Below are 55,842 nucleotides of genomic sequence, written 5' to 3' on the forward strand. Positions count from 1 at the left end.
CCAGCGCCGCGAGACCGGCGCCCTGCTCGGCGACCGTCTCGACCTCTACCAGATCCACTCGGTGACCCCCGGCAGCCCGGCGCTCACCGACCGCGCCCTGCACGCCCGGCTGGCCGAGACGGCCGCCGCCGAGGGCGTCACCGTCGGCTTCTCCACCAGCGGCCCCGCCCAGGCCGACGCCATCCGCGCCGCCCTCGCCGTGACCGTCGACGGCGAGCCCCTCTTCCGTACCGTCCAGTCGACCTACAACGCGCTGGAGACCTCGGCCGGGCCCGCGCTCGCCGAGGCGCACGACGCCGGGCTGACGGTGATCGTCAAGGAGGCCATGGCCAACGGCCGGCTGGCCGCGCCGCACGCCCCCGGGCCGCTGCGGACCGTCGCCGAGGAGACCGGGCAGGGCCCCGACGCCGTCGCCCTCGCGCTGATCCTGCGCGAGCCCTGGGCCGGGGTCGTACTCTCCGGCGCCACCACGGTCACCCAGCTCGCCGCCAATCTGCACGCCGCCGTGGTCGACCTCGACGACGACCAGCTCGCCCGGCTGGCCCCGCTGGCCGAGAACCCCGGGACCTACTGGACCCACCGCGCCCACCTCCCCTGGCACTGACCTGCGCGTTTAGCCCGCAACCCGTGCCGTGGGCGATCTCACGCACCCCGAGGATGAGACAAGAGTGTCTCAAATGGGTTATCGTCGTCTCATGGCTGTCGATCGTGACCACGTGCTGCGCACCGCAGCGGCCCTGCTGACCCACAAAGCCACCGCGACCATGGACGAGGTCGCCAGGGCCGCCGGGATCAGCCGCGCCACCCTGCACCGGCACTTCGCCGGGCGGGACGCCCTGATCCGGGCCCTGGAGACCCAGGGCATCGCCGAGTGCGAGGCCGCCCTCGACCGGGCCCGCACCGACGAGGGCCCCGCCCCCGACGCCGTCCGCAGACTCGTCCGCGAGATCGAACCGGCGGCGGGCCTCCTCGCCTTCCTGGTCACCGAGAACCAGCTCTTCGAGGGCGAGGAGCAGAACGCCGGCTGGGCCCGGCTGGACGCGCGGATCTGCGCGCTGTTCCGGCGCGGCCAGGACGCCGGGGAGTTCCGCATCGACCTGACCCCCGTCTGGCTCACCGAGGCCCTCTACGGCCTGGTGGGCTCCGCGGCCTGGGCCGTACTGGACGGCCGGGTCGCCGCCAAGGACTTCGAGAACATGATCGTCGAGCTGCTGCTCGGCGGAGCGATACGGAGAGAGGAATCATGAGCAGCACCGCGCAGCCGACGGCCCCGACCGAGGTGGTGAAGCGCCCCGGACGCTGGCTGGCGCTGGCCGTCCTGGTGCTCGCCGTCCTGCTGGTGGCCGTCGACGCGACCGTCCTCGGCCTGGCCACCCCGTACATCAGCGAGGACCTCGACCCCACCGGGAACCAGTTGCTGTGGATCGGTGACGTCTACTCGTTCGTCATCGCCGGTCTGCTGGTCTCCATGGGCAGCCTGGGCGACCGCATCGGCCGCAAGCGGATCCTGCTGATCGGCGCGACGGCGTTCGGCGCGGTCTCCGTGCTCAACGCCTACGCGACGACGCCCGAGATGATGATCGTGGCGCGGGCCCTGCTCGGTGTCGCGGGCGCCACCCTGATGCCGGCCACCCTGGCCCTGATCCGCAACCTCTTCCACGACCCGCGCGAGCGCAGCCTCGCCATCGGCATCTGGGGCGCCACCGCCTCCGCCGGTACGGCCATCGGCCCCGTCATGGGCGGCTTCCTGCTGGAGCACTTCTGGTGGGGCTCGGTCTTCCTGATCAACCTGCCGGTGATGGCGGTGCTGGTGCTGGTCGGCGCCAAGCTGCTGCCCGAGTCCCGCAATCCGCACCCCGGCCCCTGGGACATGGCCAGCGTCCTGCTGTCGCTGGTCGGCATGATCGCCGTGGTGTACGCGATCAAGGAGGCGGCCAGCCACGGCTTCGCCTGGGCCACCGTCGGGGCGGCCGTCCTGGGCCTCGGGGCGCTGTACGCCTTCGTCCGGCGGCAGTTCGCCCTGCCCTCCCCGCTGCTGGACATGCGGCTGTTCCGCAACCGCGGCTTCAGCGGCGCGGTCCTCGCCGATCTGCTGACCATCTTCGGTCTGTCCGGTCTGGTCTTCTTCCTCTCGCAGTTCTTCCAGCTCGTGCAGGGCAGGCGACCGCTGGAGGCCGGACTCGCCGAGCTGCCCGCCGCGGTCGGCGCGGTGGCGGCCGGTCTGATCGCCGGATGGGCGGCCCGCCGCTTCTCGGTGCGGGCCGTGGTCTCCGGCGGCCTCGGGGCGGTCGGCCTCGGGCTCGGCACGCTGACCTTCATGGGCCAGTCCACGGGCTATCCGATCCTCGGCGCCGCCCTGCTGATCGTCGGCATCGGCGCGGGCTTCGCGTTCACTGTCACGGCGGACGTGATCCTCGGCTCCGTACCCAAGGAGCAGGCGGGCTCGGCCTCCGCGGTCTCCGAGACGGCCTACGAACTCGGCGCCGCGCTCGGCATCGCCCTGCTCGGCTCCATCGTCACCGGCGTCTACCGCGGCTTCGCCGCCCCGCCGGGGACCCCCGAGGCGGCGCACGAGTCGCTCGGCGGTGCCGTGGAGTCGGCCGGCCACCTGCCCCCGGAGAGCGCCCAGCAGTTGCTGGACGCGGCCCGGCAGTCCTTCGTCGACGGTCTGACGACGGCGGCGGGCATCGGCTCGGCGGTGCTGCTGGCGGCGGCGGTGGCGGCCTGGTTCCTGCTGCGCGGCCAGCGCCTGGAGACCACCGAGACGGCACCGGCCCCCGACGCGGGAGCCGAGGCCGAGGCCGATGCTGACGCCGGGTCCGAGGCCGGGTCCGGCGCCGGGAAGAAGGCCGTACCCGTAAACGGAAGCTAAGTAGGGGCAGCGTCTCCGCTTTAAGTCCCTTTTCGCGTCCACCTGATGGTCTTGACTCCTCACCCCGTCGTCGTCACCACACGACCTGAAGGAGTCACCGACCATGACCCGACGCACCCGTCTCCTGGTCAGTCTGGGCGCCGTGCTCGCCGCCGGTCTCTCGGCGGGCGGCGCCACCCTGGCCGGGGACGACCACCCCTCCGGGGACAGAATCAGCTACGTCGTCCAGGAGACCGACAGCGCCGTCAGCGACACCGGCGCCGAGGACGGCGACTGCCCCTGGCAGAACGACGGCACGGCCACCGCCGCCCCCGCCGACGTGCCGGAGCCGGCGCTGTGAGCGCCTCCGAGGGCAAGCTCCTCGAAGAGGCGCTGTTCGAGGTCAAGCGGGTGATCGTGGGCCAGGACCGCATGGTGGAACGGATGTTCACCGCGATCCTGGCCCGCGGCCACTGCCTGCTGGAGGGCGTGCCCGGCGTCGCCAAGACCCTCGCCGCCAAGACCCTCGCCCATGTCCTCGGCGGCCACTTCGCCCGCATCCAGTTCACCCCCGACCTGGTGCCCTCCGACATCACCGGCACCCGCATCTACCGCCCCTCGCAGGAGACCTTCGACGTCGAGCCCGGCCCCGTCATGGCCAATGTGGTGCTCGCCGACGAGATCAACCGCGCGCCCGCCAAGGTGCAGTCGGCGCTGCTGGAGGTCATGGGCGAACACCAGGTCTCCATCGGCGGCACCACCCTCACCGTGCCCGAGCCGTTCCTCGTCCTCGCCACCCAGAACCCCATCGAGTCCGAGGGCGTCTACCAGCTCCCCGAGGCCCAGCGCGACCGGTTCCTGCTGAAGGTGGACGTCGCGGCGCCCAGCGAGTCCGAGGAACTCGCCATCCTCTACCGGATGAGCGTCGACCCGCCCCGTCCGCGCCGGGTCCTCACCCCGGGGACCCTCGTCGCCCTCCAGCGCGCCGCCGACGACGTCTTCGTCCACCACGCCGTCGCCGAGTACGCCGTGCGCCTGGTCGTCGCCACCCGTGAACTCGCCGGGCCCGGCAGCCGGGTCGCGCACGGCGCCGGGCCCCGCGCCACCCTCGGCCTGGTCGCCGCCGCCCGCGCCCTCGCGCTGCTGCGCGGCCGGGGCTATGTCCTGCCCGAGGACCTCCACGACCTCGCCCACGAGGTGATCGCCCACCGGCTGGTGCTCTCCTTCGACGCCCTCGCCGACGGCATCGGCGCCGGGCAGATCGTCGACGAGGTCCTCGCCGCGGTCGAACGCCCCCGGATCAGCCCCCGCCCGGCCCCCGGGGAGGAGGCCGCCGCATGACCTCCCCGACCCTGCGCGACCTCACCCCGGAACAGGCCCTCCGCCATCTGGAGCTGCTGTTCACCCGGCGCCCCGACGGCCTCCTCCAGGGCGACCACGCCGCCGCCGTCCCCGGCCCCGGCGGCGAGGTCGCCGAGACCCGCCCGTACCTGGCCGGCGACGACGTCCGGATGATGGACTGGAACGCCACCGCCCGCACCACCGTCCCCCATGTCCGGCGCACCCTCGCCGACCGCGAACTGACCATCTGGCTCGTCCTCGACGCCTCCGCCAGCATGGACTTCGGCACCGCCCGGATGGAGAAGCGGGACCTCGCCGTCGGCGCCGCCGCGGCCGTCGCGTTCCTCACCGAACGCGCCGGGAACCGGCTCGGCGCCCAGCTCACCGGCCCCGACGGCATCCGCCGCATCCCGCCCCGCCCCGGCCGCCGCCACCTCCTGTCCATCCTGTACGCCGCCCTGGACCGGCCCCGCGTCGAACCCGGCGTCCCCGAACACACCCTCGGCGAGGCCCTGCACGCCCTGCGCGAACTGCCCGCCCGCGGGATGATCGCCGTCATCTCCGACTTCCTGGAGACCGGCTGGGAGCAGCCGCTGCGCGTCGCCGCCCGCCGCCACCAGGTCCTGGCCGTCGAGACCGTCGACCCGCGCGAACTGGAACTGCCCTCCGTCGGCCTGCTCACCCTCGTCGACCCGGAGACCGGCCGCCGCCGCGAGGTCCCCACCCACTCCCGCAAACTGCGCGAACGCTACGCCCGGGCCGCGCTGGAACAGCGGGCCCTCATCAAGCAGTCCATCCGCCGCTCCGGCGCCGCCCATCTGCGCCTGCGCACCGACCGCGACTGGGTCCGGGACGTGGCCCGCCACGTCGAGGCCCAACGCCGCCGCGGCGGCGGGGGCGCCGCATGAATCCGGGCCATCGAGTGAACCCGGGCCGCCACATGAACCTGCGCCGCCGCATGAATCCGGGCCGCCACATGGACCTGGGCCACCGCACGAACCCCGGCCACCGGCACCCCACGGAGACCCCATGAGCCTCACCTCGCCGGTCTGGCTGGTGCTGCTGCTGCCGCTGCTCGCCCTGATCGCCGCCTACCTCGCGGTCCAGCGCCGCCGCACCCAGTACGCCGTCCGGTTCACCAACCTCGATCTGCTGGACAAGGTCGCCCCCCGCCGCCCCGGCCGGCGCCGCCACCTCCCGGCCGCCGCCTTCTGCGCCGCCCTCGCCCTGCTGGTCGTCGGGTTCGCCCGGCCGGTCACCGAGGTCCAGGTGCCCCGCGAGCGCGCCACCATCGTCGTCGCCTTCGATGTCTCGGCGTCCATGGAGGCCACCGACATCGCCCCCACCCGCTTCGAGGCCGCCCGCGAGGCCGCCCTCGCCTTCGTCGACCGGCTCCCCGAGCAGTTCAACGCCGGGCTGGTCCCGTTCAGCGGCTCCGCGACGGTCGCGGTGGCACCGACCACCGACCGGGAGGCCCTGCGCGCCGCCATCCGGCGCCTCACCACCGGCGAGGGCACCGCCATCGGCGACGCCGTGGTCGCCGCCCGGGGCGCCGTCCGGGCCCTGGACGAACGCGCCGGGACCGAGCCCCCGCCCGCCCACATCGTGCTGCTCTCCGACGGCTCCAACACCACCGGCCGCTCCATCGAGGACGCCGCCCGGGAGGCCGCCGCCGAGGAGATCCCGGTCTCCACCATCGCCTACGGCACCGAGGAGGGCACGATCACCCTCGACTCCGGCGACACCATCCAGGTCCCGGCCGACGGCCCCGCCCTGGAGGGGCTCGCCGAGGCCACCGGCGGCGACTTCCACGAGGCCGCCACCGGCGAGGAGTTGCAGGCCGTGTACGAGGACATCGGCAGCTCCGTCGGCTACCGCACCGAGGAGCGCGAGATCTGGCCGTGGTTCGTGGCCGCCGGGCTGATCGCCGCCCTGGCCGCCGCCGCGACCTCCCTCCTCTGGTTCTCCCGCCTCCCCTGACACCATCCCCTCCGCGACCCCGCCCAAGGAGGCAGCTCGTGACCGACAACGGACATCCCGGCCCCGGCGGCCGGCTGGAGAACCTCGGCCCCTTCGGGGACCACCCCGTCCCCGCCCCGCCCCCCGGCGTCCCCACCGTCGACAACGGCCTCGTCCCGGCGCACGAGATACCCCGGGCCAACGGCTACCTCGGCGACCGGGGCGGCACCCTCCCTCCCCCCATGGAGCCGGAGAAGGCCCTGCCCGGCCTGGGCGCACCCCGGGGCCCCGGTTTCCTCCCCGGCCGCCCACCCGAGCCCCTGACCCCGGCCCCGGGAGAGCCCCCCGCCCCCTACGCCTCCTTCCAGGCCCCGCCCCCCACCCCACCCCGGACCACCGGACGGCGGGCCTCCCGGGCCGTCGCCCCGTTGATCACCCTCCTCGCCGCGATCCTCGCGGGCGGCGCCGCCGGATACGGCGCCGCGGGCTTCGCCGGGGACGACCCGGAGACCGCCGCGCCGATACGGGCCGGGGACCTGGAGGCGGTCGCCGCGCGGGTCCTGCCCAGCGTCGTCTCGGTGGAGACCGACAACGGGCAGGGCTCCGGCTTCGTCTTCGACGCCCGCGGCCGGGTCCTCACCAACGCCCATGTCGTCGAGGGCAGCAGCCGGGTCACCCTGGAACTCCAGGACGGCCGCCGGCTCAGCGCGGAGGTGATCGGCGAGGACCCCGCCCACGACGTCGCCGTCCTGGAGCCCGAGACCGCCCGCGGCCTGGACGCCGCCGACCTGGCCACCGGCGTCCCGCCCGCCGTCGGTGACACCGTCCTCGCGATCGGCTCACCGCTCGGCCTCAGCGGCACCGTGACCTCGGGTATCGTCAGCGCACTCGACCGGGATGTCCGCCTCGGCGACGGCGGCCAGCGCAGGGCCCTCCAGACCGACGCCTCCATCAACCCCGGCAACTCCGGCGGACCCCTGGTCGACGACGAGGGCCGGGTCATCGGGATCAATACGGCCATCGCCACGTTGAACCAGCAGACGGGCGGCTCCATCGGCATCGGCTTCGCCATTCCCGTGGCCGACGCGCTGGACGCCGCCGAGACCATCATCGACGGCGGCTGATCCATGCCGACCCGCCGAGGAACAGCGCCGCACCGGAGGCCCGCATGAGACTGCTCGTGGTCGAGGACGAGGAGGACCTGGTCGTCGCCCTGCGCGTCGGCCTGGTCCGCGCCGGATACGCCGTCGATGTCGCCCCCGATGTCGACACGGCCGGTGAGAAGCTCGCCGTCAACGACTACGACCTGGTGCTCCTCGACCTCAATCTGCCCGACGGCGACGGATTCGCCGTCTGCCGGGCGATCCGGGCCACCCCGGGCGGCCCCCGCATCCTGATGCTCACCGCCCGCGACCGCCTCGCCGACCGGGTGCGCGGCCTGGACGAGGGCGCCGACGACTACCTCGTCAAACCCTTCGCCCTGCCCGAACTCCTCGCCCGGATCCGGGCCCTGCTGCGCCGCGAGGACGGCGGCACCTCGATCGTGGAGGTCGGCGAACTGCGCCTGGACACCGCCCGCTTCGAGGCGTACCGGGGCGCCCGCCGCCTCCAGCTCACCCCGAAGGAGTTCGGCGTGCTGCACTACCTGATGACCCGCCCCGGCCGGGTCGTCCCCGCCGAGGAACTCCTCGAACACGTCTGGGACGAACACGCCGACCCGTTCACCAACACCGTGCGGGTCACCGTCGGCTCGCTGCGCCGGAAGATCACCGGCGAGGACGAGCCCCTGATCGAGACGGTGATCCGCCAGGGCTACCGGCTCAAGGACACCCCATGAGATTCCTGCGGCGGCTGCGGGCCGTCGTCCACGCCCTCGGCAGCAGGCTCCCCGCCTTCACCCACACCATCCGGTTCCGGCTGACGGTCCTCTACTCCGGCCTGATCTTCATCCTCACCGCGATGGTCCTCGGCGCCACCTATGTCGCCGTCGCGCGCAGCGGCGAGGCCCACCCGGTCAGCAGCCAGTTCACGGCGAAGAAGTACGTCAACGACGACTACATCGGCGAGATCGACGTGGTGAAGCTCCAGGAGGTCGAGGCGGCCGTCAACTACGAGACCCTCGGCAATCTGCGCAACTTCTCCTTCCTCGTCCTCGCGCTGCTCGCCGTCGCCAGCCCGCTGATCGGCTGGATCCTCTCCGGCCGCGCCCTGCGCCCGGTCCGCTCGATCTCCCGTACGGCCGCCGAGATCCAGGCCACGGATCTCTCCCAGCGCATCCGGCTGACCGGCCCCAAGGACGAACTGCGCGAACTGGCCGACACCGTCGACTGCATGCTGGACCGGCTCGACGAGGCGTTCACGGCCCAGCGCCAGCTCATCGACGACGCCTCCCACGAACTGCGCAGCCCGCTCGCCATCATCCGCGCCAACCTGGACGCCGTCCTCACCGCGGAGGAGTCCGACGAGGACGAACGCCGGGCCGCCGCCGACAGCGTCGACCGGGCCACCACCCGGATGACCCGGCTGGTCGAGGACCTCCTCGCCACCGCCCGGCGCAACGCGCCCGCCCTCTCCGACTCGGATGTAGATCTCGCCGCGGTGTCCCGCGAGGCGGCCGAGGAGTTCGCGCCGCTGGCCGCCGAACGCGGCATCGTCGTCCAGCGCAGACTGGCGGGTGGTCTGACGGTCATCGGCGACCACGACGCCCTGCGCCGCGCGGTCGGCAACCTGCTCTCCAACGCCGTACGGCTGGCCCCGCCGGGCACCCGGATCACGGTCGCGGCGGGGCGCGGCGAGGGCTGGGTGTGGACGGCCGTCCAGGACGAGGGCCCCGGCATCCTGGACCACGACCAGGCCCGGGTCTTCGACCGCTTCTGGCGCGCGAAGGACGACACGGCCGACACCCGGGACCGCCACGCGGGCCTGGGCCTGGCGATCGTCCGCCAGATCGTGGAGTCCCACGGCGGCCAGATCCGCCTCTTCTCCAAACTCGGCGAGGGCTCCACGTTCGCCCTCTGGCTCCCCACCCCCGGAGAATCAACCCCGCAAACTCCCCCGGAGGACTCCCCGATCCCACACTGAACGCCCCCTTTTTTCAGGGGCGCGGGGAACCGCCTTTTCAGGGCGCGGGGAACGGCCTTTCAGGGCTGCGGGGAACGGCTTTTCAGGGGCGCGGGGATCGGCTTTTCAGGGGCGCGGGGAACTGCGCAAAAAGCGACCACAACCCGCACCCGACAACGGACCGCCCCACCTCAGGGGCGCGGGGAACTGCGCGACAAGCCCCCACGCACCCGCACCCGCCCCCACCCCTACGCCGCATCCTTCGCCTTGGTCGCATACATATCCACATACTCCTGCCCCGACAACCGCATCACCTCGGTCATCACAGAATCGGTCACCGCCCGCAGCACATACCGATCCCGATCCATCCCCTCGTACCGCGAGAACTCCAGCGCCGCCCCGAACCGCACCGTCACCCGCACCCGCCCGATCCGCGGCATCCCCGCCCCACCCGGCTGGATCTTGTCGGTGCCGATCATCGCGAACGGCACCACCGGAGCCCCCGTCATCAACGTCAGCCGCGCGATCCCGGTCCGCCCCCGGTACAGCCGCCCGTCGGGCGAGCGCGTGCCCTCGGGATAGATGCCGAAGAGCCGGCCCTCCTCCAGGATCCGCCGCCCGGTCATCAGCGCGGCGACCCCGCCCTTCCCGCCGTCCCGGTCCACCGGGATCATCCCGACCCCGGTGAAGAACCAGGCCATGGCCCGCCCCTTGAACCCCTTCCCGGTGACGTACTCGTCCTTGCCGATGAAGAACACCTGACGGTCGCAGACCAGCGGCAGGATCATCGAGTCGATGAAGGTGAGATGGTTCCCGGCGAGGATCACCGGACCGTCGCCCGGGATGTTCTCCACTCCCTCCACCCGGGGGCGGAACATCAGGCGCATGATCGGTCCGAGCACTGCCTTGATGAACGCGAAGCGGGACAACGGGCCCTCCGGTGTCAAGGGGTTTCGATGGTTTCGACGGTGATGTCTCTGAAGTCCGTGCAGGTGAGGACGATACTCGCGGTGACCCACCGGACGCACATCGGGTTCATCGAGGTCTTACGCACAATTGACCTGCGTTCATCTGTTCGACCCCTCGCGCGCCCGCCCGTAACCCGTACGTGACGCTCCACCTGCCCCGCCCCCACCGCCTCAATCCGACGGACCGTCACCCCCCCAGCCCCGCGCCCCGGACGACATCCACCGTCACCCAGGTGTTCGGGTCGGCGCCCCCCTTCCGTCACGTCCGCCGCCCTACGATCGGCGCGCACCACCCGGCGCCCGGCCGGAGGGATTGCGCCCCCCGGCGGGGCGCGGAGCGGACGGCGAGGAGGCCGCTGATGGGATCGCAGAACCCGAACGAGCAGGCGAGGAACCAGGCGCACACGGGACGGCGGGCGCTGCTCGGGGCGGCGGTACTCGGCGCGGGCGGGGCGGTCCTCGGACTGCCCGGCACGGCGACCGCCGACGCCCGCCAGTCCTCCGGCACGGGCACGGGCACCGGCACCGGCGGCGGAGTCAAGAACCTCCCGAAGCCGACGATCATCGGCCACCGCGGAGCCAGCGGCTACCGCCCCGAGCACACCCTCGGCTCCTACCAGCTCGCCCTGGACCTGGGCGCCGACATCGTCGAGGCCGGTGACCTGGTCCCCACCAGGGACGGCCATCTGGTCTGCCGTCACGAGCCGGAGATCGGCGGCACCACGGATGTGGCCGCCCACCAGGAGTTCGCCGACCGCAAGCGGACCAAGCTGCTGGACGGCGTCCCCACCACCGGCTGGTTCACCGAGGACTTCACCCTCGCCGAGCTGAAGACCCTGCGGGCCGTCGAGCGCATCCCCGCCAACCGCCCCCACAACACCCTCTACAACGGCCGCTGGGAGATCCCCACGTTCGAAGAGGTGCTGAAGTGGCAGGACGAGCAGACCCGCAAGCGCGGCAAGCAGGTCTGGATCTACCCCGAGCTGAAGCACCCCACCTACTTCCGCAAGCAGGGCCTCGCTCTGGAGGAGCGGGTCGCCAAGGTGCTGCGCAAGTACCAGCGGGCCAAGCGGAACTCGCCGGTCATCCTCCAGTCCTTCGAGCCGACCAGCATCCAGCGCCTGCACAAGCTGGTCGACAACCCGCTGGTGGTCCTGCTCTCCGGCGCGAGCACCCGCCCGTACGACTTCGTCGAGTCCGGTGACCCGCGCACCGTCGCCGACCTGGTCAAGCCCGCCGGTCTGCGCGAGATCGCCTCCTACGCCGACGGCATCGGCCCCACCCTGGACCTGGTCATCCCGAAGGACGCGACCGGCAATCTCACCCGGCCGACCACCCTGGTCGCCGACGCGCACAAGGTGGGCCTGATCCTCCACCCCTACACCCTGCGCAACGAGAACCCGTTCCTGCCCCCGGCCTTCCGCAAGGGCACCGACGCCGACCAGTACGGCGATGTCTTCGGCCTCTACCAGGCGTACTTCGCCACCGGGATCGACGGTGTCTTCACCGACCACCCGGACACCGGCCTACTGGCCCGCACGGACTTCAACGCCCGCTGACCCCCCACCGGACGCCCGTCGCCCCCACCGGACGTCCACTTACCCGCCCACCGGGGTCAACGACCCACCCCCCACCCACCCCGATGGGGTGAGGAACACCGCCCGAGGCAACCGCGCCCCGGGCGGTGGCGTCCCGCCGCATATGACAGACGACTTGGTCAGCGTTCTGCGCCCGCTGCTCACCGCCGAGGTCCGGGCCGAGGCCCCGGCCTCCGGCGTCGAACCGGCCGACCTGGAACAGACGGTCTGGCTGCGCCTCCTGGAACAACTGGACACCGCCGGTCCGCCCGCCGACCCACCGGGCTGGCTGCGCGAGACGGTCGCCACCGAGGCCCGCCGCGCCACCAGACCCGAACGACCGTACGACGCCGAGCCCGCCGATCTCACGACCCCCGGCCCCGAGCACCTGGCCCTGCTCACCGCCCGCCGCCGGACACTGCGGGCCGCCGTGCGCCGGCTGCCGGGCCGCTGCCCCCGGCTGCTGGAGGCGATGCTGTCCCCCAGGGACCTGACCTACCGGGAGATCGCGGGGGAGTTGGGTATCTCACAGGGCAGTCTCGGCCCGGAACGCGCGAAATGCCTGGGATGTCTGCGGCGATTGCTCGCCCCGGAGGTTGCGGCGCGTGAAGCACGGGGATAGGAGTGGGGGACAACAGGCGACAGGTGAGCGGGAGGCGTGCACACATGGGCATGAGCGTGGTCATCTCCGAGGCGGCCGAGCACGACGCCGAGCAGATCTTCAAGCTGCAATACCTGTGCTTCCAGAGCGAGGCCGCGCTCTACGGCAACTACCGCATCGACCCGCTGGTCGAGAGCCTCGACTCGGTCCGCGCGGAGATCGCCGCCGACTGCGTCTTCGTGGCCCGGCTCGGCGACGAGGTGATCGGCGCGGTGCGCGGCTCGGTCACCGAGGACGGCGCCGCCGCGATCGGCCGGCTCTGCGTCCACCCCCGGCTCCAGGGCCACGGCATCGGCGCCCGGCTTCTGCGGGCCGCCGAGTCCGCCCTCACCGACCGGCACGGCGCGAAGCGCTTCCGCCTCCACACCGGCCACCGCAGCGAAACCAACCTCCGCCTGTACCGCAAGGTCGGCTACGAGACGGTGGGCACCGAACAGGGCAACGACGGCGTCCCGATGATCGTCCTGGAAAAGCCGGCAGAAACATTCGCCCAAACAGCCTGAGCCCACCAAGGCTTTTCGCTTATAGGGGCGCGGGGAACTGCGCGAGCAACCCCCACAAGCCGCACCCGCGCTCCGTCCTAAGCGCCCCGCCCCTTCCGCAACCAATACATAGCCGTAACCGGCAAAATCACCGGGATGAACAAATACCCCATCCCAAAGTCCGACCACACCGTGGAGTCCGGAAAAGCGGACGGCTCGACCAGCGTCCAGGTCCCCACCCCCAGCACCCCCACCAATTCCACCGCACAGCACACGAACGCCGCCCGCCGCGCGGCCTCCCCACCCCGCACCAACGAATACGTGATGAATCCGTACACCACCCCGGCGATCGCCGACAGCGCATACGCCAGCGGCGCCCGGTCGAACTCCGTGGCGATCTGCACGGCGGACCGCGACACCGCCCCCACGACCATCACGCCGTAGAGCCAGAGCAGCAGAATCCCGGGCCCGCTGATCAGCCGGGCGCGTGGGGCGGTGCCCACCTCGGTCTCAGCCTCCCCAGATGTCATGGAGCCGCACCTCCAGAACGGCCAGCACGACCCCGCCCGCGGCGACGGTCACCGACCCCCATTTGGTCCGCTCGGCCAGCGACATGAACCCGGCGGCCGGGATGCAGGCGAACGACCCGATCAGATACGCCACGAAGATCGTCGTCCCCTGCTCCGGCTTCTCGCCGCGCGCGAGCCACACGATCCCGACGACGAGCTGGACCAGCGCCAGCACCGAGACCACGGCCATCCCGATGAAGTGCCAGTCCTTCGTCGGCTGGTCCCGGTACGCGGCCCAGCCGCACCACGCGGCCAGCAGCAGCGCGGCGACCGAGGTCACCAGGGTCAGGGCTACAAGCATGCCGCCGACCCTATTACGCCCCCCACCGGCCGGTGCCGCCGCCCCCGGGCCGTCCGGCGCGGCCCACGTAGGGTCGACGGCATGACGATCCACGCACAGGCCCTTCTCTTCGACAACGACGGCACCCTGGTCTCCTCCCTCGCCTCCGTCCAGCGCTGCTGGAGCCGCTGGGCGGCGGAGTACGGACTGACCCCGGAGGACTTCGCCCGCGTGGAACTGCACGGCCGTACCGCCGTCGAGATAGCCGGCGATCTGCTGCCCGCCGCCACCGTGCCCGCCGCCGTCGCCCGGATCGAGCAGTTGGAGGTGGACGACGTGCCCCACGGCGGTGCCGTGCTGCTGCCCGGCACCCGGGAGGTGCTCGACGCGCTGCCCGCCGACCGCTGGGCCGTGGTCACCTCCGCCACCCGCAGACTCGCCGAGGCCCGGCTCGCCGCGGCCGGGATCCTGCCCAAGACCCTCATCACCGCCGAGGACGTCACCCGGGGCAAGCCCGACCCCGAGCCCTATCTGCTGGCCGCCCGCGTCCTGGGGGTCGACCCGGCGCACTGTGTGGTCTTCGAGGACGCCCCGGCCGGGCTCGCCGCGGGCCGCGCCGCCGGGATGACCACCGTGGCGTTGGCCACAACCCACACCGCCGCCGAACTGCACGCCGACCTGGTGGTGAAGGACCTCTCCGCGCTGTCCGTGCTGGTCACGGGCGGGGGAGTGGAGATCTCGGTGGCTCGCTGACCCCCCGTCGGGCCCTCGCCGAGCGCCGTCCGGAGGTGTCCACGGCTGTCCAGTATCCGGACAACGGTCACCGGTAAGGACCATACGTCTGCTTTACTGCTCGCATGACCACGACGAGCAGCCGCATCCCCGCGACCGAGGCGCCCATGCCGCCCGGTGCTCGCTGTATGTGTCGAATGTGCGCCTTCTAGAGGGCCCCCGCACCATCCGCCTCTCGCGCCCCGAAGCGAGACCGCCCGCCTCCGCGCGTACCGCGCCGCCCTGACCGGCCGGCCCGGCACGCCAGCGCGGACCGGGCACGCCCCGCGCACCCGTTCTCCCCGGAACCGGACCGGGACCAGGCAGGACCAGGCACCGAAGCAGGACCAGAACCAGGACCAGGACAGGGAACCCCACCAGAACCCTGACCCTGATCCGGCCCCTGATCCTTCTTCGGAACCGGCCCCGGAACCGGTCCGGCCCCGGAACCCCACCGGACCACGGGCCGCCACGGCCCGGAACCGACCCGGGTTCCGGACCCGCCCGGCCCCGTCGCCACCGCGAGAGCCGAGTCGCCACCCGACCGACCTTCCCGACCATCTGCACCCGCGCGCGGCGCACCTCCACGCCCGCACTCGACAGTGACGGAATCCCCAGTGATCACGACAACGGGCCTCACCAAGGTCTACCGCTCACGCGGCCGTGAGATCACCGCCCTCGACGGCGTCGATCTCACGGTGCGCGAGGGCGAGGTGTTCGGCGTCATCGGCCAGTCCGGCGCCGGCAAGTCCTCCCTCATCCGGTGCGTCAACCTCCTGGAGCGCCCCACCTCCGGCACGGTCACCGTGGCCGGCCGCGATCTGACCGCCCTGGCGGGACGCGGCCCCCGGGCAGGCAAGGAACTGCGGCGGGCGCGCAGCGCGATCGGCATGGTCTTCCAGCACTTCAACCTGCTGTCCTCGCGGACCGTCCAGGACAATGTGGAACTGCCCCTGGAGATCCTCGGGAAGTCGGGGAAGGAACGTTCCCGCAAGGCCCTGGAACTCCTCGACCTGGTCGGTCTCGCCGACAAGGCGAAGGCGTACCCGGCCCAGCTCTCCGGCGGCCAGAAGCAGCGCGTCGGCATCGCCCGCGCCCTGGCCGGCGACCCCCAGGTGCTGCTCTCCGACGAGGCCACCAGCGCCCTCGACCCGGAGACCACCCGCTCGATCCTGAAACTGCTGCGCGACCTCAACCGGCAGCTCGGCCTCACCGTCCTGCTCATCACCCATGAGATGGACGTGGTCAAGAGCGTCTGCGACTCCGCCGCCCTGATGGACCGGGGCCGGATCGTGGAGTCCGGCACGGTCAGCGAACTCCTCGCCACCCCGGGCTCCGAACTCGCCGCCGCCCTCTTCCCGGTCACCGGCGACGCCTCCGCCGACGACCGCACCGTCCTGGACATCACCTTCCACGGCGAGGCCGCCACCCAGCCGGTCATCTCCCAGCTCTCGCGGACCTACAACATCGACATCTCCATCCTCGGCGCCGCCATCGACACCGTCGGCGGCCTCCAGGTCGGCCGGATGCGCATCGAACTGCCCGGCCGCTACGAGGACAACGTCGTGCCCATCGGCTTCCTGCGCGAGCAGGGACTCCAGATCGACCCCGTGAACAGCGGCGACCCGGCCCCGGCCGGGGAACCGGTCAAGGAAGGTGCGGCCAAGTGACCTGGTCCGAGATGTGGCCGCTGCTGGAGCAGGCGTGTACCGAGACGCTGGTGATGGTCGGCTGGTCGACCCTGATCGCGGTGGCCGCCGGGCTGCCGCTGGGGGTGCTGCTCGTCCTCACCGACCGCGGCGGACTCCTCCAGAACACCGTCCTCAACAAGGTCATCGGGCAGATCGTGAACGTCGGCCGCTCGATGCCGTTCATCATCCTGATGGTCGCCCTGATGGGCTTCACCCGCTGGGTCACCGGCACCACCATCGGCAGTGAGGCGGCCATCGTCCCGCTCGCCATCGGCGGTATCCCGTTCTTCGCCCGGCTGGTCGAGACGGCGGTCCGCGAGGTGGACGGCGGGCTGGTCGAGGCCGTCCAGTCGATGGGCGGCAACACCTGGACCATCGTCCGCAAGGTGCTGATCCCCGAGTCCCTGCCCTCGCTGATCGCCTCCACCACGACCACCGTCATCGCCCTCATCGGCTACTCGGCGATGGCCGGCACGGTCGGTGGCGGCGGACTCGGCGACCTGGCCATCCGCTACGGCTACCAGCGCTTCGAGACCGGGCTGATGTGGATCACCGTGGCGATCCTCGCCGTGGTGATCTCCCTGATCCAGTTCGCCGGCGACGCCGCCGCCCGCTCCCTGCACCGCCGGGGCGGACGCTCCGGCCCGATGCCCCGGCTCGCCCTGCTGCGCGCCAAGGAGACCGGCACCGCCGAGATCGGCAAGGCCATCTGACCCGACCGAACCGACTCGACCCGACCCGAACCGACCCGACTCGACCCGTCCCGACCCGACCCCGGAACGGCCCATCCCGTCCCGTTCCCCCGGTCCCATCCGATCCGTTCCCTCCCGTCCCCCGGACTCCCCGCACACCATCGCGGGGCGCACCACCCCATAGGAAAGGCACTTTTCGTGCGTAACACCGCCAAGATCACCACCGCTGTCCTCGCCGTCGGAGCCCTCACCCTCGGACTCTCCGCCTGCGGCTCCGAGGAGAGCAGCGGCTCCGCCGCCTCCGGTTCGGCCGGCGCGAGCGGACCGCTCACCATCGCCGCCACCGCCACCCCGCAGGCCGAGATCCTCAACTACGTCAAGGACAACCTCGCCGCGGACGCCGGCCTCGAACTGGAGGTCAAGGAGTTCACCGACTACGTGACCCCCAACACGGCCGTCCAGGACGGCGAGGTCGACGCCAACTACTTCCAGCACCAGCCCTACCTGGACGACTTCAACAAGAAGAACGGCACCGACATCGTTGCCGTCCCCGGCGCCACCGTCCACCTGGAGCCCCTCGGCCTCTACTCCGAGGGCCTGAAGAGCCTGGACGACCTCAAGAAGGGCGCCACGGTCGCCGTCCCCAACGACACCACCAACGAGGCCCGCGCGCTCAAGCTGCTGGAGGCCAACGGTGTCATCACCCTGAAGCCCGGCACCGGCTACGAGGCCACCCCCAAGGACATCGCCACCAACCCCAAGGACATCAAGTTCGAGGAGCTGGAGGCGGCCCAGCTCCCGCGCTCCCTCGGCGATGTCGACGCGGCCGTGATCAACGGCAACTACGCCCTGGAGGCCGACCTCAGCCCGGCCACGGACGCCCTGGTCGCCGAGTCCCCGACCGACAACCCGTACGGCAACTTCCTCGCCGTGAAGAAGGGCGACGAGAACGACCCGCGGATCGAGAAGCTGGCCGGGCTGCTCACCTCGCCCGAGGTGAAGAAGTTCATCGACGACACCTACGACGGCGCCGTCGTCGCCGCCTTCTGAGCAGCGGCCGGAACAGCACCGTGAAGCACCGCACCGCACTCACCGCCACCGCCGCCGCGCTCGCCCTGGCCCTCGGGCTCACCGCGTGCGGCGCGGGCTCCGGCTCCGGCGCGGACTCCGGCGGCGCCGACGGCGACACCCTGGTCGTCGGCGCCACCGCCGTCCCGGCCGGCGAGGTCCTCACCTACATCAAGGACCACCTCGCCGAGGACGCCGGGCTCGCCCTGGAGATCCGCGAGTTCACCGACTACGTCGTCCCCAACACCGCCCTCCAGGAGGGCTCGCTGGACGCCAACCTGTACCAGAACAAGCCCTATCTGGACGACTTCAACCAGGCCAAGGGCACCGACCTGGTCCCCGTGGCGGACGCCTATCTGCCGCCCATGGGCGTCTACTCGAAGCAGGTCGGGGACGTCACCGACCTGCCCGACGGGGCCACCGTCGCCGTCCCCAACGACACCACCAACGAGGGCCGCGCCCTGCGGCTGCTGGCCGCCGAGGGCGTCATCACGCTCAAGGACGACGCCGCCACCGACGCGTCCCCGGCGGACATCACGGCCAACCCCAGGAACCTCACCATCAAGGAACTGGAACCGGCCCAGCTCCCCCGCTCGCTGGACGACGTCGACGCCGCGGTCATCAACAACAACTTCGCGCAGGACGCCGGACTCAGCCCGGCGAAGGACGCCATCCTGCTGGAGTCGGCGCGGGACAACCCCTACGCCAACATCCTCGCCGTCAAGCGCGGCGACGAGGACGATCCCCGGGTCGCGAAGCTGGTGAAGCTGCTGGCCTCCGCCGAGGTGAAGCGGTTCATCGAGGACACCTACCAGGGCTCGGTCCTCCCGGTCACCACCGACTGACCCCCCGTCCGCCCCCCGCACCACGGGGTGCGCCCCCGGCCCGGGGCGCACCCCGTGGCGCACCCCGTGGTGCGATCCGGTCCCGCGATGCTGCATGCTGGGCAGTTCAGCGGGACCTGACGGTCTGACGGTCGAGAAGGTCACTTCGAGATTCGAGATGACGGAGCGGCACATGACGAGCACCTTCCCCAGCATCTCCATCAGCACGGAGCGGTTGGTGCTGCGTCCCCTGGAGGACGACGACGTCCCCGCCCTGACCGAGATGATGAACGACGAGCAGATCGTGGCCTGGACGGACGTCCGCCATCCGTTCTCCGAGGCCGCCGCCCGCGCCTGGATCACCCGGGGCGCCCCGGCCGCCCGCGCCGCCGGGCACGGCCTCACCCTCGCCGTCACCGAGTTCCTCACCCAGCGGCTGGTCGGCGTCATCCGCCTGGACAAGACGGACTGGCACGTCCGCTCCACCGAACTGATGTACGCCATCGCCCCCTGGGCGCGCGGCGAGGGCTATGCCTCCGAGGCCGCGCTCGCCACCGCCCGCTGGCTCTTCCACGGCCAGCGCCTCGAACGGATCGAACTGCGCACCGCCGCCGACAACACCGCCGCCCAGCAGGTGGCCCAGAAGATCGGCTGCATCAGCGAGGGCGTCCTGCGCGGCGCCTGCATAGCGCGGGTCCGTGCCGAGGACGGCACCTGGAGCGAGGCCCGCACCGACTACATCGTCTGGAGCCTCCTCCCGGAGGACCTGGACGGAGCCGAGGGCCAGCTCGCGGACACCGGCGGCTTCAGCTCCTACCCCGACTGGAGCTGACCCGCGGGGACGTATGCCGTCATCCGCCCGGACCGGACGCGATACCGCGCCGGGCACTGATCGCGGGGTACGCTCTCGGGGCCCGCCCCGTCGCGAGCACACCCGACGACCTGCGTGAACCCCTGGAGACTGACGACCATGGCCGACCGGGTCACGGTGATCGGCTGGGACGGCTCGCCGCTGACCGCCGCCGCCCGCTCCGCCCTCGGTGCCGCCACCCTCGTGGCCGGTGCCGCCCACCATCTGGCACTGCCCGAGGTCCCCGCCGCCGCCGAGCGGATCCGCCTCGGCAGCCTCACCCTCGCCGCCCGCCGCATCGCCGCCCACCGCGGCACGGCGGTCGTCCTCGCCGACGGCGACCCCGGCTTCTTCGGCGTCGTCCGCATCCTGCGCGCCCCCGAGCACGGCCTGGAGGTCGAGGTCGTCCCCGCGGTCTCCCCGATCGCCGCCGCGTTCGCCCGCGCCGGGATGCCCTGGGACGATGCCCAAGTGGTCGTCGCCCACCGCCGCACCCTGCGCCGGGCGGTCAATGTGTGCCGCGCCCACACCAAGGTCGCCGTCCTCACCTCACCCGGCGCCGGCCCCGCCGAACTCGGTCTGCTGCTGGAGGGCGTCCACCGCACCTTCGTCGTCTGCGAGGAACTCGGCACCGCGCGCGAACAGGTCTCCGTCGTCACCTCCGACAAGGCCGCCGACCACACCTGGCGCGACCCCAATGTCGTCATCGTCATCGGTCCCGCCGGACCCGTCGCCGAGGACGGCGGCTGGATCGCCGGCCGCGACCCGGCCACCGGCCCCCGCGGCTGGACCCGCCCCGCCGAGGCGTACGAAGGCCAACTCGGCGAGGGGGAGCAGGAGATGCTGCGCGCGGCCCAGCTCGCCCGCCTCGGCCCCCGCACCGGCGACCTGGTCTGGGACATCGGCTGCGGCGCCGGAGCCTTCGCCACCGAGGCGGCAGCCGCCGGGGCCGCCGTCATCGCCGTCGACCTCGACCCCCGTGCCTGCGCCCGCACCGACGCCGCCGCCCGCCGCTTCGGCGTCCATCTCCAGATCGTCCACGGCACCGCCCCGCACGCCCTGGAGAACCTCCCCGAACCCGATGTCGTCCGCGTCGGCGGCGGGGGAGCGGCCGTCGTCCAGGCCGTCGCCGACCGCCGCCCCCGGCGCATCGTCACCCACGCCGCCACCCGGGACGCCGCCGAGCGCCTCGGCCGCGATCTGACCGAGCACGGCTACCGCGTCGAGTGCGCCCTGCTCCAGTCCGTCCGCCTCGACACCCGCGTCTGGACCGAGACCGAACGCAGTGTCGCCTTTCTGATCAGCGGCGAACTGACACGCCCCTGACGAAGACCGCCAAAGCCGGGCATACCGGGGTGCGAAAAGTCTCCCGGTGATCCGGTTGTCGTACTGCGCGCGGTAGGCTGGCCGATCGTTGTACCGCAGCCGGAACCCCGTCGAACCGTCGGCCAATGTCCGGAAAACCCGCCCCTTTTGGGGTGGGTGTGGTACGGCGAGGACCGGGGGACGCGCAACGTGGCGCAGTCCACAGCGGGCCGCGGTGGATCAGGCTGCCGTGGCGGGTGATCGGCCGCGACAATGCCACCGTATGGCTTTGTCGTCTTTTCCGGCGGGTCGTTCGTGCCGCTGGGCACGCGCGCTCGTTCTTCACGGCGGGGCGGTCGGCGCGCCGTTCCGGGTGAGCTGGCAGGAGCACAAACCGATGGGCGAGGGGTACGCATGACCGACACCGGCCAGATCCCGGCCGAGGGGCTGCCGGAGCACGCAGGCACGGTGGAGCAGCCGGGCGTCCCCGCACCGGCCGCGTACGCCTACCTCTCCGAGAGCCCCGCCGAGGACGAAGACCTGCTGCTGCCGGGCGCCCAGGGCGCCTGGGGCAACGAGGTCGCGCCCCCCGCCCCCGAGCCGGTCGTCGAGGCCGTCCACCGCCCCGACCCGCAGGAGAGCGCGGCGGTGGGTGCCGGCGGGCCGCCGGGGGTGGGTCCCGGGGGCGCTCCGGTGGAGATTCCCGGCGGGGCTCCGGTGGTGGTGGGTGGGACGCCAGTGACGGTGGGCGGGACTCCGGCTGGGGGTACGCCTGTTCCCGGGGGCGGGTCTGTTCCTGGGGGTGTGCCTGTGTCCGGGGGCGCGTCTGTTTCCGGCAGTGCGCCTGCTCCAGGGGGTGCGCCTGCGTCCGGGGGGGTGTCTGCCTCTGCGGGTGGTTCGGTTTCCGGGGGTGCGACCGCTCCTGGGGGTGCGCCTGTTCTCGACGGTGCTGCTGTTCCCGGGGGTACGCCTGCCGGGGGGACGCCTGTGCCGGGGGGTACGTCTGCCAGGGGTATGTCCGTGTCGGCGGGCACGTCTGCCGGGAGTACATCCGTGCCGGGAGGTACGCCTCCCGGGGGGACGCCCGTACCGGGAAGCACCCCCGCCGGGGGGACGGCCGTGCCGGGAGGTACGCCCGCTGGGGGTACGCCCGTGTCGGCGGGAACGCCCGCCGGAGGGACACCCGTACCGGGAGGCACCCCTGCCGGTGGGACGCCCGTACCGGGAGGTACCCCTGCCGGGGGTACCCCCGTGTCCGGTGCCGTTCCCGTCGGGGCGACTCCCGCCGGGGGCACGCCGGTGGCGCCGCGCAGCAGGCCGCTGCACCTCGGTCCGCCCATGCCCGACGCCTCCGCCAGCCCCGTCCGCTCCCTCGCCGACCGGGGCCCCGCGGGCGTACCGGCCCGCGCGCCCGCCCCCGCGTCCACCGGCCCCGAGTACCTGGACGTCCCGCGCCACCGCGAGGCCGCCCCGCAGAGCGCGGCGCCCTGGGGACCCGCCCCGGCGTCGGTCCGGACCGCTCCCGCGCCGGTGGCGCCCCCGGCGCCCGAGCCCCCCGCCACCATCCCCGCCCCAACCGCCCCGAACCCTGCGGAAACGGTTGGCCCGACGGCGGTGGCACCGGAGGCGGCGCCCGCGGAGCCGGAACCGACCGTGGAGCCGGTGGCACCGGAGGCGGTGGCAGAGCCGGTGACGGAACCGGCTGCGGAACCGATCGCCGAACCGGCTGCGGAACCGATCGCGGAGCCCGTCGCCGAGCAGTCTGCGCCCTTGGTGCAGCAGCCCCTGCCCGCCGACGCAGGCGCCGCAGCCGCCACCGTCAAGCCGCCGCAGGCACCCCCCGCCGCCGAACAGCCGCAGCCGGCGCCCCTCCCGGTGCCGCCCCAGCCCGTGGCCGAGGCGCCGCCCACGCCGGAGGCGATCCCCGAGGCGACCCCCGAGCCGACCCAGGTCACCTCCGTCGCTCCTGAGGTCACGCCCGCCGCCCAACCCCCGCAGCCCGTGGCCGAGTTCGTCCCTGTGGAAGGCCAGGTGCCCACCACCCCGCACCTCGCGCCCACCCCGCCGCACACCCTCCCCGTACCGCCGGTGTTCGAGCCTCCGGCCCCGCCGGAGCCGTTCGCCGTGGTCCCGCCCCCGCGTGAGGCCGAGCAGCCGGACGCCGGACTGGTCCAGCAAGCGGAGGACCTGGAGACCCGTACGGCAGACCAGGACGAGCCCCCGGCCCCGGAGCCGCAGCCCGAGCCGGAGCCGATCGAGGCCCCGCCCGCCGAACCCCTGGCAGAAGCTCCCGAGGCACCCCCAGCCCCCCCAGCAGCCCCCGAAACAACTCCAGTACCCCCGGCGACTCCGGAGACCCCGGAAGCCCCGGACGCACCAGCAGAAGAACCGCAGGCAGCAGCAGAAGCACCCCCCGTGACAGACGAACCACAGCTCACCCACCCCGCCCCCGAGCCCCCCGAGCCCACCCCGCTCCCGGAGCCGACGGAACCGGACACCGCCCCCGCCCCCATCTCTCCCCCCGCCCCGGCCTACGAAGACGCCGAGCGCGAGGCCGTGCTGAAGGTGATGCGGGAGCGGCGCGACATCCGCAACGGCTTCCGCAGCGACCCCATCCCGCACGAGGTGCTGCTCCGGGTCCTGGAGGCCGCGCACACCGCGCCCTCGGTCGGCCACTCGCAGCCCTGGGACTTCGTGGTGATCCGGTCCACCGAGACCCGCCGGGCGATGCACGACCTGGCCACCCGTCAGCGCGACGCCTACGCCAAGTCGCTGCCGAAGGGCCGGGCGAAGCAGTTCAAGGAACTGAAGATCGAGGCCATCCTCGACACCCCGGTGAACATCGTCGTCACCGCGGACCCGACCCGCGGCGGGCGCCACACCCTGGGCCGCCACACCCAGCCGCAGATGGCGCCGTACTCCTCCGCGCTCGCCGTCGAGAACCTGTGGCTCGCGGCCCGCGCCGAGGGGCTCGGGGTCGGCTGGGTCTCCTTCTTCGACGAGCGGGAGATGGTCCGCGCCCTCGGACTGCCCGAGCATCTGGAGGTCGTGGCGTATCTGTGCGTCGGATACGTCGACGAGTTCCCGGACGAGCCCGAACTCGCCCAGGCGGGCTGGTCGAGACGCCGCCCGCTGTCCTGGGTGGTGCACGAGGAGACGTACGGCCGTCGCGCGCTGCCCGGTGAGGAGCCGCACGATCTGCTCGGCGAGACCGTCGCCCAGATCCGTCCGCTGGACGCCAAGGCGCTCGGCGAGGCGTGGGAGCGGCAGAAGCGGATGACCAAGCCCGCCGGGGCGCTCGGCATGCTGGAGATCATCTCCGCCCAGTTGGCCGGGCTGTCCCGGCAGTGCCCGCCGCCGATCCCGGAGCCCGCGGCCGTCGCGGTCTTCGCCGGTGACCACGGGGTGCACGCCCAGGGGGTGACGCCCTGGCCGCAGGAGGTCACGGCCCAGATGGTGGCCAACTTCCTGGGCGGGGGAGCGGTCTGCAACGCGTTCGCGACCCAGGTCGGCGCCGAGGTGTGCGTGGTGGACGTCGGGGTGGCGAGCGACCTCCCGGCGACGCCGGGGCTGCTGCCGCGCAAGATCCGCGCGGGCACGTCGGACATGACGACCGGTCCGGCGATGACCCGCGAGGAGGCGAAGGCGGCCATCGAGGTCGGCATCGAGACCGCCCGCGATCTGGTCGCCGCCGGGAACAAGGCGCTGCTGACCGGTGAGATGGGCATCGCGAACACCACCGCGTCCGCCGCGCTGATCTCGGTCTTCACGGCCACCGACCCCGCCGAGGTCACCGGCCGGGGCACCGGCATCAACGACGAGACCCTCGCCCGCAAGACCGAGGTGGTCCGCCGGGCCATCGAACTCCACCGGCCCGACCCCGCCGACCCCATCGGTGTGCTCGCCGCGATCGGCGGTCTGGAGCACGCGGCGATGGTCGGTCTGCTGCTGGGCGGGGCGTCCCTGCGGACGCCGGTGATCCTGGACGGCGTCAGCGCGGGCGCCGCCGCGCTGGTGGCGCGTGCCATCGCACCCGAGGTGCTGGCCGCCTGCATCGCGGGGCACCGCAGCGCCGAGCCGGGCCATGTGGCCGCCCTCACCAAACTGGGCCTGCGCCCCCTGGTCGACCTGGACCTGCGCCTGGGCGAGGGCACGGGCGCCCTGCTGGCCCTCCCGATGGTCCAGAGCACCGCGCGAGCGATGCACGAGGTGGCCACCTTCGACTCGGCAGGCGTAACGGAGAAGTAGCAACCAGCGCCCCTGAGGCCCACCCCCTCAGGGGCGCTGGGGGTACCCCCTCTGGGGGAGGAACTGCGCGACCAGCCCCCGACAACGGTCACCCGCCCACACCTCCGCACGCCCCCGAACACCCTGAACGCCCCTGAGGCCCACCCCCTCAGGGGCGCGGGGAACTGCGCGACCAGCCCCCACAACCGTCACCCGCCCACACCCCCGCACCACCCCCCACCCCACGCGCCCCCGCTCCCTCCGCATAAAATCCGCACGTCAGGGCAGACACACCCGCCCCCCAAGGAGCCCGTACCCATGGCAGAACACCCCGCCTACCCGGTAGGACTCCGCCTCACCGCCCGCAAGGTCGTCGTCCTCGGCGCGGGCCAGGTCGCCCAGCGCCGCCTCCCCGCACTGATCGCGGCCGGCGCGCACATCCTGCTGATCTCGCCGGAGGCGACCCCCTCGGTCGAGGCCATGGCCGACACCGGCGAGATCACCTGGGAGCGCCGCCGCTACGAGGACGGGGACCTCACCGACGCCTGGTACACCCTGATCGCCACCAGCGACCCCGACGCCAACACCCGCGCCTCCGCGGAGGCGGAACGGCGCCGGGTGTGGGCGGTGCGCGCCGACGACGCCGACGAGGCCACCGCCTGGACCCCGGCCACCGGCCACAGCGCGGGCGTGACGGTCGCGATCCTCACCACCGACTCCAGGTCCCGCGACCCCCTCCACACCGCCGCCGTCCGGGACGCGGTGGTCGAGGGCCTGCGCGACGGCACCCTCGTCGCCCCGCACCACCGCACCCGCACCCCCGGCGTCGCCCTGGTCGGCGGCGGCCCCGGCGATCCGGATCTGATCACCGTCCGGGGCCGCAGACTGCTCGCCGAGGCGGATGTCGTCATCACCGACCGGCTCGGCCCGCGCGACCTGCTCGCCGAACTGCCCCCGCATGTCGAGGTGATCGACGCGGCGAAGATCCCGTTCGGCCGCTTCATGGCCCAGGAGGCCATCAACGAGGCCCTGATCGAGCACGCCCGGCAGGGCAAGTCCGTCGTACGGCTCAAGGGCGGCGACCCCTTCGTCTACGGCCGGGGCATGGAAGAGGTCCAGGCGCTGGCCGAGGCCGGGATCCCCTGCACGGTCGTCCCCGGGATCTCCAGCTCGATCTCGGTGCCGGGCGCGGCCGGTATCCCGGTCACGCACCGGGGCGTGGCCCATGAGTTCACCGTGGTCAGCGGGCACATCGCGCCGGACGACCCGAGCTGCCTGGTCGACTGGGCGTCCCTCGCCAAGCTCTCCGGCACCCTGGTGATCCTCATGGGCGTCGACAAGATCGGCCGGATCGCCGAGACCCTGATGGCGGGCGGCAAGCCCCCGACGACCCCGGTCGCCCTGGTCCAGGAGGGCACCACCGCCGCCCAGCGCCGGGTGGACACCACCCTCGCCGAGGTCGCCGAGGCGGTCCGCGCGCACGGGGTGAAGCCCCCGACGGTGATCGTCATGGGCGCGGTCGTGACCGTGGGCCCGCCCCCCACCGATCCCCCCACCGCGTAACCCTGGGTAACACAACCTCTCCCCAGCCGTTGGCACCGCACGCACGACAAGGCAGTATCACCCTGTGGCCGATCTCATCACCGTCGACGACCCCGACGACCCGCGCCTGAACGACTACACGGGCCTGACCGACGTGGAGCTGAGGCGCCGGCGCGAACCCGCCGAGGGCCTGTTCATCGCCGAGGGCGAGAAGGTGATCCGCAGGGCCAAGGACGCGGGCTACGAGATGCGCTCCATGCTGCTCTCCGCGAAGTGGGTCGACGTCATGCGCGATGTCATCGACGAACTCCCCGCCCCGGTCTACGCGGTCAGCCCCGAACTCGCCGAGCGCGTCACCGGCTACCACGTCCACCGCGGCGCGCTCGCCTCCATGCAGCGCCGGCCGCTCCCGACCGCCGCCGACCTCCTGCGGACCGCCCGCCGGGTCGTCGTCATGGAGTCGGTCAACGACCACACCAACATCGGCGCGATCTTCCGCTCCGCCGCGGCCCTCGGCATGGACGCCGTCCTGCTCTCCCCGGACTGCGCCGACCCGCTCTACCGCCGCAGCGTGAAGGTCTCCATGGGCGCGGTCTTCTCGGTGCCGTACGCCCGGCTCGACACCTGGCCCAAGGGCCTCGAATCGGTCCGCGAGGCGGGTTTCGCCCTTCTGGCGCTGACCCCCGACGAGAAGGCCACCTCCCTCGACGAGGCCGCGCCGCACCGGATGGACCGGGTGGCCCTGATGCTGGGCGCCGAGGGCGACGGCCTCTCCACCCAGGCCCTGGTCGCCGCCGACGAATGGGTCCGCATCCCGATGGCCCACGGCGTCGACTCCCTCAACGTGGGCGCGGCGGCGGCGGTCGCCTTCTACGCGGTGGCCACCGGCCGCCCGAACCTGTAGCGACGCCCTATCGGTCCCCTGGAGTCACCGGTCCCCGATCGGCCCCCCAGGGCTGCCGGTCCCCTGGGGCCACCGGTCCCTTTATCGGCCGCACAGAGCCACCGATCGCGGAGCGGCCCCTCGGTGCCACCGGTCCCGTACCGGCCGCTCAGCGCTGCCGGGTTCCGAACCGCCCCCGGCCCGCCCTCACCCGGAAATCGCCTGTACCACCGCGATACCCAGCGCCACCACCAGCGTCACCACCACGAACACGAAGATCCGCTGGCGCAGCAGCCGTGGATTGGCGGGCCGCAGCCGGGTCGCCGTACCGCGCGGCGGCTGCCGCCGCTGACCGGGACGGGCACCCGCCCCGGTGGAGTTCCGCGCACCGGACCGCGCGCCCCCGGTGCCGTTCATCCGCGGGGCCCCTGCCCCTGCCCCGGCCCCGGTGCCGTGCGGACGCTGGGCACTGCCCCCGCGCGAGGGCGCGTTGCCCCGCAGCGGCCCTGTGGAGGAGGACCCCGCGGGACCCGGTCCCCGGGACGGCACGGAACCGCGCGGCGGGGGAGTGGCCCCCCGCTGCCCGGGACCCTGCCCCGGTCCCTGGGGGCGTCGCTGCACCCGCTGCTGCTCCGGGTAGGTGTCGGCGAGCCGCCCCGTGGGCCGGTCGGCCTCCGCCGAGCGCGGCGCGGGCGGACGCCCGTCGTACAGGTCGTGCGCCTCCCGCGCGGCGATCTCCTTGAGCCGCAGCGATAGATCCAGCGTGCTGGGCCGGTCCTCGGGATCCTTGGCGAGACAGGCCCGGACGAGCGGGGCCAGCGCGTCCGGCACCCCGTGCAACTGCGCCTCCTCGTGCACGACCCGGTACAGCATCACCTCGGAACTGCCGTGCCCGAACGGCGAGTCGGCGGTCGAGGCGTACGCCAGCGTGGCCCCCAGCGAGAACACATCGGTCGCCGGGGTGACCAGCGCCCCCCGCACCTGCTCCGGCGCGAGGAACCCGGGCGAGCCGACCGCGGTACCGACATGCGTGAGCGTGGAGGCGCCGGTCGCCCAGGCGATCCCGAAGTCGATGATCCGGGGGCCCTTGGGCGACAGCAGGATGTTGGACGGCTTGAGATCCCGGTGGACCACCCCGGCCTCGTGCACCGCGACCAGGCCCTCGGACAGCGCGGCGCCCACCCGGGCGACCTCGGCCGCGCCGAGCGCGCCCTGGTCGGCCACCTTGTCGTGCAGCGAGGGGCCGGGCACGTACTGCGTGGCGAACCACGGACGCTCCGCCTCCAGATCGGCCGCCACCAGCCGGGCCGTGCACCCGCCCCGGATCCGCCGGGCGGCGGACACCTCGCGCGCGAACCGCGAGCGGAACTCCTGGTCCTCCGCCAGATCCGGCCGGATCACCTTCAGCGCGACCCGCTGGCCCTTCTTGTCCGAGCCCAGGTAGACCACACCCATGCCGCCCGCGCCGAGCCGTCTGTGGAGCTTGAACGAGCCGACGACACGCGGGTCCTCGCGCCTCAGGCGCATCATCGCCATGTTCATCCCCGCTGCCCGGTCCGTGTGACGAGCCACAGCTTACGTTTACCCGGCCGCCCGCGCGCAGAGGCCGCGCCCTCTCGTCCCGATGGATTGTCAGTGCCGGGTGGGAGACTTGAGGAGTGGTCAGAGAGCGTGCGAGCAGGGCGGCTCGCGGCTGCCCTTGATCCCAACGGGCCGGACCGGAAGGGGGATTGGTCGCGTGAAGGGTGATCGTGTGGAGATCGTCGTGGACGCCGGGGACACGACAAGGACGTACGAGGTGGTGGCGAGCCGCGCGGGCCGCCGGGTGGAGACGGCGGTACGCAGGGGCGTCGTCGAAGTGAGCGAAGTCACGCGCACCGGAGCGGTGGTGCGTACGGCCCGCTTCATGGCGAACCGGGTCCTGGCCCTGGTCGAGCAGCCCGTCCCCCGGGAGGACGGATCGGAAAAGCCCGGGCAGACCGGGCGCCCCCTCCGGGAAGACCCGGAGACGCAGGCCGAGGTGTAGGACCCGGTCTCCACCCAGGGGAGTACGCACCTGCAAGCGGCTCATCCTCCGGGAGGCCCGCCAATCGGTACGAGGGCATGACGCCCGGCGCCCGCCGCGCACCTAGATTTGAGGTCAAGCGGCGGGTGCAGCACTCGTCCCCCGAGGTCAGACACCCGCCGCTGCCAATGACACCGATACCGGTCAGGAGAGGGACCATGGCCTACACGGCACCGCGGACAGCACTCCGCGAACGTGAGCGAGAGCACCGTACGGGCCGTCGCCACCCCTTGGTGGCGACGCTGATGGCCCTTCCCCTGGCGGTCCTGCTCCTCGTCGTCTTCGACGGCTGGGAGACAGTGGCCACACAGGCGTCGTCCGTGGGCGTGATGCTGGGGCGCTGAGCGGCGACCCCAGGCCCGGAAGAGCGGTCCGGGCGGGGACATCCACCCATAACCCCGTGGGGACGGGGGTGCGGCGGACGGCAAAATGCCGGCGTAGCTGGGGAGCTACGCCGGCATTGTCATGCCCGCACGACAGCCAGGGCCGCCCGGCGTCGGAGCCGCCGCCTCCGCAGCACCCCACCGCCCGCCCGCCGCGCCCGGCGTCCCCTGCCGTACCCTCCCCCACGCCACCCCGCCCCCTCCCCGAAGGCCGCCGTGACCACCCTCCTCTCCGCGCTCACCACGCAGGCAAGAACCGCGGCCCACGACCACCCCACCGGCGCCCCCGGCGGAAACCCCGAACCCACCACCCCCGCCACCCTCGCCTGCGTCTGCGGCACCCGCACCCTCGCCGACCGCCCCGACGCCACCGTCGTCCGCCACGCGGCCACCGTCGCCAAGGCCCACGCCCCCGGCACCGACCCGGCCCGGCTCACCACCCTCCTCGCCACCGCCGCCCGCCTCCCGGCCGTCTTCGTCCCGCCGCTCCGCCCGGACCCCGTCCCCCTGCACGGCCGCCTGGTGACGTTCTGGCCCTACGGCACCCCCGTGGACCCCGAGAATCCCGACGCCGCCCCCTGGGAAGCCGCCGCCACCCTCCTCGCCCACCTCCACCGCACCCCGGTCCCCACCCGGCCCTCCCTACGCACCCCGCCCCCCGTCCTGCGGGGCTCGGCCCCCGCCCTGCCCTCCATGCGCGGCCCGGAGAAGACCGCCCGAGCCGTCGAGCGGCTGCGCGCCGCCCGCACCCCGCACCCCGCCACCCCCGCCATCCTGCGCGCCTGGGCCGCCCTGCCCGGCTGGGCCCGCGCCGACGCCCCCATGGAGCCCGGCGCGACCACCCTCTGCCATGGCGATCTGCATCTCGGCCAACTCGTCCGCCACCCCGCCCCGGACGGCCCCTGGCGGCTGATAGACGTCGACGACCTCGGGGTGGGCGTCCCCGCCTGGGACCTGGCCCGCCCCGCCGCCTGGTACGCCTGCGGCCTGCTCGCCCCCGACGAGTGGACCCGCTTCCTGGACGCCTACCGCGCCGCCGGAGGCCCCGCGGTCCCGCCGGACGGCGACCCCTGGCCCGCCCTCGACGTCCCCGCCCGCGCCCTCACCGTCCAGACCGCCGCCACCACCCTCGCCAAGGCCCTCGCCGCGGGCCGCCCCCTGGACGAGGTGGAGGAGTCCGTGATCGACGCGGCGGTCCGGATCGCCGCGCTGCCCTGAACTCAGCTCCCCGCGAACGCGGGCGGTGGGATCGAACTCCCGCCACGTAGGGTGCAACCGACCGCCGCCGGACAGTGTCTGTCCTGGCGAAACATGAAGCAGCACCGAACGGCGAGGAGTTGAGCCGACCATGCAGTGTCCGAAGTGCCGTGGACAGATGCAGACGTACAACCGCAATGGTGTGCAGATCGAGCAGTGCGCCAATTGCCGCGGGATCTTCCTGGACTACGGCGAGCTGGAGGCGCTGACCCGGCTGGAGTCGCAGTGGACCCAGCCCGGCCCGCCGCCCCCGCCGGCCGCTCCGCAGTACCCCGCCGCTCCGGTCGCCCCGGCCGCCCCCGCCTGGGGCGCCCCGCAGCACGGCGGCCACGGCGGTCACTACGGCCACGGCCACCGCCAGAAGGGCTTTGGCCGCATGCTGTTCTCCAGCTAGCCGCCGCACCCCGCACACGACGAAGCCCCCGGCCGTACGAGACGGCCGGGGGCTCCGGAGTGTGTGGACGATACTGGGATTGAACCAGTGACCTCTTCCGTGTCAGGGAAGCGCTCTCCCGCTGAGCTAATCGTCCTCGGAACCAGGACCGGAAGCACCGTACGCTCACCGTACGAAACCGGCCATGGGCACTGCGTGCGCGATACTGGGATTGAACCAGTGACCTCTTCCGTGTCAGGGAAGCGCTCTCCCGCTGAGCTAATCGCGCGGGTCGAAGCCGAACGGCTTCAGTGGACGATACTGGGATTGAACCAGTGACCTCTTCCGTGTCAGGGAAGCGCTCTCCCGCTGAGCTAATCGTCCTTGGAGGTGGAGACGGGATTTGAACCCGTGTAGACGGCTTTGCAGGCCGTTGCCTCGCCTCTCGGCCACTCCACCAGGAGTGTAGGGGACCGGGAAGACCCCTGTTCCTGCGAGCGGACGACGAGGTTCGAACTCGCGACCTCAACCTTGGCAAGGTTGCGCTCTACCAACTGAGCTACGTCCGCCTGTCGTTTCGGCCCGCTTGCGCGTGCCGGGCGACGTGGTGAACTCTAGCGGATTCCGGGTCCAGTACAAAAACGCGTTTGTGCAGCGTGCTGGCCTGCGCTCCCGTGCCCACCGCCCGCGACCACCCGTACGGACACGGCCGGGCCACCCACCGGACACCCGTCCTAGACTCGGCGACGTGCTCGACCTGCCTCCCCTCGCCCGCTTCGGTGACCGTCTCGCCACCGGCCTCCTCGATGTCACCAGCGATCCCGCCGCCCTGGACTCCACCGGCTTCTGGGCGGTCTGCGCCGACTTCGAGGGCGGGCTGACCTGCGCCCGCTTCGCCGACGTACGCGAGCGACCGGTGCCCGCGCCGGTGCCGGGCGCCTGGCGGGGACCGGCCGTCACCGACTGGACGACCTCCCTCGACCACGCCGCCTACACGGCGGGCGTACGCCGGATACGCGCCCATATCGCCGCCGGCGCGGTGTATCAGGCCAACCTGTGCCGGGTGCTGTCCGCCCCCGTGGCGCCCGGAGCCGATGTCGACGCCCTCACCGCCCTGCTCGCCCGCGGCAACCCGGCACCGTACGCCGGAACGATTCGGCTGCCCGGGAGCGGGATGGAGGTGGCCACCGCCTCGCCGGAGCTGTTCCTGCGGCGGGACGGGCGGGTCGTGGAGTCGGGGCCGATCAAGGGGACCGGGCGGACCGAGGCCGATCTGCTGCCGAAGGACCACGCCGAGAACGTGATGATCGTGGACCTGGTCCGCAACGACCTCGGCCGGGTCTGCGCCACCGGCAGCGTCACCGTCCCCGAGCTGTGCGTGGTCGAGAAGCACCCGGGGCTGGTCCATCTGGTGTCCAGCGTGCGCGGCGAGCTGCGCGCGGGTGCCGGATGGCCGGAACTGCTCGCCGCCGCCTTCCCGCCCGGCTCGGTCACCGGCGCCCCCAAGTCCAGCGCCCTACGGATCATCGCCGAACTGGAGACCGCCGCGCGCGGCCCGTACTGCGGCGGCATCGGTTGGGTCGACGCCGATCGCGGGACCGGCGAGCTGGCCGTGGGCATCCGCACCTTCTGGATCGACCGGGCGGCCGGGCTGCTGCGGTTCGGTACCGGCGCCGGCATCACCTGGGGCTCGGACCCCGAGGCCGAGTGGCGGGAGACCGAGCTGAAGGCGGCCCGGCTGCTCGCGGTAGCGTCGGGGACGTACGACGACGGGGAGGCCACCGGGGCTCCCCCTGCCAGCGAGGCGAGGTAGGCACCAGTGAAGCTATGGCTCGACGGCGGACTCCAGGACGCCGACTCCGCCCGTGTCTCCGTCTTCGACCACGGACTGACCGTGGGCGACGGCGTCTTCGAGACGGTGAAGGCGGTCGACGGCACGCCCTTCGCGCTCACCCGGCATCTCGCCCGGCTCACCCGCTCCGCGCGCGGCCTCGGCCTGCCCGACCCCGACCTCGACGAGGTCCGCCGCGCCTGCGCCGCCGTGCTGGCCGCCAACCCCGTGCCCCTCGGTCGGCTGCGCATCACCTACACCGGCGGCCACGGCCCCCTCGGCTCCGACCGGGGCGCCCACGGCCCCACCCTCGCCGTCGCCCTCGGCGCGACCACCCGCCGCCCCGACAGCACCGCCGCCGTCACCGTCCCCTGGACCCGCAACGAACGCGGCGCCCTGACCGGCCTGAAGACCACCTCGTACGCCGAGAACGTCGTCGCGCTGGCGCGGGCCCAGGAACAGGGGGCCAGCGAGGCGCTGTTCGGGAACACGGTGGGGGAGCTGTGCGAGGGCACGGGGTCCAATGTGTTCGTGGTGCTCGACGGGCAGATCCACACCCCGCCGCTCGCCTCCGGCTGTCTCGCGGGCATCACCCGGGAACTCGCCGTCGAGTGGACCGGTGCCAAGGAGACCGCCCTGCCGCTCGACATCCTCGGCCGGGCCGACGAGGTCTTCCTCACCTCCACCCTGCGCGATGTCCAGGCCGTGCACCGGCTCGACGGCCGGGACCTGCCCGGCGCCGGGGGTCCGGTGACCGCCAAGGCCATGCGGATCTTCGACGAGCGCTCCGGCGCCGACCTCGATCCCTGACCGGCACTCCCCGCGCCCGGGAAAATAGTTCCGGGCGGGCCCGTGCGGTCGGGTAGAACACCCATGATGACCACCACCCTGCGGCCGACCGAGCCGCTTCAGCGCGCGGCCGACGGGGCGCTCTCCCGCCACTTCCAGGTGTGCGTGAACAGCCGCCCCGTCGGAGCACTGCACCTCACCACCGACCCTGTCTTCGGGCCCTCGGTCGCGGTGATCGACTCCCTGCACATCGACGCCCCCGACCGCAGACGCGGCCGGGGCACGGTCGGCGCGCTCGCCGCCGAGGAGGTCGCCCGCGGCTGGGGCTGCGCCCGGATCGAGATCGCCGTACCCGTCGACGGCCCGGCCCTGCGGCTGGTCACCGCGCTCGGCTACCTCGTCCGCAACACCCGCATGGCCAAGGACCTCGGCCCCGACGCCTCCGCACTGCCCCCAGGCACCACCGGCCGGCCCATGACCGGGACCGAGTTCGACACCTGGTACGCCACCGCGCTGCGCACCTACGCCCGCACCTGGACCGAGCGCGGGGTCCCCGCCGACCAGGCCGACGCCAAGTCCCGGCGCGACCACGAAGGACTCCTGCCCCACGGCAACGCCAGCGAGAACATGCTGCTCAGCGTCCTGGAACACCGGGGCACCCCGGTCGGCACCCTCTGGCTGGCCCTCCAGGACGAACAGGCGTACATCTACGACGTCGAGACCGCCGCCGCGTACCGGGGGCACGGCCACGGACGGTCCCTGATGCTGCTCGCCGAGACCCAGACCCTCGCCTCCGCCCGCCGCCGCATCGGCCTCAACGTCTTCGCCGGGAACACCCCCGCCGAGCGGCTCTACGACTCCCTCGGCTACGTCCCGATCGAGCGCAGTCTCTTCAAGCCGCTGCTCTGAGGCCGGAATCGGTCCTGGCCCGGCTCCGGGTTCGGCTCCGGGTTCGGCACCGGGTCCTGTCACCGGGTTCAGTTACCGGGTTCGGTCACCTTCCGTCTGGTTCAGTCCGATTCAGTCGCGTTCCGCGAGCAGTCGGTCGGCGATCTCCTCGATGCGCTCCCGCAGCCCCTCCTGGCTCTTGCCGCCGTCCAGCCGCTCGCCGCCGATGACATAGGTGGGTGTGCCGGTCACGCCGATCGCCTTGCCCTCGGCCTGGTCAGCATCCACGGTGAGGATGTGGCGGCCGTCGATCAGCGCGGTGTCGAACTCCTCGGCGTCCAGGCCCAGTTCCCCGGCCACCTCGACCAGCAGGGGTTCCCCCCTACGGCCCAGGTCCGCGACCCGGTCGAGCACCGCCTCGACGTACCGCCGGCCCTGCCCCTGCTCGATGGCCTCCTCGGCGGCCTGCGCGGCGGCGAAGGAGTGCCGGTGCTTCTCCAGCGGGAAGTGCCGCAGCCGGACCTCCAGCCGCTCGCCGTAGCGGGCGCGCAGGGCGGCGAGGTCGTCCAGGGCGGTACGGCAGTCCGGGCACTGCAACTCGCACCAGAAGTCGAGGACGACCGGGGGGAGGGGGGAGGCCGGGGAGGCGGGGGCGGGTGAGGAGTCGTTCATGGGGTCAGTCTGGCAGCCGGGGGAGGGGTGGGGCTCTGAGGGGCGGGGGGCGGTGCCCCGCGGTCCCCCGCGGTGCCCCGCGATGTCTTTGCCGCGTCCGCGACGCCCCTTTCCGGTCTTCCGGCGGTGCCCGGGAGCGACCTCCGGAGGAGATCGAACCCGGAGATGTCCCTGATGTCCCGCTGGGGCATGGTCCGCGAGGGTGGGGACGGTGCAGGATGGAAGGGACGAAAACCCTTCCGATCGACTCGGCCTGCCTGGAGGACCGGATGATTGCCGAGACCGTCTGTTCCGCCGTCGCCGCGGCCGGCCTGGGCATCGCCGCGATCACGGCGTACCGCAAGCGCTTCCTGGCGGCCACCCGCATCGCCGCGTACGCGCTGGTGCCGCTGGGTCTGGTGATGACCGGCGTCGTCCAGTGGGCGGCGGACACCGCGTTCAGCCCGATGGCCTGGGCCGGCTTCGGGGTGCTCGGCGCCGCCTGGGCGCTGTTCATGGGCACGCGTGCCGTGGAGCGACGGCGGGGCGGCACCCGCAAGGAGCGCAGAGCGGCGGCGCGGGCCGCGCAGACGGAGGCCGTCGCCCCGGCCGCCTCGGCCCCGTCCCTGGGTCCGTCGACCCGCCCGGCCGCGCGGCCGAAGACCGCCTCTCGGCCCACCGGAGGGGCGGACGACTTCAGTGACATCGAGGCGATCCTGAAGAAGCACGGCATCTGACGGCATCCGAGAGCGCCGCCCTCACCCCCCGCACTCACCCCATAACCCCTAGTCGCCCTCCTTGTCGCGGATTCCGGCGAACTACCCCTCTCCTCGGGCGTGTTGGGTGTGTCAAGGGTGCCTATTGCGCCATCATCACCGCGAGATGCTGGACACGACACAGAGCGAGACCGCGCCACCTCAGGACGAGCCGCGCGGGTGCCTCTTCGCCCTTTCCCAGCCACCGTTGATGATCTTCCTGACGGTGATCGGGTGTCTGTTCCTCATGGCAGCGCTGCACGACCTGCTGTTGCTGTGAGCCGAACCCGTGGTCCTCGGCGCCACCCGCCGGGGGCCGCGACAGTCGGCGGCCTCGCTCCCGACGGGCGGAACGAACTCCGTCCGACCGCCCGCCGGTCACGGTCCGCAGTCACCGCGGAGGGCACCCGGCGGTGCGGTCGGCTGTCAGGTGGCTGGAATCGGCCAGATTCTGGTTGGCGAGATTTTTACCGGCGATCCGCCGGTCCGAGGAGCCCCTCGGGAGCGCTCCCGGTCGCCCCCCGTCGCTCCGGCCGGTCAGCCCGTGGCCTCGCGGCGTCGCGCTCGGTAGGCGGCCACATGCAGCCGGTTGCCGCAGGTGCGGCTGTCGCAGTAGCGCCGGGAGCGGTTGCGGGAGAGGTCCACGAAGGCGTGCCGGCAGTCCGGGGCCTCGCAGCGGCGCAGCCGCTCGCGCTCCCCGGCGACCACGAAGAAGGCCAGCGCCATCCCGCAGTCCGCCGCCAGGTGATCGGCGATCGAGGCGCCGGGCGCGAAGTAGTGGACGTGCCAGTCGTAGCCGTCGTGGTCGGTGAGGCGGGGGGTGGTGCCCGCGGCGGCGACCAGCTCATTGATCATTCCGGCGGCGGCCCGGGAGTCCGGCGCCGTGAAGATCGTGGCGAAGCGGCCCCGGAGCTTGCGGACCGCGGCGAGGTCGAACTCCGAGAGCGCGCCGACATCGCTGATCTTGTGGTTCCGTACGAATTCTTCGAGTGCGGGGACGTCCGCCAGCCCGTCCGGGCTCCCGTCGTCGTCCGGTGCGGTGTTCACCAGATCCACCACGGAGTCGAGGGCGCACCGGGTGTCGTGGGTGATCAGCACGTTTCGCTCCCTGGCCTGGGGTCGGGCGGGTGCCCGTCGATGCTGGCCGATGGTAGTGGCTCCGGGACCGGGGGCCGGTGGTCTCGGGCCATGTACGGCTTGGCGGTACAACGCCGGGGCACCGGGATGCGTTCCCGGCACCCCGGGCGGACCGGCCGGGAGCGGTGCGGAGGCGGTGCGGAAGCGGGTGGGCACACACAGTGAACCGGCGCCGGGTCACGGAGATCCGCGACACCGGCGCCGGTGTATGGCCCTTATGCGGTTGTCTTGGCCCGAGCCGTCTCCCCGAGTTGGACGGCGCCGGGCGGCTCCACGGGATCTCGCCCTAGCTCTCCGCGAGGATGTGCGAGAGCTCTTGGTCCAGATCGAAGTGCCGGTGTTCCGTGCCGGGTGGCACGGCGGCGTCGGTTCGCTTCAGGAACGATTCCAGGGCCCGTGCGGGGGCCTCCAGCAGGGCCTCGCCCTCCGGCGAGCTGAGGGCGATGCACACGACGCCCTGGCCATGACTGCGCGACGGCCAGACGCGGACGTCGCCGGTACCGGTGGGGCGGTGCAGCCCCTCGGCGAGGAGGTCGCGGGCGAACACCCACTCGACGGTCTCCTCGGCTCCGGTGTGGAAGGTGGCGTGCACGGCGTAGGGGTCGGCCGTGTCGTACCGCAGGCCCGCGGGGACGGGCAGGGAGGACTCGCTCGACACAACGAGGCGCAGGTGCAGCTCGCAGCTGACCGTGGTGTTCATAAGCGCCAGGGCCTTTCGCTCAGTGTGCGCTCGGGGATTCGCACGTCGGCGAAATCGACATGCCACCTACGGTGCCGTTGTAAACCCCTCTGAGTGTTTTGCCTGTCTTTACGTAACTCTTCCGGCCGAGAACCTCTTGGTGGGGTACGACCATTCCGGTGACCGGATTCGCTCCGGTAAGGTCTGGCTGTATGAATACGGGGCGTAACGAGCCGGGCGAGGTCGCCGTGGCCACTGACGACATCGGTACGGACCAGGCCGCGGACGGGGCGAAGGAGGAGCGCGCACTGGGATCGCGGGCGCCGGAATTCATCAAGGCGCGGCGGCTGCTGCACGTGAGCTGGCAGGTCGGGGTCTTCGTGGTCGGGCTCGCCGTGGTGGCCGCGGGCGCCGCGATGCTGGTGCTGCCGGGCCCCGGCTGGGTGGTGATCTTCGGCGGTATGGCGATCTGGGCGACCGAGTTCGTCTGGGCCCAGCTCGTGCTGCGCTGGACCAAGCGCAAGGTGACCGAGGCCGCCCAGCGCGCCCTGGACCCCAGGGTCAGGCGCCGCAACATCATCCTGACCGTGATCGGCCTGGTGATCATCGGTGCGCTGTGCGCGGTCTATCTGTGGCAGTTCGGCCTCGTGATGCCCTGGAGCATCGAGAACCAGTGATCCGGTGCCCCCGGCGGATGGCCGGATCCGAGCGGCGCGGGTCCCTCGGCGGTGGTCACGGCCACCGTCTGACATGGGGTAATGTTCTTCCTGCGTCCGGGCGATTAGCTCAGTGGGAGAGCGCTTCGTTCACACCGAAGAGGTCACTGGTTCGAACCCAGTATCGCCCACCCGGACCGACGGCCCGTCTGCATCAGGCAGACGGGCCGTCGGCGTTTTTGTGCCTCCGGGGTTTTCCGTGCGTCCGGGTTTCCGCGTCTCCGATGGGTCGGTGCTGTCCCGTCGCGGTCGTCCCGGACGACCCCTCGGCGAGCGGATGATGACGGTCCGTTACTTGATCAATGAGGCAGATCTCACATGCGCCTCTTATCTTTCATTTAGGAAGAACGGCCTGAGCTGGGTCGTCGAAGGAAATCCCCGAACAATTCCCGGAACCTCACCGTATTTCTCCGGAAGGGAGAGATGAGCGGAGGAAGCGGGACAACGGGATGAGGAGGGCCACGCCCGCCGCAAGCCCCCGCCGGCCGGCCCGCCCCAAGCCCCTGCCGCCGGTCCGCCCCAAGCCCCCGCCCTCATCCCGCCGGTCGCCCGCTAGTCCATCCTCCCCAGCGCCTCCCGCACCTTCCGTACGTCCCGCAACCGCTGTTCATAGGTCGCGCCCAGCACGAGCAGCAGCAGACCGGCCAGCGCGGGCGGCACCCAGCGCGGCAGCAGCCCGGCCACCTGCACCAGATACGGGGCCAGTTCGTGCAGGCTCACCAGCAGCAGCACCGAGCCGCCCAGCACCAGCGGCGCCAGCAGCCGGGACCGGGCCCCGGCCAGCGTGACCGCCAGCGCCACCCCGCCCAGCAGCAGCGGACGCAGCCGCTCCGGGTCGGTCCACACCATCGCCAGACTCGGCAGCAGTGTCACCGACAGCCCGGGGCCGTACGCCACCCAGGACGACGTCCGGGGATCGCCGTGCCGCAGCAGCAGACCGATCACCAGCGCCGGGACCGTGACCGGCAGGGTGTACGCCTCGGGCACGCCCACCTGCCACGCCCCCAGCCGCACCCAGGCCGCCAGCACGAACAGGCCCGTCGACACCCACCCCGCCGCCCGGCGCCGCTCCGGACGCAGCGCCGTACCCGCCGCGATCACCCCGCACAGCGCGATCACCAGCGCCAGCATCGGCGGATCGGACGCCGCCAGCCCGATGGCGACCAGCGCCACCGCGCCGCCCGTCACCTCCACCCCCAGCCGGGTGGCACCCTCGGCGCGCGGGGCCAGCAGCGCCGCCGCCACCGGCACCAGCAGCACCAGCAGCGCGACCGACGGCTCCCCCCAGCCCAGCGAGGCACCCGCGGCGCCCGCCAGCCCCGTCGCCCAGACCAGCGCCAGCACCGCCCCGACCGTCCGGCGCACCCCGGTCGCCGACAGCGCGGCCCCCGCGAACAGGGCCGTCAGCAGGGTCAGCACCGTGAGCGTGGCCGGTTCGGAGGCCAGCGCGAGCAGCGCCAGATGCGCCGCCGTGACCCCCGCCAGCACCAGCGGCACCGTCCGCCACACCGCAGGGAGCACCAGCAGCACCACCGTCACCGCCCCCAGCAGCACCAGCGCGGCGGCGTACGGCAGTCCCAGCGTGTGCGGCGCCAGCAGCGCCGACGCCCAGACCAGGCCGAGCGCCCCCGCCAGCGCCCGCGGACGCCAGGCCGGATCCCGGACCACGGCGACCGCCAGCGCCGCCACCATCAGCAGGACCACCGGCCCCGCCACCACATCCGCCGGCCACTCCACCGCACCGACCGGCAGCAGCCCGTCCCGCGGCACACCCCGCCACGCCGACTCCGCCCAGCCCATCGGCCCCACCAGCGCCCCCGCGACCATCGGCGCCGCCCACAGCAGCGCCGCGCCCTGCACCCCCACCGACGCCCAGCCCAGCCCCCGCCGCACCGGCTCCGGCAGCGCGTCCACCCACAGCGCCGCCAGCAGCGCCATACCGAACAGCAGATGCACCGGCACCGCCCACGCCCCGGGCACCAGCACCCGCGGCACCCCCGCCACCGCCACCACCAACAGCACCCCGCCCGCGACCGAGAGCCCCAGCGCGAGCCCCCGGCCCGCCCCACCGCGCCAGGCGGCGCCCAGCGCTGTCGCCGCCGCGAGGAGAAGGAGCGCCGCCGCACGGGCGGCGGCGCTCGGACCGGTGGCCGTCCACGACAGCACACCGGCCGCCAGCACGCCCCAGCCGCCCAGCCCGTACGCGCCCGTCGCCGCGACGACGCGTATCGAGGGGGCCGTCGACCGGAGCGCCACAGCCGTGTCCAGCGCCGCCGTCACCAGCAGCGCGGTGGTGATCCCGTACGGCAGCGCGTCCAGCGCCACCGCGCCGAGCAGCAGCGGGAGTTGCGCCGCGCCCAGCGCCGCCGGGAGCGGCAGCACCAGCGCGGGCCCGGCGACCCGGGCCAGCCCCCGCCCGTACGCCGCCCAGCCCGCCGCGAGGACGGCCGACGCCAGGGCCGCGTACGCGGCGCCGTCGGTGTCCGCGAGCGCCACCGCGTGCAGCGCGTACGCGTCCAGCACCGTCAGCGCCAGCCCCAGGCCCGCCACCGTCTCGGCGGTCGCCCGCAGCCCGCGCCGCAGCAGCGCCACCGGCACGGCCAGCGCCGCCACCGTCACCGCGCCCAGCACCAGCGACCGCCCCGCGATCCCCAGGTCACCCCAACTGACCAGGGTGAACGCCACCGCCGCGAGGGTCAGCAGGGCACCGCCGAGCAGCAGCAGCAGATTCTGGACACCCGGCGTGGACGCCTCGGGCGCGGGTGCCGTCGCAAGCGACGACGCCTTCGAACGGGAAGGAGCCGCCGGGGCGGTCCGGGGCGGGCCGTGGAGCTGGGCGACCAGCCAGGCACGCCGCGCCATCAGGTGGCTCCGGCGGGCGTCGAGCCAGGACAGCTCGGCGTCCAGGAGCCGCAACTCCTCGGCCGGTGGCGGGATCTGTGTCATGCCAGGGAGTGTGGCCGCCGTCACCTCCCCCGGCATGAGCGCACATACTCAGAACGTACTCAGATGGGACACCCGTGCCGCACAGGGCCGGATACGGCCGGACCCGGGAGGGGCCGGGTGGACCGCATGGACCGGAGGCAAGGGATGGACCGGAGGGACCGGGGGAGACGGTTGGACTGGTCGGACCGGTTGGGCTGGAGAGAACGGATGGGCCGGTTGGACTGGAGTCACTACCGCTTCCGCAGCCGCTGGATCCTGCCCGCCCCGCCCGGCGCGGTCTACGCGGTCCTGGAACGCGCCGAGGAGTACCCGCGATGGTGGCCCGAGGTCCGCTCGATCGACCCCCTCGACGACACCTCGGGCGTGATCACCATCCGCTCCCTCCTGCCCTACACCATGACCTTCACCGCCCGCGCCACCCGGCGCGATCCGGCCGCCGGGGTGCTGGAGATCGCGATGTCCGGCGACGTCGAGGGCTGGGCGCGCTGGACGGTCACCGCCCGGGGGAGCGGCACCCTCGCCCGCTACGACCAGGAGGTCGACGTCCGCAAGCCGCTGCTGCGGCTGCTCGCCGTGCCGGGACGGCCGCTGTTCCGGGCCAACCACACGCTGATGATGCGCTCGGGCCGCCGCGGGCTGCTCGCCCGACTGCCGGCCGCGGAGTGAGACGGCCGGCCCCGGAGGGGAGACCGTCGGCCGTGGAGCGGAACGGCCGGTGCCGGGGGAGACCGTCGACCGCGGAGCGCCCCGGAGCGGGACGGCCGGCCCCGGAGCGAAACATCCGGCCCCCTGAGTGGAACGGTCACCCCGTGAAGCCGTTTGAAGGATCCGCGCCGGGGCCTGTATGGTTCAGTGCGTTCCCGGGCGATTAGCTCAGTGGGAGAGCGCTTCGTTCACACCGAAGAGGTCACTGGTTCGAACCCAGTATCGCCCACCGGGAAAGGCCGGTCCGCCAGCGCGGACCGGCCTTTTGCATGCCCCGCCCCGCCCCACCCCCGCCCCCGGGTGCTCAGGCCGCCGCGGGCAGCTCCGGGCGCAGCGGCCACGCCGGGTCCACCGCCTCCTCGCTGCCGCTGCGCGCGAACCACGCCTGGAGGCCCCGCGCCTGCGCCGCGTGCCACACCGCCTGGAGCGTGTGCAGCTCCGCCGGGGTCAGCCGCTCCAGCCGCGCCGTGAACCGCCGCCCTATCGCCCGGACCACGTCCAGGGACGCCCGCGCGTCCGCCGCCGCGTCGTGCGCCCCGTCCAGGGTGACCTCGTAGTGCGCGCACAGATCCGTCAGGGTGCGACGGCCCTTGCGGTAGCGGTCCAGATGCTTGTCCAGGACCCGCGGATCGAGCACCAGCAGCGGGCTCGACTCGAACCAGCGCGCGAGCGACGAGGCGCGGTGGCGGCGCAGCTCGCGATCCAGCAGGGTCAGATCGAACGGGGCGTTCATCACCACCAACGGCCGCCCCACGGTCGCCTGTTCGGCCAGGGCCGCGGCTATCTCCTGCATCACCGGCGCGGGCCAGCGGCCGTTGTGCGCCAGATGCTCCTCCGTCAGCCCGTGCACCGCCGTGGCCTCCACGGGCACCGGCACGCCCGGATTGACCAGCCAGCGGCTCACCCGCGGCCGGGTCCCCGGACCGTCCTGGACGACGAGAGCGGCCGACACGATCCGGTCGGTCTCCACGTCCACACCTGTCGTCTCCGTGTCGAATGCGGCCAGAGGGCCCTCGTACCAGCACGTCATACGAACACAACTCCTCGTTCACCCACGGCAGGTGACGTACCGTCCTCTGCCCGCTCCGGTGATACCCGGGCTGTTTGCGCGCTACGCCGGGAGGAGACAACAGGAGTACGGGAAGGCGCAGTTCAGCGACCCCCCTTCACGCCGTGGCCGTCGCATCTGCCGCCGCCCCCGCCCATCCGAGCCCCGAGGAACACATCCACACTGTCTGGAAGGCTGTCCGGTCATGGCGATAGCGCAGCCCGAGCGGGGCGGGCTGCTGCCCGAACGCACGGGCCCCCAACGCGGTGCCCGGCACGGCACCCCCCGCGGTTCCCTCGCCACCACCGCCTGCATGGAGACCTTGCAGGTGGGCTATCTGCACGCCGTCGCGGCGGCGGCGGGCTGCTCCCTCTCCCAGCCCTTCCCGGACAACGGCATCGACTGGCACGTCAGCCACAGCGCCCCCGGGCACACGGTCGACGACGAGGTCACCATCAAGGTCCAGCTCAAGGCCACCCACCAGATCCCGCCGAACCCGCCCGGCCCCACCTTCTCCTTCACCCTCGACAACGACCACCTCAGAAAGCTGGCCCGCACCCCGGTGTCGGTGCACAAGATCCTGGTCGTGATGCTGGTCCCGCGCTCCCAGGACGACTGGCTGCGCGCCGGCCACGACCGCCTCGACCTGCGCCACTGCTGCTACTGGGTCAACCTCGCCGGCCGCCCGGTCACCGGCCGCCACCGGACCACCGTACGGATACCGACCGCCAGGATCTTCGACGACCGGGCGCTGTGCGAGATCATGACGCGCGTCGGAACGGGAGGCAGACCATGACCCACCGCCCGCTCGGCGAACCGCTCCGCCCCGTACGCCCCCACCCCGCCGAACCCGCCTGGCACCGCGCCCCCGAACCCGCCCAGGTCGACCCGGCCGTCCTCGGCGCCCTGCTGCGCCGGCACGGCTGGCGGCGGCGCGGCGGCCCCGCCGGACGCTACGGCCGCTGGACCCCGCCCGGTCCCGGCGGCCGGGGCACCAGCCTGCTGGTCCCCGAGTCCCGGGCCTTCCCCGACTGCGAGGACCTGCTCGCCGAGGCCCTCGTCGCCCTCGCCCGCAGCGCCTCGCCGTCCGCCCGCGAGATCCTCGTCGGACTCAGCGTGCCCAGCGACGAGATCACCTGGTGGCGGGACGTCCCCGCCGGACCGGCCGGGACCGCGCCCTGGACCGCCGACGAGCAGGTGCGCGGCGCCGCCCGCCAGATGCTGCTCGCCGCCGCCCTCGCCGCCCACGCCCGCGCCGGCTACTACGGCAACCGGCACCGGCGGGCCGCCACCGCGCTGCTGGACCAGGTCCTCGTCGGCTCCGCCGCCACGAGCGGCCGGCTCACCGCCCTCGTGCCCGTCGCCACCGGCCGCGCCCTGTCGGAGCGGCTCCACCACGCCGTGTACGCGGTCCGCGAGGCCATCGACTACCAGCGCGCCACCGGTGGCATGGACGCCTTCGACGGCGCCGTCGAGGCCGGGGTCAGCCGGGAGCTGACCGAGGCCCTGATCGCGCTGGTCCGGGGCACCGAGGGCGCCCGGGTCGCCGTCGACTGGGCCCCCGCCGCCGGAGCGCCCGAGCGGGCCGCCGCCCCGGCCGAGGCGGTCGAGTTCTCCCCCGGCGACCTGCCCGCCCTGCGCGAGGCCGGCGCCCGCTATCTCCGCGACGAGCCGTCCGTGCCGGTCCGCATCACCGGCGCGGTGGTCCGGCTGCGCCGGCCGGAGCCGCGCGGCGAGGGCAGCGTACGGCTGCGGGTGCTGGCCGGGGCCGAGATCCCGCACGTCCGGCTGACCCTGGACGAGGAGGACTACCGCATCGCCGGGCACGCCCATCTGGTGGGGCTGCCGATCCGGGTGCACGGGCGGCTGGAGAGCCGCGGCGGCTTCCGGCGGCTGACCGGGGCGGGCGGGGTCGTCCCCGTGCAGGTGGACGAGGAGGAGCGGGACCAGCTCATGAAGTCCTTGCAGGAGAACCTGGACTTCTTCGAGGAGGCGTGCAGCGGCGACGACTGACCGCGCGGAGGGGCCGTCGCAGCGCTCGGGGGTCCGGCCGGCCCCGCACGCCTGCGCCGCCCCGCGACCGTTTCGCCCGGGGCCCCGGCGGCTCGGTAGGATCGGTGGGCATCACCCCGCATGCCCTGCGCCAGAGCGCGGGCCCCCGTCAGTCAGGAGAGACCGGTGTCAGACGTCCGTGTGATCATCCAACGCGATTCCGAGCGGGAAGAGCGCACGGTGACGACGGGCACGACGGCCGCCGACCTCTTCGCCGGTCAGCGCTCCATCATCGCCGCGCGCGTGGCCGGCGAGCTGAAGGACCTCGCGTACGAGGTCGCCGACGGCGACGAGGTCGAGGGCGTCGAGATCTCCTCCGAGGACGGTCTGAACATCCTGCGCCACTCCACCGCGCATGTCATGGCCCAGGCCGTGCAGGAGCTGTTCCCCGAGGCCAAGCTCGGCATCGGCCCGCCGGTCAAGGACGGTTTCTACTACGACTTCGACGTCGAGAAGCCGTTCACGCCCGAGGATCTCAAGGCCGTCGAGAAGAAGATGCAGGAGATCCAGAAGCGCGGCCAGCGCTTCGCCCGCCGGGTCGTCACCGACGACGCCGCCCGCGAGGAACTGGCCGGTGAGCCGTACAAGCTGGAGCTGATCGGCCTCAAGGGCGCCGCCTCCAGCGACGACGGGGCGGATGTCGAGGTCGGCGCCGGTGAGCTGACCATCTACGACAACCTGGACGCCAAGACCGGCGAGCTGTGCTGGAAGGACCTGTGCCGCGGCCCGCACCTGCCCTCCACCCGGCTGATCCCGGCGTTCAAGCTGATGCGCAACGCCGCCGCCTACTGGCGCGGCAGCGAGAAGAACCCGATGCTCCAGCGCATCTACGGCACCGCCTGGCCGTCCAAGGACGAGCTGAAGGCGTACCTGGACTTCCTCGCCGAGGCCGAGAAGCGCGACCACCGCAAGCTGGGCAGCGAGCTGGACCTGTTCTCCATCCCCGAGCAGATCGGCTCCGGCCTCGCCGTCTTCCACCCCAAGGGCGGCATCGTCCGCCGCGTCATGGAGGACTACTCGCGCCGCCGCCACGAGGAGGAGGGCTACGAGTTCGTCTACACCCCGCACGCCACCAAGGGGAAGCTCTTCGAGACCTCCGGGCACCTCGACTGGTACGCCGACGGCATGTACCCGCCCATGCAGCTCGACGAGGGCGTGGACTACTACCTCAAGCCCATGAACTGCCCGATGCACAACCTGATCTTCGACGCCCGCGGCCGGTCCTACCGCGAACTGCCGCTGCGGCTCTTCGAGTTCGGGACCGTGTACCGCTACGAGAAGTCGGGTGTGGTGCACGGCCTGACCCGCGCGCGCGGCTTCACCCAGGACGACGCCCACATCTACTGCACCCGCGAGCAGATGTCCGGCGAACTGGACCGGACCCTGACCTTCGTGCTCGGCCTACTGCGCGACTACGGCCTGACGGACTTCTATCTGGAGCTGTCGACCAAGGACCCCGAGAAGTTCGTCGGCTCGGACGAAGCGTGGGAAGAGGCCACCGAGACGCTGCGCGAGGTCGCCGAGAAGCAGGGGCTGCCGCTGGTGCCTGACCCGGGCGGCGCCGCGTTCTACGGGCCGAAGATCTCCGTCCAGGCGAAGGACGCCATCGGCCGGACCTGGCAGATGTCGACGATCCAGCTCGACTTCAACCTGCCTGAGCGGTTCGACCTGGAGTACACCGCCGCCGACGGCACCAAGCAGCGGCCCGTGATGATCCATCGCGCCCTGTTCGGTTCGATCGAGCGGTTCTTCGCGGTGCTCCTGGAGCACTACGCGGGCGCCTTCCCGGCATGGCTGGCGCCGGTGCAGGCGATCGGCATCCCGATCGGGGACGCGCACGTGGAGTACCTGGCGGAGTTCGCCGCCGCCGCGAAGAAGCGGGGGCTGCGGGTCGAGGTCGACTCCTCGGCCGACCGGATGCAGAAGAAGATCCGCAACGCCCAGAAGGCCAAGGTGCCGTTCATGGTCATCGCGGGCGACGAGGACATGGCCAACGGGGCGGTGTCGTTCCGCTACCGGGACGGGTCGCAGGAGAACGGGATTCCGGTGGCCGAGGCGATCGAGAAGATCGCGAAGACCGTCGAGGAGCGCGCACAGGTCTGACGGGCCCGTCCGCAGGGTCGTGGGGGAGCCCCCGGGGAGATCAGCTTCCCGGGGGCTCCTCCTCGTCCGGCCGGGTGAAGCGGTGGATCAGCCAGGACGAGAACGAGCCCGTGACCGCCCCCAGCAGCGCCAGACCGCCGGCCATCATCCCCACCGCGATCAGCCGGCCCTTGGGGGTGATCGGCACGATGTCGCCGTAGCCCACCGTGGCCAGGGTCGAGCAGGTCCACCACACCGCGTCGCCGAAGGTCGTCATGCTGGCGCCCGGCGCGTAGCGCTCCTGGGCGTAGACGGCGAGGGCGCCCGAGAAGCCGACGAGGACGGCGGCGAGGCTGGCGTAGACCATCACCCGCCCGTACAGGGGGAGCCGGGCGCGGCCGTGGCGGCGCTGGACGGCGTCGTAGAACTTCACGATCCGCAGGGGGCGCAGCAGGGGCAGGAGGAGGGTCAGGGTGTCCAGGGGGTGGTGGCGGACGAAGCCCCAGCGGCGTCCGCTGAGCCGCCAGCGCACCGCGTAGTCGAGGAAGAACAGCGCCCAGGCCGCCAGCAGCACGGCGAGGGTCAGATCGTGCCAGCCGGACGGCAGCCCGGGGGCGAGCACCAGGGTGGCGTAGGCGGCGAGGAAGCAGAGCGAGGCCAGGGCGAGCGGGATCTCGGTACGGTCCTCCCAGCGGGTCTCCGGAGCGCGGCCGACGTCGTCCATCGGGCCAGCTTGGGGCATCGGCCGGGCCCGGCCCGGGACGGCGTTCCGCACTCCCCGGCGACACGCCGCGAACGGCCGAAGCCATATGCTGCTGGGCATGACGAGTGAGCCGGAGCAGCAGATCGGGGTCGGTACGCAGGACGCGTTCCAGCGTCTGTGGACGCCCCACCGGATGGCCTACATCCAGGGCGAGAACAAACCGACCTCGGCGGAGGCCGGTGACGGCTGCCCGTTCTGCGCGATCCCGGCGAAGTCCGACGAGGACGGGCTGATCGTCCGGCGGGGCGAGCAGGTGTACGCGGTGCTGAATCTGTACCCGTACAACGGCGGGCATCTGATGACCGTGCCCTACCGGCATGTCGCGGACTACACCGAGCTGACCGCCGGGGAGACGGCGGAGCTGGCGGAGCTGACCAAGCAGGCGATGACCGCGCTGCGGGCGGCGTCCGGGGCGCACGGGTTCAACATCGGGATGAACCAGGGGAGCGTGGCGGGCGCCGGGATCGCCGCGCATCTCCACCAGCACATCGTGCCCCGCTGGGGCGGGGACACCAACTTCATGCCGGTGGTGGGGCATACGCGGGTGCTGCCGCAGTTGCTGGCGGACACGCGGGCGATGCTGGCGGAGGCGTGGCCTTCGGCGTAGGGCGGGGCGGGAGCCTGCGGGTGCGGGTGCGGGTGCGGGTGCGGGTGCGGGTGCGGGTGCGGGTGCGGGTGCCGGTGCCGGTGCCGGTGCCGGTGCCGGTGCCGGGCTGGGCGTTGGCGGGGGGCGTGCAGTCCGGTGGGCGGGTTGGGTGCCTGGGGGAGCCCCCGCCCCCGCCCCCGCCCCCGGTCTACGCGTCGTAGAGGTCGGCCTTGCGCGGAGCGGCGTCCTGGACCGCGCCCGACAGGAACGACGAGCGGGCGCCGAACTTCTCGGTGTCGACGCCGTTCTCCTTGAGGACCCGGATCGCGGCGGCGTGGACGACCCGCAGGACGGGGGTGGCGGCGCGCAGGGCGTCGTCGGCCATGAAGCGGTGGCGCCAGGGCTGGTCCGCCCAGGCGTGCCGCAGACCGAACGGCTCGGGCAGGCCGACGGAGCCGCCCAGCCAGTTCAGCAGCGGCGGGTACCAGGTGAGCGGGGCACGGACGGCGAGCCGGACCACCTCGTTGGTGCTGACCAGGGGGAGCTTCACCGTGCGGTTCTCCCACGGCTTGAGCGCCTTCTGGACGGACTTGGTGGGGGCCGAGGACTTGGTGGTGAACAGCGAGTTCACCGGGCCGAGGGCGTGGCCCGTGACCTCGATGCGCAGGGTCGAGTGGAGCACCGTGACCGTGATCATCATGGTGATGACGAGCTGGCCGTCCCACAGGGTCCACTGCACGCCCAGATAGTGCCGGTTCCCGGCGCCGAACTGCTGCTTGTTGCAGATCTCCTGTATTGCGTGCTGCTTGAACTGGAACGCCTCGACGTCGGTGCCCTCCGGGCGGGACACCGATCCCGCGTTCTCCCCGATGGGGCTGACGATCCAGTGGCGTATGGAGGGCGGGGTGAAGCCGCCGGTGTTGAGGGGGCCGCGCTCCAGCATCCGCAACTGGTCGTGGATCGAGCGGATGACATCCCAACTGCGGAAGGGGTGGATCTCGCGGTCGGGATCGGCCGGGGTCAGCTCCTCGGCGAGCTGCCAGGCACCCCAGCGGGTGCCCATGCCGAGTATGCCCTTGGGCCCGGCGTAGAAGACGGAGTTGGACTGCTGCTCCGCGCTCAGCTTCGCCAGGGACTGGCGCAGTTGCTCGGCGGCGGTCTCACCGGGGTTGCTGGGCACCGCCTCGGGGACCTTGGCGCCGACGTTGCCCCCCGACAGCAGGCTGTCCCAGCGCTCGCGCAGATCCCTGGCGGTGGACTCGCAGACCTGCTTGGCCCAGAACCAGCCCAGGACGGGCAGGGCGATGGCCGCCCGCGCGTACCAGGCCCAGAAGCCCGTGAGCGGCATCCGGATCAGGAAGATGACGGCGACCACGCCGACGGCCAGCAGCAGGGCCGTGGCCAGCGCGGAGGCCCGTTTGTCGTCGCGCTTGTCGATCATCGCGCGGAGCTGGAAGACGCCCAGCCACAGCAGCAGACCGGGCAGGAACAGCACACCGCAGACCACCATGATCGCCGTGAGCTTGTTGTCCCGGTCGCGGCGGATGCGGTTGGCGGCCAGCGCGTGCTCCACGACGACCTGCGGTTCGGTGCCGAAGGACTGGATCAGCGCGCCGCGCCCCGGGGCCAGCATGCGGCTGATCAGGGCCCGGGAGAACGCCTCACCCAGGTTGGGCCGGAAGATGGCGGCCCACTTGCGGCCCTCGTTGACGCTCGACTTGTGCCAGTCGTTGTCGGCCTTCTTGATGTCGTCCATCGGGCTGTCGCGGTAGGCCATGGAGGCCAGCGCGTAGGTCGGCGCCTGGCCGCCGTCGCCCGTGCGGGGCACCTGGGGTCCGAAGATGTCCCCGTAGCCGCCGTCACTCGCCATGCCCGCCCCCGATCGCCGCAGTGTCGCTCCTGCCGCACTTCCCGACTTCCCCGCCCCGCACACCTGTTGGCCGGTCGTCCGTCCGGAACGGATCCCGCCCGACGCGCCACCTGATCACGTGATCAGCGTAGCCGCCGCCACCGACATCCGGCGGCGGACGGCAGAAGCCGCCCGCCCCGCTCCCGCCCGGCCGGGCCCGAAGAGGGCCCGCCCGCAGGGGATTTGTGCCGGTCGCGGGGGCGACGGGCGGCCGTTCGCAGGGCCGACTCCCGGCCGTGCGAAGAGGCGATTCCCGGCCGTGCGGCGAGGCGACTCCCGGCCGTGCGAAGAGACAACTCCTAGCCGTCCCCCTCCTGTTCCCGGATCCGCTCGGCGATCTGCGGGGGCATCGGTTCGTGCCGGGCGTACGCCCGCTGGAACCGGGCCGTGCCGTGCGAGAGGGAGCGCAGATCGACGGCGTACCGGCCGATCTCGATCTCGGGGACCTCCGCGCGCACCAGCGTGCGCCCCTCGCCGGTCTGCTCGGTGCCGAGCACCCGGCCGCGCCGCCCGGACAGATCGCTCATCACCGCGCCGACGTAGTCGTCGCCGACCAGCACGCTCACCTCGGCGACCGGCTCCAGCAGATGGATCCGGCTGTCCCCGGCGGCCTCGCGCAGGGCCAGCGCGCCAGCCGTCTGGAAGGCGGCGTCGGAGGAGTCCACCGAGTGCGCCTTGCCGTCCAGCAGGGTCACCCGCACGTCGACCAGCGGATATCCGGCGGCGACGCCCTTGGCGGCCTGTCCGCGCACCCCCTTCTCGACGGACGGGACGAACTGCCGGGGCACCGCCCCGCCGACCACCTTGTCGACGAACTCGATGCCCGAGCCGTTGGGCAGCGGCTCCACCTCGATCTCGCAGATGGCGTACTGCCCGTGCCCGCCGGACTGCTTGACGTGCCGGCCGCGCCCGGCGGCTTTGTCGGCGAAGGTCTCGCGCAGGGACACCCTGTGCGGGACGACGTCGACCTGCACGCCGTAGCGGGTGCGGAGCCGTTCCAGGGCGACATCGGCGTGCGCCTCGCCCAGGCACCACAGGACGACCTGGTGGGTGTGCGGGTTCTGCTCCAGGCGCATGGTGGGGTCCTCGGCGACCAGCCGGGCGAGGCCCTGGGAGAGCTTGTCCTCGTCGGCCTTGCTGTGCGCCCGGATGGCCAGCGGCAGCAGCGGGTCCGGCATCTCCCAGGGCTCCATGAGCAGCGGGTCGTCCCGGGCGGAGAGGGTGTCGCCGGTCTCCGCGCGGCCCAGCTTGGCGACCGCGGCCAGGTCTCCGGCGATGCAGTGCGACAGCGCCCGCTGCTGTTTGCCGAACGGCCCGGTCAGCGCGCCGACGCGTTCGTCCACGTCGTGGTCCTCGTGCCCGCGGTCGGCCAGGCCGTGCCCGGAGACGTGCACGGTGTCGTCGGGGCGCAGGGTGCCGGAGAAGACCCGCACCAGGGAGACCCGGCCCACATAGGGGTCGGAGGAGGTCTTGACCACCTCGGCGACCAGGGGGCCGCCCGGGTCGCAGGGCTTCAGCTCGCGCGGCTCGCCGCCGAGGGTGGTGACCCGGGGCGCCGCCCGCTCCAGCGGGGTCGGGAAGCCGCCGGTGACCAGCTCCAGCAGTTCGACCGTGCCCAGGCCCTGGCGGGCGCCCCGGGCGGCGGGGGCGGCGGCCAGGACCGGGAAGAAGACCCCGCGCGCGACGGCCCGCTCCAGGTCGTCGACGAGGGTCCCGACGTCGATGGGGTCGCCGCCGACGTACCGGTCCATCAGGGACTCGTCCTCGCTCTCCGCGATGATGCCCTCGATCAGCCGGTTCCTGGCCTCCTCGATCAGCGGCAGCCGCTCCGCGTCCGGCGGGGACTCCACGCGGGTGCCGCTCGCGTAGTCGAACAGGGTCTGCGAGAGCAGCCCGATCAGCCCGGTCACCGGGGCGTGCCCGTCGGGTCCGGCGGGGCCGCGCAGCGGCAGATAGAGGGGGAGCACGGCGTCGGGGTCGTCGCCGCCGAACGCCTCGGCGCAGATCCGGGTCATCTCCTCGAAGTCGGCCCGCGCGGCCTCCAGGTGCGTGATCACGATCGCGCGGGGCATACCGACCGCCGCGCACTCCTCCCACACCATGCGGGTCGCGCCGTCCACGCCATCGGCGGCGGAGACCACGAAGAGGGCCGCGTCCGCCGCGCGCAGACCGGCCCTCAGCTCCCCGACGAAGTCGGCGTATCCGGGGGTGTCGAGCACATTGACCTTGATCCCGTTCCACTCGACCGGCACCAGGGAGAGCTGTACCGAGCGCTGCTGCCGGTGCTCGATCTCGTCGTAGTCGGAGACGGTGCCGCCGTCCTCCACGCGGCCCGCCCGGTTCACCGCTCCCGCGGTCAGCGCGAGAGCCTCCACCAGCGTCGTCTTGCCCGATCCGGAATGGCCGACCAATACCACGTTCCGTACGGACGTGGGATGGTCGGCCGCCCTAGCCCTGCCGGCGGCCCCGGGGTGTGCGTTCGCCTTGTCGCCCATGACCTTGCCTCCCGTGCACGGTGTGGTCGGTGAGGCGCGGGCGGACAGGGGGGCCGCGGTGGCGGCTCCGGTGACGCCCGCGGTCCTTCGAGCTTTCCACTCCCGTCACGGTGCGTCCATACAGGCGACGCGAACCCGACCGCCACCGGGGGCCGCGTACGGGCCGGGGCGCGGTGCCCCGTCCCCGGTGCCCGGCGGTCGTACAAGCGCCCGCGTGGCTACGATGGGCCAGCCGGTGGCCAGCAGGGGCCGCGCGGCGACAGCGACTCCTTTGGAAGTGTGGCAGGCCATGCTGAACAAGTACGCGCGTGCATTCTTCACGCGTGTCCTCACTCCGTTCGCCGCGTTTCTGATCCGCAGGGGCGTCAGCCCCGACGCGGTCACGCTCATCGGCACCGCCGGAGTGGTCGCGGGCGCGCTGGTCTTCTACCCCCGGGGCGAGTTCTTCTGGGGCACGGTCGTGATCACGCTGTTCGTCTTCTCCGACCTGGTCGACGGGAACATGGCCCGCCAGCTCGGCCGCTCCAGCCGCTGGGGCGCTTTCCTGGACTCCACGCTCGACCGGGTCGCCGACAGCGCGATCTTCGGCGGATTCGCCCTCTGGTACGCCGGACAGGGCGACAACAATGTGCTCTGCGCGGTGTCCATCTTCTGCCTCGCCAGCGGCCAGGTGGTGTCGTACACCAAGGCGCGCGGCGAGTCGATCGGGCTGCCGGTCGCCGTCAACGGGCTGGTCGAGCGGGCCGAGCGGCTGGTGATCTCGCTGGTCGCGGCCGGTCTCGCGGGCTTCGACACCTTCGGTGTCCCCGGTATCCACTGGCTGCTGCCCATCGCCCTGTGGATCGTCGCCGTCGGCAGCCTGGTCACCCTCATCCAGCGGGTCGTCACGGTCCGGCGCGAATCGGCCGAGGCGGAGGCCGCCGCCGCGCAGGACAATGGAGCCGCGGACGGCGATGCCCCGGCCGGCGCGTCCCACGGGAGCGAGGCGGCGAAATGAGCGCACGGGAGCGGTTGACCGACGCGCTGTACGGCGCCGGATGGGGCACCGTCAAGAGGCTCCCGGAACCCGTCGCCGTCCGGCTCGGCCGCTCCCTCGCCGACACCGCCTGGAAACGGCGCGGCAAGGGCGTGCTGCGGCTGGAGAGCAACTACGCGCGCGTGGTGCCCGACGCGAGCCCCGAGCGGCTGCGGGAGCTGTCCCGCGCGGGCATGCGCTCCTACCTGCGGTACTGGATGGAGTCCTTCCGGCTGCCGGCCTGGAGCCCCGAGCGGATCCGCAACGGTTTCGACCCCAAGGACATCCACCACCTCACCGACGGACTCGCCACCGGCAAGGGCGTCGTCCTCGCCCTGCCCCACCTGGCCAACTGGGACCTCGCGGGCGCCTGGGTCACCACCGAGCTGAGGACGCCGTTCACCACGGTCGCCGAGCGACTCAAGCCGGAGACCCTCTACGACCGGTTCGTCGCCTACCGCCAGGGCCTCGGCATGGAGGTCCTGCCGCACAGCGGCGGCACCGCCTTCGGCACCCTCGCCCGGCGGCTGCGGGACGGCGGCCTGGTCTGCCTGGTCGCCGACCGCGACCTGTCCGCCTCCGGCGTCGAGGTGACCTTCTTCGGCGACCGCGCCCGGATGCCCGCCGGACCCGCCCTGCTGGCCCAGCAGACGGGCTCCCTGCTGCTGCCGGTGACCCTCTGGTACGACGACTCGCCCGTCATGCGGGGGCAGGTCCATCCCCCGATCGAGGTACCCGAGTCAGGTACCCGCGCCGAGAAGACGTCTGTCATGACACAGGCGCTGGCCGATGCCTTCGCCACGGGGATCGCCGACCATCCGGAGGACTGGCACATGTTGCAGCGGTTGTGGGTCGACGACCTCGAACCCCGCGCGCCGGGCGGGGAGCAGCCGTGAGGATCGGCATCGTCTGCCCCTACTCGTGGGACGTCCCGGGCGGCGTCCAGTTCCACATCCGCGACCTCGCCGAGTACTTCCTCCGTCAGGGCCACGACGTGTCCGTCCTCGCCCCGGCCGACGACGACACCCCGCTGCCGCCGTACGTGGTCTCCGCGGGCCGGGCGGTGCCGGTCCCGTACAACGGGTCGGTGGCCCGGCTGAACTTCGGGTTCCTGTC

53 protein-coding genes, 7 tRNA genes and 1 pseudogene (2 of these 61 cut by a window edge) are annotated in these 55,842 nt (G+C 73.0%); 44 read left to right on the forward strand and 17 right to left on the reverse strand.

The genetic code is table 11. The features are described from left to right. From AB0O01_RS18780 to AB0O01_RS18825, 10 genes are all read left to right on the forward strand, one after another. Positions 1-604: the 3' portion of an aldo/keto reductase gene (locus tag AB0O01_RS18780; RefSeq protein WP_365314692.1), read on the forward strand. Its footprint begins 371 nt before the window's first position; the window shows 604 of its 975 coding nt (coding positions 372-975); its start codon lies beyond the left edge, outside the window; the stop codon is at positions 602-604. A gap of 91 nt (positions 605-695) precedes the next feature. Beyond that, positions 696-1,247: a helix-turn-helix domain-containing protein gene (locus AB0O01_RS18785; RefSeq protein WP_365314693.1), complete on the forward strand. Its 552-nt coding sequence runs from the start codon at positions 696-698 to the stop codon at positions 1,245-1,247. Next, positions 1,244-2,872 (forward strand): MFS transporter, encoded by a 1,629-nt coding sequence (locus AB0O01_RS18790; protein WP_365314695.1) that lies wholly within the window; start codon positions 1,244-1,246, stop codon positions 2,870-2,872. Before AB0O01_RS18785 ends, AB0O01_RS18790 begins: the two co-directional genes overlap by 4 nt. Positions 2,873-2,975: 103 nt before the next feature. Next, positions 2,976-3,212, forward strand: coding sequence for a hypothetical protein (locus AB0O01_RS18795; RefSeq protein ID WP_365314696.1), 237 nt, complete (start codon positions 2,976-2,978; stop codon positions 3,210-3,212). Beyond that, the gene (locus AB0O01_RS18800; protein ID WP_365314698.1) at positions 3,209-4,192 is read left to right on the forward strand and encodes an AAA family ATPase; all 984 of its coding nucleotides are present in this window, start codon (positions 3,209-3,211) and stop codon (positions 4,190-4,192) included. The genes AB0O01_RS18795 and AB0O01_RS18800 overlap by 4 nt, the downstream gene beginning before the upstream one ends. 173 nt (positions 4,193-4,365) lie before the next feature. Beyond that, the gene (locus AB0O01_RS18805) at positions 4,366-5,100 is read left to right on the forward strand and encodes a DUF58 domain-containing protein (protein ID WP_365314938.1); all 735 of its coding nucleotides are present in this window, start codon (positions 4,366-4,368) and stop codon (positions 5,098-5,100) included. Between the two features lie 121 nt (positions 5,101-5,221). After that, on the forward strand, positions 5,222-6,172 hold the full coding sequence (locus tag AB0O01_RS18810) for a VWA domain-containing protein (protein WP_365314699.1): 951 nt from the start codon (positions 5,222-5,224) through the stop codon (positions 6,170-6,172). Between the two features lie 38 nt (positions 6,173-6,210). Then, positions 6,211-7,275 (forward strand): trypsin-like peptidase domain-containing protein, encoded by a 1,065-nt coding sequence (locus AB0O01_RS18815; protein ID WP_365314701.1) that lies wholly within the window; start codon positions 6,211-6,213, stop codon positions 7,273-7,275. Positions 7,276-7,319: 44 nt separating this feature from the next. Next, positions 7,320-7,988, forward strand: coding sequence for a response regulator transcription factor (locus tag AB0O01_RS18820; protein ID WP_365314702.1), 669 nt, complete (start codon positions 7,320-7,322; stop codon positions 7,986-7,988). Next, a complete protein-coding gene (locus AB0O01_RS18825; RefSeq protein ID WP_365314703.1) occupies positions 7,985-9,232 on the forward strand; it encodes a HAMP domain-containing sensor histidine kinase in 1,248 nt (415 codons plus the stop codon). Before AB0O01_RS18820 ends, AB0O01_RS18825 begins: the two co-directional genes overlap by 4 nt. 227 nt (positions 9,233-9,459) lie before the next feature. Here AB0O01_RS18825 and AB0O01_RS18830 read toward each other — a convergent pair whose 3' ends face one another. Then, the gene (locus AB0O01_RS18830; RefSeq protein WP_365314705.1) at positions 9,460-10,140 is read right to left on the reverse strand and encodes a lysophospholipid acyltransferase family protein; all 681 of its coding nucleotides are present in this window, start codon (positions 10,138-10,140) and stop codon (positions 9,460-9,462) included. Between the two features lie 398 nt (positions 10,141-10,538). Here AB0O01_RS18830 and AB0O01_RS18835 point away from each other — a divergent pair, with 398 nt between their 5' ends. The 3 genes from AB0O01_RS18835 (at position 10,539) to AB0O01_RS18845 (ending at position 12,920) form a co-directional block, all read left to right on the forward strand. Further along, positions 10,539-11,738, forward strand: a complete 1,200-nt coding sequence (locus AB0O01_RS18835) for a glycerophosphodiester phosphodiesterase (protein ID WP_365314707.1) — start codon at positions 10,539-10,541, stop codon at positions 11,736-11,738. Positions 11,739-11,880: 142 nt separating this feature from the next. After that, positions 11,881-12,378: a sigma-70 family RNA polymerase sigma factor gene (locus AB0O01_RS18840; protein WP_365314708.1), complete on the forward strand. Its 498-nt coding sequence runs from the start codon at positions 11,881-11,883 to the stop codon at positions 12,376-12,378. Positions 12,379-12,422: 44 nt separating this feature from the next. Then, positions 12,423-12,920, forward strand: coding sequence for a GNAT family N-acetyltransferase (locus tag AB0O01_RS18845; RefSeq protein WP_365314710.1), 498 nt, complete (start codon positions 12,423-12,425; stop codon positions 12,918-12,920). 77 nt (positions 12,921-12,997) lie between these two features. On the opposite strand, the gene AB0O01_RS18850 is transcribed toward AB0O01_RS18845, so the two are convergent. Then, entirely contained in the window at positions 12,998-13,429 is a 432-nt protein-coding gene (locus tag AB0O01_RS18850) for a hypothetical protein (protein ID WP_365314711.1), read from the reverse strand. Further along, the gene (locus AB0O01_RS18855) at positions 13,410-13,769 is read right to left on the reverse strand and encodes a hypothetical protein (protein WP_365314713.1); all 360 of its coding nucleotides are present in this window, start codon (positions 13,767-13,769) and stop codon (positions 13,410-13,412) included. Before AB0O01_RS18855 ends, AB0O01_RS18850 begins: the two co-directional genes overlap by 20 nt. 81 nt (positions 13,770-13,850) lie before the next feature. Between AB0O01_RS18855 and AB0O01_RS18860 the strand changes: the two genes are divergently transcribed. The 10 genes from AB0O01_RS18860 to AB0O01_RS18905 all read left to right on the forward strand — a co-directional run bounded on the left by AB0O01_RS18860 (position 13,851) and on the right by AB0O01_RS18905 (position 27,622). Continuing rightward, positions 13,851-14,501 (forward strand): HAD-IA family hydrolase, encoded by a 651-nt coding sequence (locus tag AB0O01_RS18860; protein ID WP_365314714.1) that lies wholly within the window; start codon positions 13,851-13,853, stop codon positions 14,499-14,501. Positions 14,502-15,136: 635 nt separating this feature from the next. Further along, complete coding sequence (locus AB0O01_RS18865; RefSeq protein WP_365314716.1) at positions 15,137-16,189, forward strand: ATP-binding cassette domain-containing protein; 1,053 nt, start codon at positions 15,137-15,139, stop codon at positions 16,187-16,189. Continuing rightward, positions 16,186-16,923: a methionine ABC transporter permease gene (locus AB0O01_RS18870; RefSeq protein ID WP_365314718.1), complete on the forward strand. Its 738-nt coding sequence runs from the start codon at positions 16,186-16,188 to the stop codon at positions 16,921-16,923. Before AB0O01_RS18865 ends, AB0O01_RS18870 begins: the two co-directional genes overlap by 4 nt. A 177-nt stretch (positions 16,924-17,100) precedes the next feature. Next, on the forward strand, positions 17,101-17,952 hold the full coding sequence (locus tag AB0O01_RS18875) for a MetQ/NlpA family ABC transporter substrate-binding protein (RefSeq protein WP_365314720.1): 852 nt from the start codon (positions 17,101-17,103) through the stop codon (positions 17,950-17,952). 20 nt (positions 17,953-17,972) lie between these two features. After that, positions 17,973-18,815 carry a MetQ/NlpA family ABC transporter substrate-binding protein gene (locus AB0O01_RS18880; protein WP_365314721.1) on the forward strand — a complete coding sequence of 281 codons (843 nt, stop codon included), beginning with the start codon at positions 17,973-17,975 and terminating at the stop codon, positions 18,813-18,815. Between the two features lie 172 nt (positions 18,816-18,987). Next, positions 18,988-19,626, forward strand: a complete 639-nt coding sequence (locus AB0O01_RS18885; RefSeq protein ID WP_365314723.1) for a GNAT family N-acetyltransferase — start codon at positions 18,988-18,990, stop codon at positions 19,624-19,626. A gap of 138 nt (positions 19,627-19,764) precedes the next feature. Next, a complete protein-coding gene (cbiE, locus tag AB0O01_RS18890) occupies positions 19,765-20,970 on the forward strand; it encodes a precorrin-6y C5,15-methyltransferase (decarboxylating) subunit CbiE (protein ID WP_365314725.1) in 1,206 nt (401 codons plus the stop codon). 393 nt (positions 20,971-21,363) lie between these two features. Beyond that, positions 21,364-25,197 carry a nicotinate-nucleotide--dimethylbenzimidazole phosphoribosyltransferase gene (cobT, locus tag AB0O01_RS18895; RefSeq protein WP_365314727.1) on the forward strand — a complete coding sequence of 1,278 codons (3,834 nt, stop codon included), beginning with the start codon at positions 21,364-21,366 and terminating at the stop codon, positions 25,195-25,197. Positions 25,198-25,494: 297 nt separating this feature from the next. Next, complete coding sequence (cobA, locus tag AB0O01_RS18900; protein ID WP_365314728.1) at positions 25,495-26,739, forward strand: uroporphyrinogen-III C-methyltransferase; 1,245 nt, start codon at positions 25,495-25,497, stop codon at positions 26,737-26,739. Between the two features lie 64 nt (positions 26,740-26,803). Then, positions 26,804-27,622 carry an RNA methyltransferase gene (locus AB0O01_RS18905; protein WP_365314730.1) on the forward strand — a complete coding sequence of 273 codons (819 nt, stop codon included), beginning with the start codon at positions 26,804-26,806 and terminating at the stop codon, positions 27,620-27,622. 186 nt (positions 27,623-27,808) lie between these two features. Here AB0O01_RS18905 and AB0O01_RS18910 read toward each other — a convergent pair whose 3' ends face one another. Continuing rightward, positions 27,809-29,143 carry a protein kinase gene (locus tag AB0O01_RS18910; RefSeq protein WP_365314940.1) on the reverse strand — a complete coding sequence of 445 codons (1,335 nt, stop codon included), beginning with the start codon at positions 29,141-29,143 and terminating at the stop codon, positions 27,809-27,811. 196 nt (positions 29,144-29,339) lie between these two features. Between AB0O01_RS18910 and AB0O01_RS18915 the strand changes: the two genes are divergently transcribed. From AB0O01_RS18915 to AB0O01_RS18930, 4 genes are all read left to right on the forward strand, one after another. Next, positions 29,340-29,627 carry a hypothetical protein gene (locus AB0O01_RS18915; protein ID WP_365314732.1) on the forward strand — a complete coding sequence of 96 codons (288 nt, stop codon included), beginning with the start codon at positions 29,340-29,342 and terminating at the stop codon, positions 29,625-29,627. 197 nt (positions 29,628-29,824) lie between these two features. Beyond that, the gene (locus AB0O01_RS18920; protein WP_365314734.1) at positions 29,825-30,010 is read left to right on the forward strand and encodes a hypothetical protein; all 186 of its coding nucleotides are present in this window, start codon (positions 29,825-29,827) and stop codon (positions 30,008-30,010) included. A 255-nt stretch (positions 30,011-30,265) separates the two neighbouring features. Further along, positions 30,266-31,267, forward strand: a complete 1,002-nt coding sequence (locus tag AB0O01_RS18925; protein WP_365314736.1) for an aminoglycoside phosphotransferase family protein — start codon at positions 30,266-30,268, stop codon at positions 31,265-31,267. A gap of 130 nt (positions 31,268-31,397) precedes the next feature. Continuing rightward, positions 31,398-31,700 (forward strand): zf-TFIIB domain-containing protein, encoded by a 303-nt coding sequence (locus AB0O01_RS18930; RefSeq protein WP_355732984.1) that lies wholly within the window; start codon positions 31,398-31,400, stop codon positions 31,698-31,700. Between the two features lie 64 nt (positions 31,701-31,764). On the opposite strand, the gene AB0O01_RS18935 is transcribed toward AB0O01_RS18930, so the two are convergent. The 5 genes from AB0O01_RS18935 to AB0O01_RS18955 all read right to left on the reverse strand — a co-directional run bounded on the left by AB0O01_RS18935 (position 31,765) and on the right by AB0O01_RS18955 (position 32,248). Next, positions 31,765-31,836, reverse strand: a tRNA-Val gene (locus AB0O01_RS18935). A gap of 60 nt (positions 31,837-31,896) precedes the next feature. Then, positions 31,897-31,968, reverse strand: a tRNA-Val gene (locus AB0O01_RS18940). Positions 31,969-31,991: 23 nt separating this feature from the next. Further along, positions 31,992-32,063, reverse strand: a tRNA-Val gene (locus AB0O01_RS18945). Between the two features lies 1 nt (position 32,064). After that, positions 32,065-32,138 (reverse strand) — tRNA-Cys (locus AB0O01_RS18950). Positions 32,139-32,175: 37 nt separating this feature from the next. Further along, positions 32,176-32,248, reverse strand: a tRNA-Gly gene (locus AB0O01_RS18955). Positions 32,249-32,427: 179 nt separating this feature from the next. Between AB0O01_RS18955 and AB0O01_RS18960 the strand changes: the two genes are divergently transcribed. The 3 genes from AB0O01_RS18960 (at position 32,428) to AB0O01_RS18970 (ending at position 35,208) form a co-directional block, all read left to right on the forward strand. Beyond that, a complete protein-coding gene (locus AB0O01_RS18960; protein ID WP_365314737.1) occupies positions 32,428-33,492 on the forward strand; it encodes a chorismate-binding protein in 1,065 nt (354 codons plus the stop codon). Positions 33,493-33,498: 6 nt separating this feature from the next. Continuing rightward, positions 33,499-34,320 carry an aminodeoxychorismate lyase gene (locus AB0O01_RS18965; protein ID WP_365314739.1) on the forward strand — a complete coding sequence of 274 codons (822 nt, stop codon included), beginning with the start codon at positions 33,499-33,501 and terminating at the stop codon, positions 34,318-34,320. Between the two features lie 63 nt (positions 34,321-34,383). Further along, positions 34,384-35,208, forward strand: a complete 825-nt coding sequence (locus AB0O01_RS18970; protein ID WP_365314740.1) for a GNAT family N-acetyltransferase — start codon at positions 34,384-34,386, stop codon at positions 35,206-35,208. A gap of 111 nt (positions 35,209-35,319) precedes the next feature. On the opposite strand, the gene AB0O01_RS18975 is transcribed toward AB0O01_RS18970, so the two are convergent. After that, a complete protein-coding gene (locus AB0O01_RS18975) occupies positions 35,320-35,859 on the reverse strand; it encodes a DsbA family protein (protein WP_365314741.1) in 540 nt (179 codons plus the stop codon). 269 nt (positions 35,860-36,128) lie between these two features. On the opposite strand from AB0O01_RS18975, the gene AB0O01_RS18980 reads away from it, so the two are divergent. Both AB0O01_RS18980 and AB0O01_RS18985 read left to right on the forward strand, forming a co-directional pair. Next, entirely contained in the window at positions 36,129-36,575 is a 447-nt protein-coding gene (locus AB0O01_RS18980) for a hypothetical protein (RefSeq protein WP_365314942.1), read from the forward strand. 145 nt (positions 36,576-36,720) lie between these two features. Continuing rightward, entirely contained in the window at positions 36,721-36,873 is a 153-nt protein-coding gene (locus AB0O01_RS18985; protein ID WP_355732998.1) for a hypothetical protein, read from the forward strand. A 257-nt stretch (positions 36,874-37,130) separates the two neighbouring features. On the opposite strand, the gene AB0O01_RS18990 is transcribed toward AB0O01_RS18985, so the two are convergent. Next, positions 37,131-37,691: a CGNR zinc finger domain-containing protein gene (locus tag AB0O01_RS18990; protein WP_365314743.1), complete on the reverse strand. Its 561-nt coding sequence runs from the start codon at positions 37,689-37,691 to the stop codon at positions 37,131-37,133. 325 nt (positions 37,692-38,016) lie between these two features. Then, positions 38,017-38,430, reverse strand: a complete 414-nt coding sequence (locus AB0O01_RS18995) for an SsgA family sporulation/cell division regulator (protein ID WP_004002642.1) — start codon at positions 38,428-38,430, stop codon at positions 38,017-38,019. 191 nt (positions 38,431-38,621) lie between these two features. Between AB0O01_RS18995 and AB0O01_RS19000 the strand changes: the two genes are divergently transcribed. Both AB0O01_RS19000 and AB0O01_RS19005 read left to right on the forward strand, forming a co-directional pair. Further along, on the forward strand, positions 38,622-39,086 hold the full coding sequence (locus tag AB0O01_RS19000) for a TIGR02611 family protein (protein ID WP_365314744.1): 465 nt from the start codon (positions 38,622-38,624) through the stop codon (positions 39,084-39,086). A 98-nt stretch (positions 39,087-39,184) separates the two neighbouring features. After that, positions 39,185-39,256, forward strand: a tRNA-Val gene (locus tag AB0O01_RS19005). A 421-nt stretch (positions 39,257-39,677) separates the two neighbouring features. Here the strand turns inward: AB0O01_RS19005 and AB0O01_RS19010 are convergent. Continuing rightward, complete coding sequence (locus AB0O01_RS19010) at positions 39,678-42,071, reverse strand: hypothetical protein (protein WP_365314746.1); 2,394 nt, start codon at positions 42,069-42,071, stop codon at positions 39,678-39,680. Positions 42,072-42,287: 216 nt separating this feature from the next. Between AB0O01_RS19010 and AB0O01_RS19015 the strand changes: the two genes are divergently transcribed. Beyond that, positions 42,288-42,737 (forward strand): SRPBCC family protein, encoded by a 450-nt coding sequence (locus tag AB0O01_RS19015; RefSeq protein WP_365314943.1) that lies wholly within the window; start codon positions 42,288-42,290, stop codon positions 42,735-42,737. Positions 42,738-42,933: 196 nt separating this feature from the next. Continuing rightward, positions 42,934-43,005: transfer RNA gene (locus AB0O01_RS19020), tRNA-Val, on the forward strand. Positions 43,006-43,080: 75 nt separating this feature from the next. On the opposite strand, the gene AB0O01_RS19025 is transcribed toward AB0O01_RS19020, so the two are convergent. Then, a complete protein-coding gene (locus AB0O01_RS19025; RefSeq protein ID WP_365314747.1) occupies positions 43,081-43,806 on the reverse strand; it encodes a 3'-5' exonuclease in 726 nt (241 codons plus the stop codon). Positions 43,807-44,029: 223 nt separating this feature from the next. On the opposite strand from AB0O01_RS19025, the gene AB0O01_RS19030 reads away from it, so the two are divergent. The 3 genes from AB0O01_RS19030 (at position 44,030) to thrS (ending at position 47,979) form a co-directional block, all read left to right on the forward strand. Next, positions 44,030-44,620, forward strand: coding sequence for a DUF4365 domain-containing protein (locus AB0O01_RS19030; protein ID WP_365314749.1), 591 nt, complete (start codon positions 44,030-44,032; stop codon positions 44,618-44,620). After that, entirely contained in the window at positions 44,617-45,837 is a 1,221-nt protein-coding gene (locus tag AB0O01_RS19035) for a hypothetical protein (RefSeq protein ID WP_365314751.1), read from the forward strand. The genes AB0O01_RS19030 and AB0O01_RS19035 overlap by 4 nt, the downstream gene beginning before the upstream one ends. Before the next feature lie 165 nt (positions 45,838-46,002). After that, positions 46,003-47,979: a threonine--tRNA ligase gene (thrS, locus tag AB0O01_RS19040; protein ID WP_365314752.1), complete on the forward strand. Its 1,977-nt coding sequence runs from the start codon at positions 46,003-46,005 to the stop codon at positions 47,977-47,979. Between the two features lie 40 nt (positions 47,980-48,019). Here the strand turns inward: thrS and AB0O01_RS19045 are convergent, their stop codons facing one another. After that, positions 48,020-48,682, reverse strand: coding sequence for a potassium channel family protein (locus tag AB0O01_RS19045; protein ID WP_365314754.1), 663 nt, complete (start codon positions 48,680-48,682; stop codon positions 48,020-48,022). An 85-nt stretch (positions 48,683-48,767) separates the two neighbouring features. Here AB0O01_RS19045 and AB0O01_RS19050 point away from each other — a divergent pair, with 85 nt between their 5' ends. Beyond that, positions 48,768-49,328 (forward strand): HIT domain-containing protein, encoded by a 561-nt coding sequence (locus AB0O01_RS19050; protein ID WP_365314756.1) that lies wholly within the window; start codon positions 48,768-48,770, stop codon positions 49,326-49,328. Further along, on the forward strand, positions 49,313-49,528 hold the full coding sequence (locus AB0O01_RS19055; protein WP_365314758.1) for a hypothetical protein: 216 nt from the start codon (positions 49,313-49,315) through the stop codon (positions 49,526-49,528). Before AB0O01_RS19050 ends, AB0O01_RS19055 begins: the two co-directional genes overlap by 16 nt. On the opposite strand, the gene AB0O01_RS19060 is transcribed toward AB0O01_RS19055, so the two are convergent. Together AB0O01_RS19060 and AB0O01_RS19065 are read right to left on the reverse strand one after the other, a co-directional pair. Further along, positions 49,516-51,177, reverse strand: a complete 1,662-nt coding sequence (locus AB0O01_RS19060; protein WP_365314759.1) for a hypothetical protein — start codon at positions 51,175-51,177, stop codon at positions 49,516-49,518. The two genes, AB0O01_RS19055 and AB0O01_RS19060, sit on opposite strands and share 13 nt — an antisense overlap. Positions 51,178-51,515: 338 nt before the next feature. Beyond that, a complete protein-coding gene (locus AB0O01_RS19065) occupies positions 51,516-53,711 on the reverse strand; it encodes an elongation factor G-like protein EF-G2 (protein ID WP_365314761.1) in 2,196 nt (731 codons plus the stop codon). Between the two features lie 223 nt (positions 53,712-53,934). On the opposite strand from AB0O01_RS19065, the gene pgsA reads away from it, so the two are divergent. From pgsA to AB0O01_RS19080, 3 genes and pseudogenes are all read left to right on the forward strand, one after another. Further along, positions 53,935-54,708: a phosphatidylinositol phosphate synthase gene (gene pgsA, locus AB0O01_RS19070; RefSeq protein ID WP_365314944.1), complete on the forward strand. Its 774-nt coding sequence runs from the start codon at positions 53,935-53,937 to the stop codon at positions 54,706-54,708. Continuing rightward, positions 54,705-55,622 carry a phosphatidylinositol mannoside acyltransferase gene (locus tag AB0O01_RS19075; RefSeq protein WP_365314762.1) on the forward strand — a complete coding sequence of 306 codons (918 nt, stop codon included), beginning with the start codon at positions 54,705-54,707 and terminating at the stop codon, positions 55,620-55,622. The genes pgsA and AB0O01_RS19075 overlap by 4 nt, the downstream gene beginning before the upstream one ends. Beyond that, a pseudogene (locus AB0O01_RS19080) lies at positions 55,619-55,842 on the forward strand (glycosyltransferase family 4 protein); its annotated part runs 898 nt beyond the window's last position; the annotation flags it as partial. The gene AB0O01_RS19075 and the pseudogene AB0O01_RS19080, both read left to right, overlap by 4 nt.

Source organism: Streptomyces sp. NPDC093252 (assembly GCF_040683675.1).
Taxonomy (GTDB): Bacteria; Actinomycetota; Actinomycetes; order Streptomycetales; family Streptomycetaceae; genus Streptomyces.

Bases quoted from the DNA above. Each gene is read 5' to 3' on its own strand.
- AB0O01_RS18785 (WP_365314693.1), top strand. From the start codon at position 696: ATGGCTGTCGATCGTGACCACGTGCTGCGCACCGCAGCGGCCCTGCTG.
- AB0O01_RS18790 (WP_365314695.1), top strand. From the start codon at position 1,244: ATGAGCAGCACCGCGCAGCCGACGGCCCCGACCGAGGTGGTGAAGCGC.
- AB0O01_RS18795 (WP_365314696.1), top strand. From the start codon at position 2,976: ATGACCCGACGCACCCGTCTCCTGGTCAGTCTGGGCGCCGTGCTCGCC.
- AB0O01_RS18805 (WP_365314938.1), top strand. From the start codon at position 4,366: ATGGACTGGAACGCCACCGCCCGCACCACCGTCCCCCATGTCCGGCGC.
- AB0O01_RS18810 (WP_365314699.1), top strand. From the start codon at position 5,222: ATGAGCCTCACCTCGCCGGTCTGGCTGGTGCTGCTGCTGCCGCTGCTC.
- AB0O01_RS18820 (WP_365314702.1), top strand. From the start codon at position 7,320: ATGAGACTGCTCGTGGTCGAGGACGAGGAGGACCTGGTCGTCGCCCTG.
- AB0O01_RS18825 (WP_365314703.1), top strand. From the start codon at position 7,985: ATGAGATTCCTGCGGCGGCTGCGGGCCGTCGTCCACGCCCTCGGCAGC.
- AB0O01_RS18835 (WP_365314707.1), top strand. From the start codon at position 10,539: ATGGGATCGCAGAACCCGAACGAGCAGGCGAGGAACCAGGCGCACACG.
- AB0O01_RS18840 (WP_365314708.1), top strand. From the start codon at position 11,881: ATGACAGACGACTTGGTCAGCGTTCTGCGCCCGCTGCTCACCGCCGAG.
- AB0O01_RS18845 (WP_365314710.1), top strand. From the start codon at position 12,423: ATGGGCATGAGCGTGGTCATCTCCGAGGCGGCCGAGCACGACGCCGAG.
- AB0O01_RS18850 (WP_365314711.1), bottom strand. From the start codon at position 13,429: ATGACATCTGGGGAGGCTGAGACCGAGGTGGGCACCGCCCCACGCGCC.
- AB0O01_RS18855 (WP_365314713.1), bottom strand. From the start codon at position 13,769: ATGCTTGTAGCCCTGACCCTGGTGACCTCGGTCGCCGCGCTGCTGCTG.
- AB0O01_RS18860 (WP_365314714.1), top strand. From the start codon at position 13,851: ATGACGATCCACGCACAGGCCCTTCTCTTCGACAACGACGGCACCCTG.
- AB0O01_RS18885 (WP_365314723.1), top strand. From the start codon at position 18,988: ATGACGAGCACCTTCCCCAGCATCTCCATCAGCACGGAGCGGTTGGTG.
- cbiE (WP_365314725.1), top strand. From the start codon at position 19,765: ATGGCCGACCGGGTCACGGTGATCGGCTGGGACGGCTCGCCGCTGACC.
- cobT (WP_365314727.1), top strand. From the start codon at position 21,364: ATGACCGACACCGGCCAGATCCCGGCCGAGGGGCTGCCGGAGCACGCA.
- cobA (WP_365314728.1), top strand. From the start codon at position 25,495: ATGGCAGAACACCCCGCCTACCCGGTAGGACTCCGCCTCACCGCCCGC.
- AB0O01_RS18910 (WP_365314940.1), bottom strand. From the start codon at position 29,143: ATGAACATGGCGATGATGCGCCTGAGGCGCGAGGACCCGCGTGTCGTC.
- AB0O01_RS18920 (WP_365314734.1), top strand. From the start codon at position 29,825: ATGGCCTACACGGCACCGCGGACAGCACTCCGCGAACGTGAGCGAGAG.
- AB0O01_RS18930 (WP_355732984.1), top strand. From the start codon at position 31,398: ATGCAGTGTCCGAAGTGCCGTGGACAGATGCAGACGTACAACCGCAAT.
- AB0O01_RS18970 (WP_365314740.1), top strand. From the start codon at position 34,384: ATGATGACCACCACCCTGCGGCCGACCGAGCCGCTTCAGCGCGCGGCC.
- AB0O01_RS18975 (WP_365314741.1), bottom strand. From the start codon at position 35,859: ATGAACGACTCCTCACCCGCCCCCGCCTCCCCGGCCTCCCCCCTCCCC.
- AB0O01_RS18980 (WP_365314942.1), top strand. From the start codon at position 36,129: ATGATTGCCGAGACCGTCTGTTCCGCCGTCGCCGCGGCCGGCCTGGGC.
- AB0O01_RS18985 (WP_355732998.1), top strand. From the start codon at position 36,721: ATGCTGGACACGACACAGAGCGAGACCGCGCCACCTCAGGACGAGCCG.
- AB0O01_RS18995 (WP_004002642.1), bottom strand. From the start codon at position 38,430: ATGAACACCACGGTCAGCTGCGAGCTGCACCTGCGCCTCGTTGTGTCG.
- AB0O01_RS19000 (WP_365314744.1), top strand. From the start codon at position 38,622: ATGAATACGGGGCGTAACGAGCCGGGCGAGGTCGCCGTGGCCACTGAC.
- AB0O01_RS19010 (WP_365314746.1), bottom strand. From the start codon at position 42,071: ATGACACAGATCCCGCCACCGGCCGAGGAGTTGCGGCTCCTGGACGCC.
- AB0O01_RS19025 (WP_365314747.1), bottom strand. From the start codon at position 43,806: ATGACGTGCTGGTACGAGGGCCCTCTGGCCGCATTCGACACGGAGACG.
- AB0O01_RS19030 (WP_365314749.1), top strand. From the start codon at position 44,030: ATGGCGATAGCGCAGCCCGAGCGGGGCGGGCTGCTGCCCGAACGCACG.
- AB0O01_RS19035 (WP_365314751.1), top strand. From the start codon at position 44,617: ATGACCCACCGCCCGCTCGGCGAACCGCTCCGCCCCGTACGCCCCCAC.
- AB0O01_RS19045 (WP_365314754.1), bottom strand. From the start codon at position 48,682: ATGGACGACGTCGGCCGCGCTCCGGAGACCCGCTGGGAGGACCGTACC.
- AB0O01_RS19050 (WP_365314756.1), top strand. From the start codon at position 48,768: ATGCTGCTGGGCATGACGAGTGAGCCGGAGCAGCAGATCGGGGTCGGT.
- AB0O01_RS19060 (WP_365314759.1), bottom strand. From the start codon at position 51,177: ATGGCGAGTGACGGCGGCTACGGGGACATCTTCGGACCCCAGGTGCCC.
- AB0O01_RS19065 (WP_365314761.1), bottom strand. From the start codon at position 53,711: ATGGGCGACAAGGCGAACGCACACCCCGGGGCCGCCGGCAGGGCTAGG.
- pgsA (WP_365314944.1), top strand. From the start codon at position 53,935: ATGGGCCAGCCGGTGGCCAGCAGGGGCCGCGCGGCGACAGCGACTCCT.
- AB0O01_RS19075 (WP_365314762.1), top strand. From the start codon at position 54,705: ATGAGCGCACGGGAGCGGTTGACCGACGCGCTGTACGGCGCCGGATGG.